This is a genomic window from Paraburkholderia kirstenboschensis (assembly GCF_904848585.1).
Lineage (GTDB): Bacteria > Pseudomonadota > Gammaproteobacteria > Burkholderiales > Burkholderiaceae > Paraburkholderia > Paraburkholderia kirstenboschensis.
Genome location: NZ_CAJHCR010000010.1, coordinates 115,344 through 173,014, shown reverse-complemented (window position 1 = coordinate 173,014; position 57,671 = coordinate 115,344). Strand labels below are relative to the sequence as shown.

Below are 57,671 nucleotides of genomic sequence, written 5' to 3'. Positions count from 1 at the left end.
TTCCTCGCGAACGTGCGATTACCGGGCGGTGCGACGTTTTTGCGGCTGGTTGTCGGCAATGGGCCGTGTGTTTGTTTGCGAGGGCACGTGCCGTTAGCTTGCCGGCTTGCCCTATCGGCTCGCTCGCCGGCAACGCTGCAAACAGCGCGCGCGTCGGACAGCGCGATGAGCGGGATCGCCGCCCGGCTCGTTCACTCAAGCATTCCGTTAAGCGTGCCGTCGAGCACACCGTCGAGCATGCCGCGCCCTTCACCCAGCGCACTTTTCTGTCTCAAATGTAGCGGCGACGACCTGCACAGTAACGGTACAATCGACTCGATACCGTTCGGTACAGTTGGAGTGCGTCTATGTCCGTCCCGCTTACACAGATTCCCGCCCCGCACGACACGGCGTCGCTGACGCTGGTCGAGCAGCTCGTGCAATGGGCCCGCCGCCGCATTGAAGAACGCGTGTTTCGCCCTGGCATGCGCATGCCGTCGATCCGCAAGCTGGCGCTCGACAAAGGCGTGTCGCGATTCACGGTGGTCGAGGCATACGAGCGGCTCGTCGCCCAGGGTTACCTCGAGTCGCGGCGCGGCTCGGGTTTCTTCGTGCGCGAGCGTCTGGCGGGCGCGGCGGTTTCGGAACTCCGTCCGGTCGCGCAGGAGCCCGCGCCGGCGACCATCGACGTGGTCTGGCTGCTGCGCAATATGCTGCACACCGGCGCGCGCCCGGAGCGCAGTCCTGGTCTCGGCTATCTGCCGGCGCGCTGGCTCGACGGAGAGTTGATCACCAACGCGCTGCGCACGCTGGGCCGGCAAAGCGGCGCGCAGATGCTGGGGATCGGCACGCCGCTCGGTTTTCTGCCGCTGCGCCAGCAATTGCAGACGCGGCTGGAGGAACTGGAGATCGGCGCGTCGCCCGAGCAGATCGTGATGGTGTCGGGCATCACGCAGGCGATCGACCTGATTTCGCGCATTTATGTCAAGGCGGGCGATTCGGTGATCGTCGGCGATCCTGCGTGGTTCCAGATGTTCGGGCGTTTCGCCTCGCAAGGCGCACGGCTCCTCGGCATGCCATATACACCGGACGGCCCGGACCTCGACGCGCTCGAATCGCTGGTGCAGACGTGGCGGCCCAAGATGCTGGTGATCAATTCCGTGCTGCAGAATCCGACCGGCACGTCGCTGACGGCCGCGCAGGCGTTCCGCATTCTCCGGCTTGCCGAGGCGTACGACTTCATCGTGGTGGAGGACGACATCTACGGCGATCTCTGTCCGCCGAGCTATGCCGGCACGCGTCTCGCGAGCCTCGATCAGTTAAAGCGCGTGATCTATCTGGGCAGTTTTTCGAAGACTCTCGCGCCGAATCTGCGCGTCGGTTTCATCGCATGCGCGCTGGAAGTCGCAAAGGCGGTCAGCGACCAGAAAATGCTGGTCGGCATGACGAGCCCGGAGTTGAACGAGCGCGTGCTGTACAAAATCCTCACCGAGGGTCATTACCGGCGCCACGTTGAGCGGCTGCGCGCGCGGCTCGACAGCGTGCGCGAAAAATCCGTGCGGATGCTGGAGAAGACCGGCCTCAAGCTCTTCCTGACGCCCACGGCGGGAATGTTCGTGTGGGCCGACACCGGAGTCGACGCCGACGGCCTCGCCGCCGCGGGCCACGAAGCCGGTTTTCTGCTGACGCCCGGCAGCCTTTTTTCGCCGCAGCAGTCGCCCACCACGTGGATGCGCTTCAATATCGCCAATTGCGGCGATCCGGAACTGGCGACGTTCTTGTGCCGTTATCTGGACGGCGTTGCGCGCCGCGCCTCTTGAAACCGCGCCGGATCGCCCTTATTTAGACGGACGATCCGGCGGCACGGCACCGTACACCGGCAATCCGGCCCCCGTGCCACGCCTGACCCGAAGCGCATCTGCAATACCCGATTCGCAAAAACCCGATTCGCAACAGAGAGGAAGTCCGACCATGGCACAAGAAACCATGAGCTTTCAGGCAGAAGTGAAACAGCTTCTGCAACTGATGATCCATTCGCTGTACAGCAACAAGGAAATCTTTTTGCGCGAGCTGATTTCCAATGCGTCCGACGCGGCCGACAAGCTGCGTTTCGAAGCGATTGAAAACAGCGGGTTGTACGAGAACGACCCGAATCTGCGCATTCGCGTGTCGTACGACAAGGACGCGCGCACCATCACGATCGACGATAACGGCATCGGCATGAGCCGTGACGAAGCAATCGCCAACCTCGGCACGATCGCGCGCTCGGGCACCAAGGAATTTTTCGGCAAACTGTCGGGCGATCAGCAGAAAGACGCTGCGCTGATCGGGCAGTTCGGCGTGGGCTTCTATTCGGGCTTCATCGTCGCGGACAAGATCACCGTCGAGACTCGCCGCGCCGGATTGCCGGCGTCGGAAGGCGTGCGCTGGGAAAGCGCGGGCGAGGGCGATTTCGCCGTCGAGCAGATCGAGCGCGCCGCGCGCGGCACGACCATCACGCTGCATCTGCGTGCGGATGAAGACGAGTTGCTGTCGTCCCATCGCCTTAAGTCGATCATTCAGCGGTACTCGGATCACGTCGCGCTGCCCATTCTGATGAAGAAGGAAGAGTGGGACGCGGAAAAGAGCGCGATGGTCACGAAGGACGAGGACGAGACCGTCAATCAGGCGAGCGCGCTGTGGACCCGCGCGAAGAACGACATCACCGAAGAGCAGTACAAGCAGTTTTATCAGCATCTGTCGCACGATCATCAGGATCCGCTCACGTGGACGCATAACCGTGTCGAAGGCCGTAGCGAATACACGCAGTTGCTGTACGTGCCGAGCCACGCGCCATTCGACCTGTGGAACCGCGATCATCGAGGCGGGCTTAAGCTGTACGTGAAGCGCGTGTTCATCATGGACGACGCCGAGCAACTGCTGCCCGCGTACCTGCGCTTCGTGAAGGGCGTGGTCGATTCGAGCGATCTGCCGCTTAACGTCTCGCGTGAAATCCTGCAGGAAAGCCGCGACGTCAAGGCGATCCGCGAGGGCGTGACCAAGCGCGCGCTGTCGATGCTGGAAGATCTGGCCAACTCGGATAACGACGCCGACAAGCAAAAGTACGCCGGCTTCTGGAAGGAGTTCGGGCAGGTGCTGAAGGAAGGCATCGGCGAAGACTTTGCGAATCGCGAGCGTATTGCCAAGCTCGTGCGCTTTGCCTCCACGCATACGGAAACGCCGGAGCAGAACGTGTCGCTCGCCGATTACGTCGCGCGCATGAAGCCCGAGCAAAGCAAGATCTACTATGTGACCGCCGACACCTGGCAGGCCGCAACCCACAGCCCGCATCTCGAAGTGTTCCGCAAGAAGGGCGTGGAAGTGCTGCTGCTGACCGATCGCGTGGACGAATGGATGCTGTCGTTCCTGAACGAATTCGACGGCAAGCCGCTGCAAAGCGTGGCGCGCGGCGATCTGGATCTTGGCGCGCTGAACGACGAGGAGAAAGAGGCGCAGGAAAAGGTGAGCGAGGAGCTCAAGCCGCTCGTCGAGAAGATGAAGGAAGCGTTGAAGGACAAGGCAAAAGACGTGCGCCTCACGTTCCGCCTGACCGATTCGCCGTCGTGCCTCGTAGCCGACGACGGCGAGATGAGCGGTTACCTGCAGCGCATGCTGAAGGCCGCAGGGCAGCAGGCGCCCTCGTTCCATCCGATTCTGGAAGTGAATCCGGAGCATGCACTCGTAAAGGGCTTGCATGCCGATAGCGCGAACTTCGACGACTGGTGCCACCTGCTGTTCGACCAGGCGTTGCTGGCCGAAGGCGGCGCGCTTGAAGATCCGGCGAGCTTCGTGAAGCGTACGAATGCGTTGTTGCTTGCGCGCGCGAATTGAGCGTGATCGAATTGAGCGTGATCGCGTAGCGTCGAACCGGCGCTCAACGTAGTGAAAGGGAAAATGCGCTGCTTCGGCAGCGCATTTTTTTTGCCGCGCACTTTGTGGTGTTATGAACGGGCCGAAAGAAATCCGGATCGGTCACGGCGCGTGCATTAACGGTCGAGTGTTAGCCCGTGCAAGTGACGCACTTGCGCGAGCACGCTCCCGGCCAGCTCCTTGGCCTCGAAACTGGAATGGTGATCGCCGAGCACTTGCGCCGCGAGGCTGCCGATTGCCGCGCTGGTCTGTTTAGAACTGTGGTGTTGCGCGAGCGCTGAGCCGGCTAGCTCTTTCTCGATATGCGTGGCGCCCTGGCGAGCCAATACGACCGACGCAAGATGCGCGATGCGGTCAGAAGTTTCCTTCGCGTTCGTAGTATTCACCTTACTCCCTGCTGCTAGTTGTAGATTTGCTCGACACCTTGGACCTTCTTCGACATCGCGCAAAATTAATTATGGTTAACTAACTAAAACTAATCAACGACCATAAATTGAGATTAGTTTATGAGACGCAGGGCACGGCATTATCCTGGTCATCGCGCTTCGAAACTGGGACGCTTGAAGATCAGGCACGTTCTTCGAGCCACTTTCTGTACAAGCCGTGCGCGTGGAAATCTCTTTTGCGATTGAAGCGCCTGCGCGTTGCGGCACTTTCTGAGATTTCATGTCCGATTCCGCTTTGGCCGCCCCGGCGGTACTGATCAATGTCACAACGCCTCTCGAGACGGTTCATCTTCTGTGGTCGGTTCTGCGCGAGGAGGGCCTCCACGCCGCAGTGCTGCGCGCGGCCGAACTGGCTGCCGCTGGTGTGACATGGCAGTTGCACGCCGATCTGCACGCGAGCGCGGGGCGCTTCGAAGCGGCGTATCACAGCGCATCGCAGGCACAACCGGAAGCCAGCGGCGCGCGCCATGCTCGCCTTGCGTTATTCGCGGACGCGCTCGGCCGCGGCGAGGTCGCGCGGCATCACAGCGAAATCGCGGTCGCCGCGCAGCCGCTTGCCACCACGCTTGAATGGATCGTCTGGCTCATCAACGGCTGTGGCGCGCATTCGGCGGCGGCGCATATGTTGCGCGCCTATCGGCAGCGAGCGCCGCGCGACGCGCGCGCGCCGTGGTGGCTTGCTATTTCGCTCGGTGCGCTCGGTGGGCAAGGCGGTCCCGGCGCGAGCGAGGAGCGGCGCGCGGCGCTAGCGAGCGCATACGCGCTCGACCCGGCCGTCGATCCGGCGTTGCCGTTGCAACTCGTGCTGGCATTGCGCGAGATGCGCGACTGGGCTGCCGTCGAGCAAGTGTGCCGCGAGGCGCTGGCGCGCAATCCCGCAGACGCGGAGATGGCCTGGCAGCTCAGTCACGCGCAATGGCAGTGCAACGACGCAGCCGCAGCCGAGGCGACCATGCGCGCCGCGAATGCTGCGTCGCCAGGCAATGCCGACGTGCTCGCCGCGATTGGCCTCTATCTATGCGAGCAGGCACGCTACGGGGAAAGTGCCGCAATCTTGCACGAAGCACTAGCGGTCAATCCAAACGCGGTGACACCGGCAATCGATCTCGCCGACCTCGACTTGCGGCACGGCGCATGGACAAGCGGCTGGAAGCGTTTTGAGGCACGGCTCGCACGCGACGACCGCGAGCCGAACAATATCGTTTCGGTCATGGCTCGCCTGTGTCCGCGCTGGCAAGGCGAAGCACTCGCCGGCAAGACGCTTGTCGTGCACAGCGAACTGGGCAACGGCGACGACATCCACATGGTGCGCTATGTGCCGCAACTTGCCGCCCACGTGCGCCAGGAGGGTGGCAGGCTCGTGCTCTGTGTGCGCAAGTCGTTGCACGCGCTGCTCACGCGTTTTTACGCGGACTGTGTGTCCATCGAAGACGGCCCGCTCGGCGCGCCGGATTACAGCCTGCCCATCATGAGCTTGCCGCTCGTGCTGGATCTGCAGCCGCAGCAGGTCCGGGGCGATGCGTATCTTCATGCCGACCCGAACAAGGTGAGCGCATGGCGCGAGCGGCTACACAGACAGACGCCGCAGGCGAGACTGCATGTCGGGCTCGTGTGGGCGGGAAGCCCTACGCATCGTCGCGACGAGAAGCGTTCGATTGCGCGCGCAACGCTTGAACCGTTGCTGTCGCTTGCCGATGTCATGTTCTATTCGCTTACGCCAGGACGTGCGGCCGACGTCGCGGTGTTGACCGCGCAAGGTTATCGCGTGTGCGACATGACGGCGCAATACCACTCCGGCTTCGACGACGTTGCCGCCCATCTCGGTGCGCTCGACGCGCTGGTTACGATCGACAGTGCACCGTTGCATCTTGGCGGCGCGTTAGGGCGGCCGGTGTTCGCGATGCTCGACCACGTGTCGCATTGGGCGTGGGGCAACGAAGAGGCGCAACCTTGGTACGACTCGCTGGAGCTCTTCAGGCAGCCGCAGCCGGGGCACTGGGCCCCGGTCATCCAGCGAGTAACGGCGCGCCTGCAAGCGCTGATGGCAGCCGGCGCGAGCAGCACGAACTCGAGCCACGCAACGCATCCGGCTGTAAGCGGCTGATGGCAAAGCCCATGCGCGATTCAGCTTTATTACGCAGCGAGGCTGCGCCAGGCGACGCAGAAGCACTGCATCAGCTCGGCCTTGCATACTTTCGCGAGGGCGCGCTCGAGCGTGCCTGCGAGCAGTTGGATCGCGCACTGAACGTCGCCCCCGACCGTGCGGATATCTGGGAGCATCGCGGGCTGCTTGCCGTGCTGCGCGGCGATCGTATCGCGGCCGAGGCGTTCTACCATCGGGCGCTGAACATAGGCGGTGGCAGTGCCAGCGTTCATCGGAATCTTGCCGATTGCCTGAAGCTGTCTGCGCGATTCACCGAGGCGCGCCAGCACTATCAAACCGCGTTGCACTTCGAGCCCGCTTTGCACCATGCGGTTCGCGCGCTCGCGCAGATCTGCACGGAACAGGAACAGCATGCCGACGCAGCGAACTATTGGCTGCGCGCGTGGGCACTCGACCCTGCGAACCTTGCAGATGCGTTCATGCTGATCGCGGCCTTGTCGAAAGCGCAGCGCGATGCCGAGATCGGCGATCTGTTGCCGGCCCTGCGCGCACGCTGCAGCTCCGATGCAGCAGCTCTCCAGCAGCTCGCATTCGCTCTGAACGGCGCGCATCGTTTTGCCGACGCGCTCGGCGTCGCGCGGCAGGGAATCGGCGTCGAACCGCACAACGCCTGGCTGCATCACAACGCGTCGTTCGCGCTCAATATGCTCGGCGACGTCGAACAAATGCAGATGCATACCGCCGAGGCCGCGCGGCTCATGCCCGACGACCCATCCATGCAGTTCAACCTCGCCGCGGCACAGCTCCGCGCGGGCGATTTCGAACGAGGCTGGAAGCAATACCGGTGGCATGACGCGCTACCGGAAAATCACGATCTGGTTCGCCCCGATTTCCCAGAGTGGCAAGGCGAGCGCGTTCTCGGCTGCCGCTTCCTGCTAATCGGCGAACAGGGGCTTGGCGATCAGATCCAGTTTCTGCGTATGGCCGACTGGCTGCATCGCCGAGGCGCGCAAGTGGACGTCTGGGTCCAAGAGCCGCTTGGCGACGTGGCGCGCCATGCGGCCGGCGTGCATGCGGCCTGGACCACGGCGCCGCCCGGCCCGTATGACTACTGGTGCCGCATGTTGAGCATGCCGGCGCATATGAACCTCGAATTGTCGATGTTGCCGCTTGCCACGGCTTATCTGCAAGCAAAGCCCGCAGAGGTGCAGCGTTGGCGTGACCGCCTGGAGGTATTCGGTCCTGTCAAGGCGCAACGGACGTTCACAAAGCGCGTCGGCATCGTTTGGGCGGGCAATCCCGCGTATGCGCTCGACCGCTATCGGTCCATTGCGCTTCAGCAATGGCGGCCGCTTCTGGAGCAGCCGGGCGTGCGTTGGTTCTCGTTGCAGAAAGGGGATGCACAGCGCGACGCGGCGGCTTTGCCGAAGGGTGTCGACCTGCACGTCCTCGGGCCGCAGATTCACAGCTTCCTGGATACGCTGGCGATTATTCAGTCGCTCGATCTGGTCGTTACAGTAGACACCGCGGTCGCGCATCTAGCCGGGGCATGCGGCACGCCGGTCTGGGTGCTGGTGCCCACCTTCACAGACTGGCGCTGGATGGTCGAGCGCGCCGATAGTCCGTGGTATCCGTCAATGCGGCTTTTCAGGCAGCGTGAGTTGAATCGGTGGGAAGCGGTGCTCGCTGACGTCGCGCAGGCACTGCAGGAGTATGTCGGGAGGTGAGTCGGTAGCTGAGCCGGGCGCACACGGCGCAGCCGGCCCTGGGTGTTACCAGCGTAGTCCGCCTGACGCGGCTGGTGCCTACTTCTTGCCCATTAACGTTTCCATGGTTTCGCCGCGCACGACGATCTCAGTGCGGCGATTGAGCGCGCGTCCTTCGGGCGTGTCGTTGCTTGCAACCGGATTGTTGTACGCGTTGCCCTTGGTGCGGATACGCTCCATCGTCACGCCGCGCGCCACGAGCGCGTAACCCACGGCGGTCGCGCGCGCTTCCGAGAGTTGCTGGTTGTAGTCGAGCGTGCCGATATTGTCCGTGTAGCCTTCGACGATGATCGGCTTCTTGCTGCGCTTGAGCAGCACCGCGGAACGGTCGACCACCGCGCTCGCGTCGCCGCGCACTTGCGACTTGTTGAAATCGAACAGTGCTTTCTCGGGCAGCTTCACGGCGACGCCGTCGGCGACCGGTGCGACCTCGATGCCCACGGCCTTGTTCAACGACGTCTCAGTATCGCGGTTCAACGGCGCCGCGCAGCCAGCCACCAGCAGCACCGACATTGCGCAGGCGCTCATGCTCAGAATTTTCTTCATGCTTGTTCTCTCGTTCGTTTGCAGATCGGATGGCGCGCCCGTCGATAGCGGGCGAATCGCCGGTTCGTAAAGCACGGAGGTTTTATCGTGGGTCGCGGCGATGGAGAATCGGACCTTTCCGAAATCGGCGACTTGATGGAGGGTTTCGATACCGATTTGGCGGTGAAGCTGAATCGTCGGAAAAGGCGCGTGCGTGCCGGGCAATCGTCCGACAGTCGCGCCGTTATAATCCGAACCCATGCCTATCCGTTTCGATGCCGCCGACGCGCACTGGCGCGTCGCTCCCTTGCCTGGCCTCAGCGCCGCGCAGAAAGACTGGTTGACCCGTGGCGGTTCGCTGACCGCGCATCTGCGCGCGCTCGGCGAAGTCGCTGTGCGCGTCACGCATGAAGGTGTGGCGTTGGCCTGGGCCGACGAGCATGCCGCGCTGGGTCTTCGCGTGCGCGCGCCGGTGTGGGTGCGCGAGGTCGTCTTGTCGGTCGACGCCGTGCCCTTTGTCGCCGCGCACAGTGTTGCGCCCTTGGCCGCGAGCGTCGGCGTATGGCAGGCCACGCGACGCTTGCGCACGCGGCCGCTCGCGGAACTGCTGTATAGCGACAGCAGCGTCGCGCGTTCCGCGCTAGTCAGCCGCCGCGTGACCGCGCGGCATCCGCTCTACCGGTTGGCGACGCGTGAAGTCAGCGGGACGCCGCCGCACGCACTGGCGGCGCGCCGCTCGGTGTTCGAGCGGCATGGCGAGCCGCTGATGGTCACCGAATGTTTCTTGCCGGCACTGTGGACGCATCTCGCGTCTCTGTCGAATTTGGGCGGCGCTCACCACTCAATCGCTCCCACCGCCGATGCCATGCCCGCAGGTCACCCGCGCATGCGCGAACATGGCCGGCCGATCGAGCACACGGCATCGCGCGCGCATCCTGCGACGCGTGCCGCCAGTGAGCGGAGCCGATAATGTTGCGCGGCTTTCCCCCGGTTGTCGCCGCCGACACACATACGCTGATTCTCGGCAGCTTTCCCGGCGAGGCGTCGCTCGCAGCGACCCAGTACTACGCGCATCCGCGCAACCAGTTCTGGCGTTTGCTGGGCGCCGTGCTCGACGACCCGCTCGCGGAACTCCCCTACGAAGAGCGGCTGCGGCGTGTGCTTTCTCATGGGATCGGCGTGTGGGACGTGCTCGCCGCGTGCCATCGCGAGGGCAGTCTCGATGCGGCCATTCGCAACGCGCAGCCGAACGACTTTGCATCGCTGCGCGAACACGCGCCGAAGTTGAGCAAGGTCTGCTTCAACGGCAAGACGGCGGGCCGCTTCGCGCCGGTGATAGGCGAGGCGGGCTACATGACCCTCGTGTTGCCTTCGTCAAGTCCGGCGAATGCTATGCTCTCGTTCGATCAAAAATTGCGCTTGTGGCGCGACATCCTGACATGACGAAACTCATCAAGCGCGCTTCGGCTGAAGCGCGTGCATTTCGCAACCGCAACGCTGACGGCGCGGGCAAGCGCGTCGTCGCGCGCAACAAGAAAAAGACATCGCACGACGACGATCTGCACGACGCGCCGCAAATCGAAACGCCGCGCAAGCCGCGTTTTGCGCCCGTCACGTTCTCGGAAGAGGGCGGCGTGCGTTATCTGCATTTCGGCACGGAATGGGTGCAAGGCGCGATGCGTCTGCGCAAGCCGGACCACATCGAACTCGAATACGCGCAGCAAATGATGGCGTGGTTGCTGTTCATCGAAACGCCCCGGCGCATCGTGCAACTCGGCCTCGGTGCGGCTGCGCTCACCAAGTTCGCGCATCGCTTCCTGAAGCGCGCCAAGGTCGATGCGGTCGAAGTGAACCCGGCGGTGGTCATCGCCGCTCGCGCGATGTTCGAGTTGCCGCCAGACGACGCGCGCCTCACGGTGCATGAGACGGACGCGTGGGACTTCGTCAACGACCGTGCAAACCACGGCACGATCGGCGCATTGCAAATCGACATTTACGATGCAACGGCGCGCGGCCCGGTGCTCGACAGCGTCGGCTTCTATCGTGCGGCTCGCGCGTGCCTGACCGATGCAGGCGTGGCAACGGTGAATCTTTTCGGCGATCACCCGAGCTTCGTGCGCAACATGAAGCGTCTGAACGAAGCGTTCGACGGTCGCGTCGTCGCGCTCCCGGAAGTGCACGACGGCAACCGCATCGCGATTGCGTTTTCCGGCCCCGTGCTCGACGTGCCGTTCACGGCGCTGCAAACACGCGCGAAGCTGATCGAAGCGGAACTCGGCTTGCCCGCGCGCAAGTGGATCAAGGGTCTGCAGGAGTCGACCGGACAGACGGGCGCGTCGTTCGTCATCTGATCGCATTCAGCCGCAAGGGGCCGGGCCATGACGGACCGGCCTCGCCCTGACGAACGTCGCATCCGCGCGACGGAATTCAGATCTGCTATCTATCCGGCATTGCGCCGCGAATCCGCTGTTTTCTCCTCCACACGCGAACACCGCCGAGGCCGCAAGACCCGCGCCGCGCGTGGGTCCTGGCCAGGTCGCTCCGCCCGGCTGGCATCCGCTGAAACACCGTCCTGCCGGCTCTGACAGCAGTGCCAATGCCTCGGGTCCTCCCTGCTTGACCGCACGTTCGCGGCTCCTATACTCTTTCGAGGCTTTCGGGGTACTCGTGTCACACGCGGGGCGATCCTCCGCGGGCTTGCTGCCGCGAGCCGGTTTTCCGCGTGGCGGTCCAGCACCCGTCGAACACGGGCCAACATTTCAATAATAGGAAGAGGAGACGTCATGGCTCACGACGCCGACGCGAATAAAGCCAGCAAGCACTGGCTCTGGCTGTTGCTGTTGCCCTGGATCGCCATGGTCTGGGTGCCGTCGTACAACAAGGTCGAACCGGTATTGTTCGACTTTCCGTTTTTCTACTGGTATCAGCTTCTCTGGGTGCTGATCAGCGCAGTCATTACGGCGCTCGTCTATATGAAGACCAAGACGCGCTCGTCGGGCCGTCCTCAGGGGGACGCACGATAATGAACGCCATCGCAACTTTCGTCTTCGTTCTATTTTTCATCGGCGTCACGATTCTCGGTTTTATCGCGGCGCACTGGCGGCGCGGCGATCTCGCGCATCTGGAAGAGTGGGGTCTCGGCGGCCGGCGCTTCGGCACCATCGTCACCTGGTTTCTGCTCGGCGGCGACCTCTACACCGCGTACACCTTCATCGCTGTGCCGGCGCTGGTATTCGGTGCGGGCGCAACCGGTTTCTTCGCGCTGCCGTACACCATTCTGATCTACCCGTTCGCGTTCGTCGTGTTCCCGAAACTGTGGAGCATCGCGAAACGTCAGGGCTACGTGACGTCGGCGGACTTCGTGTCGGCACGCTACGGCAGCCGCATGCTCGCTCTCGCGATCGCCGTGACCGGCATCGTCGCGACCATGCCGTACATCGCGTTGCAACTGGTCGGGATCGAAGTGGTGATCGGCGCGCTCGGCTTCGACACGAAGGGCTTCGTCGGCGATCTGCCGCTGATCATCGCGTTCGCTATCCTGGCCGCGTACACGTACACGTCGGGCTTGCGCGCGCCGGCCATGATCGCCGTGGTCAAGGACGTCCTGATCTACGTCACGATCTTCGCTGCGGTCATCGTCATTCCGCCGCAACTGGGCGGCTTCGGCCACATCTTTGCATCGGTGCCGCCGGCCAAGTTGCTGCTGAAGGCGCCGGACGTGTCGAGTCTGAACGGCTATAGCGCGTATGCGACGCTCGCGGTGGGTTCGGCGCTCGCGCTGTTCCTGTACCCGCACTCGATCACGGCGGTTTTGTCGTCGAAATCGGGCAACACGATCCGCCGCAATATGGCAATGCTGCCGGCTTACTCGCTCGTGCTCGGTTTGCTCGCGCTGCTCGGTTTCATGGCGCTTGCCTCGGGCGTGAAAGACATGCCGGAATTCGCGCCGTACTTCAAGGCGTTCGGCCCGAACTTCGCGGTGCCGGCGCTGTTCCTGCACTTCTTCCCGTCGTGGTTCGTCGGCGTGGCGTTCGCTGCCATTGGTATCGGCGCTCTGGTGCCGGCGGCGATTATGTCGATTGCGGCAGCGAACCTCTACACGCGCAACATCCACAAAGAGTTCGTGAACCGCAATATGACGCACGAACAGGAGACCAACGTCGCGAAGCTGGTATCGCTGATCGTCAAGGTCGGCGCGGTGGCGTTCATTCTCGGCCTGCCGCTCACCTACGCGATCCAGTTGCAATTGCTCGGCGGCATCTGGATCATCCAGACGCTGCCCGCAATCGTGCTCGGCCTGTACACGCGCGTGCTCGACTATCGCGGCTTGCTGCTCGGCTGGGCAGTCGGCATCGCGACCGGCACGTGGATGGCTGTTTCGCTGAAGCTCGCCGGTTCCATCTTTACGATCCACCTGTTCGGCATGGCGATTCCGGGCTACGCGGCGGTCTGGTCGCTGATCGTGAACCTGGTGGTGGCCGTGGTGGTGAGCCTGCTGGTGCGCGCGTTCGGCATGCAGCGCGCCGAAGACCGCACAAGTCCGGAAGATTATCTGGACGTGGTCGAAAGCTAAGCGTCGCAGGCTAGTCGGGCGGCTGGGCATGCCGGCCGGCAAGTGAAACGATGCAACGGAAACCGCAGCGCCCGCAGACGAAAGTCTGCGGGCGTTTGTGTTTGCGGCGCACTCCAGGGCACGATAGCGGGACCGTCTCTCAAAGCGTCGCTAACTCCACCATGGCTCCTGCCGATTCCCGCACCGTGATTCCGCGCCGCTCGGCGGTGAGCCGGATGGTTCGCGCGATCACCTCGCCGTATTACCGCTATCGACACGCGAAGGTCCTGCACAGCCTGCGCGTGGGACTGGCGATGCTGTTCTCGATCCTGGCGACAACCGGTATCGACATTCCGCACGGCATCTGGTCGTCGGTGACGCTGCTCGTGGTGATCGGCGGTTTGCAGCACCACGGCAATATCCGCAAGAAAGCGGCGGAGCGGGCCGCGGGCACCTTGCTCGGGGCGTCGATCGGGCTGCTGCTGATCGTGCAGCAGAATCTGCTTGGCTCGCTGCCGCTCACCTATATGTTGATGTCCATCCTCGCCGCAATCTGCGCGTGGTTCGCGATCGGTTCGTCCGGCTATATCGGGCTGTTGACGGCGATCACGATGTGCATCGTCGCGGGGCATGGCGACAATCTGATCGACGTCGGCCTGTGGCGAACGCTGAACGTGTTGATCGGCATTGTGATTGCGCTGGCCTTTTCATTCGCGCTGCCGCTGCACGCCACGTATTCGTGGCGCTACGGTATTGCGGCCAATCTGCGCGAGTGCGCGCAAATCTATACGCGTTTGCTGGAAGGCGAAACGATTAGCGAGGAGGAGCAGGTGAAGCGGTTCCTCGCGATCAACCGGCGGCTCGTGCAATTGCGTTCGCTGATGCCTTCGGTGGCCAAGGAAATCGATGTGCCGCAGGCGAAGCTCGAGGAGATTCAGCGGCTGCATCGCTCGGTGCTGAGTTCGCTCGAACTGCTTGCGACCGGTCCACTGATGCAGGCCGGCGCAGCCGCGCGTACCGCGTATGCCGAACAGTGCGGCGCGGAGGTGCGGGCCGTGCGCGCCATTCTGCTGGCGATTGCGCGCGGCCTGCGCTTTGGCCGCGCGACGCATTTTGGGATTCCGGCGGGCGGGGGGCAGGTGGCCTGCGGTCCGGTGGCCGGCAAACCGGCGGCAGGCGATCCGGTGGCCGGCAAACCGGTGGCGCGCAAACCGGCGGCCGGCGATCCGGTGGCGGGCGATCCGGTGGCGGGCGATCTGGCCGCGTCGCCGCTCGCGCAAACCGCGGGCAACGCGGCGCTTAAACTGCCGCCCGACTTGCAAGGCCCGTATTGGCTCGGGCAGCGGCTCGCGGAACAGGTGGACCGCCTGCGCGCAGCGTTGCTCGAGACAGAGGTGAACTGGAACATCGAGCGGCGCTCGCGGGTTTTGCAGAAGGCTTAGGTGGAGGAGGTGGGGGGAAGTTGGTCACGGTTCCCGGCAGTGGCTGCGGCCGCGACAGTGACGCCCGCTCTCTCCCTGCCCGCCGCGATAACAGTAGTAGCGGCAGCGACCGTCGCCGCGGCGGCAGGCAACTACAGCGACATCATCGCCATCGCGCGGGGTCAAGGTTGCGCGCCCCGCGGCCCTAACCATCGGTCACTTATGCGCCCGCCACCGCCCTGACCGCCGGTCACTCATGCGGCAGCGTCACCATCCACATCAGGCCGAAGCGGTCCACGGCCATGCCGAAGCCTTTGCTCCAGAACGTCTCGCCCCATGGCATCACGATCTGGCCGCCGTCGGCGAGTGCGTTGAAGTATTTTTGCGCCGATGTCGTGTCGTCCGCCGTCAGCGACAGGCTGAAGCCGCTCATGGGCTTCGCGTCCTGATCGCAATTGCCGTCGGACGCCATCCACTGCGTTGAGCCCATCTGGACGTTCGCATGCATGATCTTGTCTTCGACGCCGGCACGCGGCGGGTTCTGCGGGTCGGGCGGCGCGTCCTTGAAGCGCATCATGAACGTGACCTCGGCACCGAGGTGCTGGCGATAATAGTCGAGCGCTTCTTCGCAGCGTCCGTTGAAAAATACGTAGGGTTGAACTTCCATCATCGTCTCCCGAAATATGGATGTGGACGCCCTGGCGCCGTACGGCAGGCGTAGGCGCAGGCGTGCAGACCATTTTAGGCAACGGTTTTCGGGTGATTGTGACTTTGTGTCGTGAGGAAAAGACGGCTTGCTGGCAACCCCCGAAGGGCGCGTCAGAGGATGAGCGGATACGCGGTAAACGGCACGCGGCCCCGAACCATAAGCTTCGGGGCCGCGTGTTGTAGCGCTGGTGTTGCGGCGCGTTGCTGCGCTTACTGTGATCGCCTGCGGTGGTGGCCGATTCTTGCCTGGGTACGACGACCGCAGCGGCTGACGCAGGCGTTTAGCGCAGCGCTTCGATCAGTTTTTCCAGCTTGACTGCGTCGGCCGCAAACGCGCGGATGCCTTCAGCGAGCTTTTCGGTTGCCATGGCCTCGTCGTTGACGAGGAAGCGGAACGACGCTTCGTCGACCGGCACGCGTTCGATGTTGGCATCTTTCGCGATATCTGGCGAGAGCTTGCGCTCCACCTTGTCGGTGCTTTCCTGCAGCTTTTGCAGCAGATCCGGGCTGATGGTCAGCAAATCGCAGCCGGCCAGTTCCAGAATCTGACCCGTCGTGCGGAAGCTCGCGCCCATCACCTCGGTCTTGTAGCCGAATTTCTTGTAGTACGCGTAAATGCGGCGCACGGACTGGACGCCCGGGTCGTTCGCGCCGCCGTCCTTCGCTTCGTCCCATGCACTGCCGGCGTTTTTCTTGTACCAGTCGTAAATGCGGCCGACGAACGGCGAGATCAGCTTCGCCCCGGCGTCGGCACAGGCAGCGGCCTGGGCGAGCGAGAACAGCAGCGTCATGTTGCAGTTGATGCCTTCTTTCTGGAGCACTTCGGCCGCGCGTACGCCTTCCCACGTGGAAGCCAGTTTGACCAGCACGCGTTCCCGGTCGATGCCGTGCGACTTGTAGAGCGCGATGATTTCGCGGCCCTTGGCGATCGACCCTTGTACGTCGAACGACAGGCGCGCATCCACTTCGGTCGACACGCGCCCAGGGATGATTTTCAGGATTTCGGTGCCGAAAGCGATCAGCAACTGGTCGATGATCGCGCCCAACGGCTTCGACGCATGGTCTTTGACCGTTTTTTCGAGCAGCGGCCGGTAGTCGTCTTTCTGGACGGCCTTCAGGATCAGCGACGGATTGGTGGTCGCGTCCTGCGGCTTGTACTGCGCGAGTTGCTGGAAGTCGCCGGTATCGGCCACGACCGTGGTGTATTGCTTGAGTTGATCGAGTGCGGTTGTCATATTCGTGCCTTCAGAGGGCGCATGCGCCGTGGTTCAGGAGAACGAGGTCGCCGCCGGAATGAAAGACCGGGCCCGGCGGCCGCGAGTCACGCTGCAGCACTTGCCCGATGTTGCCGGGAAACGCTGCCGGATGCTTCTATTTTATGGCGGATCGTCGGATGTAGTGTTGACAGTTGGCAGCGGCGATCCGTTCACAGCTATTTCACAGCAATTTGGCGGCGGTTCCGTGCGGCTGTTCGGGGCGTCGATTCGGGGCGGCGGTTCCCGCGCCGGTCGCAGCGCGCGGGCACCGCGTCAGATGCGACGCGTCGCGCAACGCCGTGCGCCGCGTGAGCCAACACGCCGTGAGCCGCATCACCCAACACGCCGTGGGCCGCATCACCCGACACGCCGTGCGCCATGTCACCCACAGTGCTCAGCATGCGCCGCTCCAGAAGCGCCGAGTCGCCGGCCGCCGCAACGACGCTTGCTGGTGCCTCGCGTCGCGCAACGGTCATTGTTATGCACCGCGTCATGCCACGGCGCCCGCTATGCGCCGCGTGCAAAAACGCCCGCGAGACGCCCTCCATCACCCGTACTCATGCGCGCCGCGCATTCAGCACGACTTGCGTGAGCACGCCCGCCACCAGTCCCCAGAACGCCGAGCCGATGGACAGCAGCGTCAGCCCCGACGCCGTCACCATGAAAGTCACGAGCGCCGCTTCGCGCTGCCTGGCGTCCTGCATCGCGTTGGTAAGGCCGCTCATGATCGATCCGAACAGCGCCAGCGCCGCGACGGACACAACGAGTTCGCGCGGGAACGCCGCGAACAGCGCCGCAATGGTCGCGCCGAAAACGCCGGCGATCAGATAGAAGATGCCGCACCACACCGCGGCCATGTAGCGCTTGCCGTGGTTTTCGTGCGCCTCGGGGCCGGTACAGATCGCCGCCGTGATCGCGGCAAGGTTGACGCCGTGCGAGCCGAACGGCGCGAGCACCAGCGACGCGATTCCCGTCGCCGAAATCAGCGGCGCCGACGGCGTGGTGTAGCCGTCCGCGCGCAGCACCGCGATGCCGGGCACGTTCTGTGACGCCATGGCGACCACGAAAAGCGGAATCCCGATGCTGACGCTTGCGGCGAGCGAAAACGCAGGCATTGTGAAGACAGGATGCGCGAGCGCCACCTGAAAGTGACTGAAGTCGAGCAGGCCGAGGGCGCCCGCGGCAATCGTGCCGGCGATCAGCGTCATTGGAATCGCGTAACGCGGCGCGAGGCGTTTGACGAGCAGGTAGGTCAGAAACATCGTCAGCACGAGCGCCGTCTGGAACTGCGCGGCGCGAAAAATCTCGATGCCGATCTCGAACAGGATGCCCGCCAGCAGCGCAGCCGCGATGCCAGCGGGAATTTTCTTCATAAGCGTATCGAACCAGCCCGTCAGGCCGACTATGGTCAGCAGCAGCGCGCAGACGATAAACGCGCCGATCGCCTGCCCATAAGGCACATGCGGCAGCGACGACACCAGCAACGCCGCGCCGGGCGTCGACCACGCAATCACAATCGGTGCGCGAAAGCGCAGCGAGAGTCCGATCGTGCAGACGGCCATGCCGATCGACAACGCCCAGATCCACGACGAAATCTGCGCATTCGTCAGATGTGCGGCCTGACCGGCCTGGAACATGAGCACGAGCGAACTGGTGTAGCCCGTCATCATCGCGACGAAGCCCGCGACGATGGCCGACAGCGAGGTATCGGCTAATGGATTGAAGCGGCCGGGCGGAATGCCGGCAGGGACCAGATCAGGCGATGACGAGCGGCTCATGCAAATACTTTGTTGTCGTTGAGGGTGGAGCGGGGCGGTTCTATTTGCTCAGCATACGCATGGCGGACTCGAGCCCGGCGAGCGTGAGCGGGTACATGCGGTGGCCAAGCACTTCGCGGATCGCGCTGACGGACTGGCGATACGCCCACAACCCTTCAGGTTCGGGATTGAGCCACGCGTGATGCGGGAAGTGGTCGGCGAGGCGTCGCAGCCACACGGCGCCGGCTTCCGCGTTGTTGTATTCGACCGAGCCGCCCGGCTGCAGCACTTCGTAGGGGCTCATGGTCGCGTCGCCGACGAAGATCAGCTTGTAGTCGGGCGTGAATTTATGCAGCACGTCCCACGTCGGCATGCGCTCGGTGTGACGGCGACGGTTGTTCTTCCACAGGAAGTCGTACACGCAGTTGTGGAAATAGTAGAACTCGAGGTGCTTGAACTCGGCCTTCGCGGCGGAGAATAGTTCTTCTGTGCGCTTGATGTGGTCGTCCATGGAGCCGCCGACATCTAGCAGCATCAGCACTTTCACCTTGTTGTGCCGCTCGGGCACCATCTTCAGGTCGAGCCAGCCGGCATTCGCGGCCGTGCTGCGGATCGTGTCGGGCAGGTCGAGTTCTTCGGCCGCGCCTTCGCGCGCGAAGCGGCGCAAGCGGCGTAATGCGACCTTGATGTTGCGCGTGCCGATTTCGACCTGGTCGTCGTAATCGCGATAGGCGCGCGCTTCCCACACTTTCACGGCAGTGCGATTGCCCGCCGCGTCGCCACCGATGCGCACGCCTTCCGGGTTGTAGCCGCCGTTGCCGAACGGCGACGTGCCACCCGTGCCGATCCACTTGCTGCCGCCTTCGTGACGCTCTTTCTGTTCGTCGAACAGTTGCTTCAGGCGTTCCATCAATTTGTCGATGCCGCCCATCGCCTCGATTTGCGCCTTTTCTTCCGGCGACAGATCGCGTTGCAGCTTTTTCTTCAACCAGTCGAGCGGCACGTCGAAGGCGAGTTCGGAGGTCTGCGCGACGCCGTTGAAATACGCGCCGAACGCCTGGTCGAACTTGTCGAAGTACTGTTCGTCCTTCACGAGCGTCATGCGCGCGAGGTAATAGAACTCATCGAGCGACGGCGCGATCACGTTGGCTTTGAGCGCCTCGAGCAGCGTCAGGTATTCCTTCACCGACACGGGCAGTTTCGCGGCGCGCAGCGAGTAGAAGAAGTCGATCAGCATGCTGGGTTCTCCGCGGCGCGGGCACTCAAGAAAAGTTCAACGGTTATTGCGGTTCATGAAGATCAGCCGCTCGAACAGGCTCACGTCCTGTTCGTTTTTCAAAAGCGCGCCGTGCAGCGGCGGAATGATCTGCTTCTGATCCGACGAGCGCAACGCTTCGGGCGGGATGTCTTCGGCGAGCAGCAGCTTGAGCCAGTCGAGCAGTTCGGACGTGGACGGCTTCTTCTTCAATCCGGCCACGTTGCGCAGCTCGAAAAAGCTTTGCATGGCCGCGGCGAGCAGTTCCTTCTTGATGCCGGGATAATGCACCTCGACGATCTGCTGCATCGTGGCCGGGTCCGGAAACTTGATGTAATGAAAAAAGCAGCGGCGCAGAAACGCGTCGGGCAGCTCCTTCTCATTGTTCGACGTGATGATGACGAGCGGACGCTGTTTCGCGCGGATCAGCTCGTGCGTCTCGTATACGTAGAACTCCATGCGGTCGAGTTCGCGCAGCAGGTCGTTCGGAAATTCGATGTCGGCCTTGTCGATCTCGTCGATCAGCAGCACCGTTTGTTCGTCCGATTCGAACGCCTGCCACAGCACCCCTTTGACGATGTAATTGCGGATGTCCTTCACGCGCTCGTCGCCCAGTTGCGAATCGCGCAGGCGCGACACCGCGTCGTATTCGTACAGACCCTGCTGGGCCTTGGTGGTGGACTTGATATGCCACTGCAGCAGCGGCATGCCGAGCGCGGCGGCGACTTCTTCAGCCAGCATGGTCTTGCCGGTGCCGGGCTCGCCCTTGATCAGCAGCGGGCGCTTGAGCGTCATCGCGGCGTTGACCGCGAGCTTGAGGTCGTCGGTGGCGACGTACTGCGATGAGCCTTCGAAACGCATGGCGAGATGCTCTTTGGGCGGAAAAAACCCAGTATAAGTCAGAAGCCCTGTTGGCCTGAAACCGGCTCGCGTATGGTTTCAGCCGCGGTGCGGCACGGCCGGAACGCAGGCCCGCCGGCCGGCGCGCCCCGCGCGGTGGACGTTCGGCGCGGCGTCGCGGTACAATTAGCCCGATTTTTTTGGCCTGCGTGGCTCCCTATAAGAATAACGGCGCGGGCCGTTGCCTTTTTTGGGCGCCCGTTTCCCCTCAAGCCAGGTTACATGCTATGAATAAATTCGTCGGCAAACACGTCGTGATCGCAGCGCTGTCGGTGCTCGCGGGCTATGCGGCCAGTGCGCAGGCAGCGGATGTCGTCGGCAACGCGAAAGCGGGCCAAGGCAAGGTCGCGATGTGTATTGGCTGCCACGGCATCCCTGAATATCGCACGGCTTATCCTGAGGTCTACCGCGTGCCCATGCTCGGCGGCCAGAATCAGGCGTACCTCGAAAACGCCCTGCGCGGCTACAAGAAGGGCGATCGCCACTTCGAAACGATGCACGCGATCACCGCGTCGCTATCGGATCAGGACATCGCCGACATCGCTGCTTACTACGCAGCGCAAAATTCCTCATCGAAGAGCAATCCCGACAAGTGACCGGCTGCGGTTATCCAACCAGTCACACGGCTATTAAATTCGCGGGATAGGAGAATTCATGAATAAGCCCCAACAGGCACTCCACACGGTGTTCAAGGCTGCATGCGCGTCGGCGGCAGTATTCGGTCTGGTTGCAGCGAGCGTCGCGCACGCGGCCGACGCCGGCAACGGTAAGGTGCTGTCCGAGAGCCACAACTGCGCGGCATGTCACGGCCCGAACCTGAACAAGCCCGTCAGCCCGGAATATCCGAAGCTCGCAGGTCAGCATTCCGATTACGTCTACTGGGCGCTGCGTCAGTATCAGATGGGTAACGGCAACCCGCACATGGGCCGCAATAACGCGATCATGCAGGCGCAGGTGCAGAGCCTGTCGCAGTCGGACATGAAAGACATCGCGGCTTACATCGAATCGCTGAACGGCGATCTCGTGCAGAAGAAGTAAGCGCGCCGCGCCATCTCGGCGCTGCCTGACGATTTCAACGACACCCCGCTTCGACGGGGTGTCGTGCTTTTAGACGCCGGAGTTTGCATGCGTGGCTGGGTTCGGGGTCCTGCGCGCGCTCGTTTGCGCGTTCCCTTCGCGCTCCGGCCCGCGTTGCTATGCTGGCCCGCTTGTGCCTAGTCGCGCGTCGCGCGCCGTTCGATTCGCTGCAGATATGCGTCGGTATCCGGCGGCAGTCCTGTGCGCTGCGCTTCCCAAATGGTTTCGCCGAGGCATTCCATGATCGCGTGCTGCGCGTCGTGCGTCGACCCAAGACGGGCGGCAAGACGCTCATGCGCGGCGCGGATGCCCGGCGGCTGGTCTATCGACAGCTGTTCCGTGATCGCCAGGTGCATCGACAGATGCAGGAACGGATTGGTCTGCCCGCGTTCGGGCGAGTAGTCCTGAGCCTGGGCCGCCTCGGTATCGGTCAGTTGCGCGTGATACTCGGGATGCTCAATGATCCAGTCGGCGGCAATCGCTTCGAGCGGCGTCAGAATCTCGCCCTGACGCTGCTTGCGCCAGGTCTCGGTGAAAAATTGACGGACTTCGTCGCGGCTGGGATTGAACATCGTGGGACCGGTTTATCGAGTGGAAAGTGAGAGGAGAGCGCGACGCCCGCGTGCGGTAACGGGCCGCTGTGAGAACGCGCATTGCGGGGCCGCTTAGGTAGGCCGGTGCCGCCGCGTACAACGCAGGCCGCTGCCGCTCTATGTATAACGCGGCATTTTACGCGCCGGTGCTGCAGCTTGCTGAGGACGCGCACGCTCAAAGATCGGGCGGCGGCGTCTTTGGCCGGAATTCGCAAAGCGGCTCGATCGCGCAATGCCAGCACTCCGGCCGACGTGCCTTGCACACATAACGGCCATGCAGGATCAGCCAATGATGCGCGTCCTTCTTGAACTCGTCGGGCGTGAATTTTTCGAGCGCTGCTTCGACCGCGCGCACGTCTTTGCCGGGAGCCAGCCCGGTTCGATTCGCAACCCGAAAGATGTGCGTATCGACGGCGATAGTCGGATGGCCGAACGCCGTGTTCAGAATCACGTTAGCTGTTTTGCGCCCGACGCCCGGCAGACTTTCCAGCGCCTCGCGGTCCTCCGGCACTTCGCCGCCGTATTGATCGAGCAGGATGCGGCAAGTCGCGATCACGTTCTTGGCCTTGTTCCTATACAGGCCGATCGTCTTGATGTAGTCGGCGACGCCTTCTTCTCCGAGGTCAAACACTTTCTGCGGCGTGTTGGCGACCGGAAACATCTTGCGCATGGCCTTGTTGACCGACACGTCCGTCGCCTGCGCTGAAAGCAGTACGGCAATCAGCAGTTCGAACGGTGTGGTGTACTCCAGTTCGGTCGTGGGATGCGGATTGATGCTCTGAAGCGTTTCGTAGATGGCGCGGCGTTTATTCGCGTTCATGCGGAGCGGGCGGATGCTGTTAGCGCGAATTGCGCGTGCTGGCCGGTGTCGACGGCGGCGGGTTGCCGGCGGCGTCGTCGGCAGGCTGATCGGCAAGTTGCTCGGCACCTGTGCCGGTAAGTCCGAGACGGCGGCGGCGTGCTTCGGCCGCGTCGATCTGTGCCTGCACGTCGGCGCTCACCTGCTCGGTGTTCAACGGGGCCTGGCCTTTGGCGGCCAGCTCTTCCTTCTTCTTGCGCGCGCGTTCGAGCGCGGCCTGGATGATCGCGCGTTTTTTCGCTTCGGCGTCGGCGTTCCCGGCGATGCTTGCAGGCGATGCCGCTGGCGTCGACACGTTGCCTGCCGGTGCATTGCTAGCCGCGGTGGCGGCTGCGCTGCTGCGCCGCGCCGCAACACGTGCTTCGGCAGCTTCGCGCTCGCCCGCGAGACGCGCCTCGCGCCGGTTATGGCGCTCGCGCGCCGCGTCGGCGAGCGGCTGGCTCCATGCGTCCCAGCCGGTCGCCTCGCCGGTGACAGGCGGCATCGAAATGCAATCGACCGGGCAGGGCGGCACGCACAGGTCGCAGCCCGTGCACAACTCGGCGACTACCGTGTGCATGTGTTTCGGTGCCCCAACTATTGCGTCGACCGGGCACGCCTGCATGCACAACGTGCAGCCGATGCACACCTGTTCGTCGATAACCGCCAGAGGGCGCGGCCGTTCGACGCCATTGGCGGAATTGAGCGGAATGACCGGTTTGCCGAGCAGGGCGGCGAGGCGCGCGACGCCTTCCTCGCCACCGGGCGGGCACTGGTTGTAATTGGCTTCGCCGCATGCGACGGCCTCGGCATACGGACGGCAGGCCGCATAACCGCACTTGGTGCATTGCGTCTGGGGAAGCAGATCTTCAATGCGATCTGCGAGTGTCTTGATCTCTGTCACGGTCACGATGTGGGGCCAAGCGGGGCTCGGCGGGCGGCCGCACAGCTTGAACTAAATAGCACATTATCGCCGATTTCCCCAATTGCCATCGGCAATCCATGTGCCATAATCAAAGCGCTTTTTTCGAAAGACCGCAGAAGGGTTTTCCCCCAACCAGCCCGTTCAGTGCTGTCGGTGCAAGGCCCGAGGAGAGGCCGGCGGCGCGATCCGGAAAAACGCGGCTCACGAAGACCATGCCACCATGAATCAGCCGAAAATCAAAAGAGATCCTGAAGGCACCCGGCGCCGCATTCTGCTTGCGGCAGCCGAAGAGTTTGCAAATGGTGGGCTATTCGGCGCGCGCGTCGATCAGATCGCCCGCCGCGCGGAGACGAATGAACGCATGCTCTACTACTACTTTGGTAGCAAGGAGCAGCTTTTCACTGCAGTACTCGAGCACGCGTTCAGCGCGCTCAACGAAGCGGAACGCACGCTCGAACTGAACGGCATTGCGCCGGTCGAGGCAGTTACGCGCCTCGCGCATTTTGTTTGGGATTACTACCGCGACCATCCTGAACTGCTGCGCCTCGTCAATAACGAGAACTTGCACGAGGCGCGTTATATGCAGAAGTCCACGCGCATCCGCGAGATGATTTCGCCGATCGTCGCCACGCTTGGCGGCATCCTCGAGCGAGGTCAACGCGCGGGGCTGTTTCGCACGAACGTGGACCCGCTGCGCTTCTACGTCACGCTGTCGGGCATGGGCTATTACATCGTGTCCAATCGCTTCACGCTCGAAGCCACGCTTGGTCGCGATTTCAGCAGTGCGAGCGAACGCAGTGAAGTGATTCAGATGAACACCGAACTACTGCTCGCTTATCTGTTGCGAAAGTAGGACGGCACCTAGTGTTGGCCTGCAAAGTTGAGAGGCGCTAAAGGCGCTTCTCAACTTTGCCTGCTTTTGAACGAGGCGTTTGAGACGGGCCAAAAAAACGGCCTCCTAATCAGGAGGCCGTTCTTATCAGTTGCGCGAGAGCTTCGTGAGTGGCTGCAAAGCCTGCACGAAGCCTGCATGACACCCGTCAAACTTCAGCTTTTTCCTTCACGACCCTCGGCGCCTTGTTGTGTTCGAGGATGAAGTCGCGCAGCTGCGGATAAATGATGGTGCGCCAGCGGCGGCCGGAAAAAATGCCGTAGTGCCCGCACTTTTCCGCCGTGAAGTGACGCTTGTTCTTCTCCGGAATGCCGGTGCACAACCCGTGAGCGGCATAGGTCTGACCGTCGCCGGAGATGTCGTCCAGTTCGCCTTCAATCGTCAAGAGCGCTGTTTTCGTAATGTCCTGCGGCCTCACGCGTTCGCCGGCCACGTCCCAGGTGCCTTCAGCCAGACAGAACTCCTGAAACACTACGCGGATCGTGTCCAGGTAGTAGTCGGCGTCCATGTCGAGCACGGCGTTGTACTCGTCGTAGAAGCGGCGATGCGCTTCGGCGTCGTCTTCGTCGCCGCGCAACAGGCTCTGGTAGAAGTCCCAGTGCGAAGCCGCGTGACGTTCCGGGTTCATCGCGACGAAGCCCGTGTGTTGCAGGAAGCCCGGGTAGACCTTGCGGCCCACGCCCGGATAGTTCGGCGGCACCGTGAAGATCACGTTGTTTTCGAACCACTCGTAAGAATGTTGTGTGGCGAGCGAGTTGACCGAGGTGGGGCTCTTACGCGCGTCGATGGGCCCGCCCATCATGGTCATGGTGCGCGGCGTGTCTTCGCCGCGGCTCGCCAGCAGGGAAATCGCAGCGAGCACCGGCACGGTCGGCTGGCACACGGAGATCACATGCAGATTCTTCGCGCCGATGTGGCGGATGAATTCCTGAATGTAGGCGACGTAATCGTCGAGATGGAACTCGCCGTCTTCGAGCGGCACCATGCGCGCGTCGATCCAGTCGGTCAGATAGACCTTGTGGTCCTGCAACAACGTGCGCACTGTGTCACGCAGTAGCGTGGCATGGTGCCCCGACAACGGCGCGCACACCAGCACGACCGGCTCGTCCTTGAGTTGGGTCACGGCGTCGCTGTCGTCCGCGAAACGCTTGAAGCGCATCAGGCGGCAGAACGGCTTCTCGATGATCGTTTGCTCGATGATCGGGATGTTGTGACCGTCTTTGACGATTTGATGGAGATTGAACTCCGGCTTCTCGTAATCTTTACCAAGCCGGTAAAGCAGTTCGTAACCGGCGGAAAGGCGCGTGGCGCCAGGCACGTAGGCCAGCGGGCTGGCCGGATTCGCGAACGATTTGGACGCGGCCTGAGCCCAGGCGGTAAGCGGGCTCAGCATAGCCCGCTGGAATTCGTGCAATTGGTAGAGCATGGGTGCTCCGTTTTAAGCGGTTCGCATGGGGCTTCGCAAACACGCGTGTGGCGTTGCGGCAGGCCATTCTGGTTGTTGGCACACTATTTTTGGGCCGACAAACGGCTAGATCATATACAAAGTAGTGGTGTTGTGCAATGCAGCAATCCGCAGCTCCATCCGTAAAAAGTGTCATTGAATCATGCTACTGGCGATGTTGCCGTGCCGCTATCCGGGCTTGCAGCAGCATCAAGTTCCGCCTGGTGCGTGCCGTTATGAGACGGATGGCCCGTGGCCCGCGCCATCGCCTGTTCATGTTTCATCAAGTTCAGGCCGGTGTTGACGAGCGACACATGCGAGAACGCCTGCGGGAAATTGCCGACCAGGCGTTTCGCGGACGGGTCGTATTCCTCCGCGAGCAGCCCAACGTCGTTGCATAGTCCGAGCAGCCGTTCGTACATGGCGATCGCTTCGTCGAGGCGGCCTTGCAGCGCCAGGTTGTCCACCATCCAGAACGAACAAGCCAGAAACGTGCCTTCCCCGGGCGGAAGGCCGTCGTCGAATTCGGTCGTGCGGTAGCGCATCACGAAGCCGTCGTGCATCAGGTCGCGTTCAATCGCGTCCACCGTGCCCTTCATTCGCGGATCATGCGGCGGCAGGAAGCCGACGAGCGGCATGAGCAGCACGCTCGCGTCCAGTTGGTCGCTGCCGTACGCCTGCACAAACGCGTTGCGCGATGAATTCCATGCCTTCTCGCAGACTTCCGCGTGAATCTGCGCGCGGGTCGCGCGCCATTCGTCGAGCGGGCCTTCGAGCTTGAACATTTCCGCCGATGCAAGCGCGCGGTCGAACGCAACCCACGCCATGACCTTCGAGAAAGTGAAATGCTGGCGCCCGCCGCGCGTCTCCCAGATGCCCTCGTCGGGTTGCTGCCAGATCGTGGTCAGGTGGCGCAGCAGTGCGCATTGCACGTTCCACGCGGTGTCGTCTGCCTGCAAGCCGCCGATGCGCGCCAGATGCAGCGCGTTCATCACCTCGCCATACACGTCCAGCTGCAGCTGCCCCACCGCGTTATTGCCGATCCGCACGGGCTTCGCGCCCTGATAGCCTGGCAGCCAGTCGATCTCGAACTCCGGCAGGCGCCGCTCTCCCGCGATCCCGTACATGATCTGCAACTGGTCGGGCGCCCCGGCCGTGACCCGGCCGAGCCAGCTGCGCCATGCGCGCGCTTCGTCGTAATAGCCGCCGCGCATCAGCGCGAGCAGCGTGATCGTCGCGTCGCGCAGCCAGCAGTAGCGGTAGTCCCAGTTGCGTGTGCCGCCCAACTGTTCAGGCAGCGATGTGGTGGGCGCGGCGACGATTCCGCCGGTCGGCTCGTAGGCGAGCGCCCGCAGCGTGATCAGCGAGCGGCGGATCGGCTCGGCCCATCTGCCCTGGATGGTGCCGCGCGCCGACCATTCGAGCCAGTGGTTCTCGGTGCGCGCGAGCGCCGTGTGCGGATCGCGCGCTGGCGGAAGCCGCAGATGCGAGGCGGCATAGGCGAGCGCGAAGGGTACACGCTCGCCTTCCTTGACGGTGAATGCCGCCACCGTTTTCATGTTCTCGCCGACCAGTTCCACGGGCGTGCGCAGCACCGCGTTATCCGGGCCGGCGATCGCGCGGATGCCGCTCTCGTTCTTCAGGCGGGCGACCCACGGAATCGAGAAACCGTAGTCGAAGCGCAGCACGAGTTCCATCTTCATGCGCACGGTGCCGCGTTTGCCGACGACGATACGCACCATCTCCGACCAGCCGTTGCCCGGCGGCATGAAATCCACGAGCGTGACCGCGCCTTCGGGCGTTTCGAAGTCGGTTTCGAGTATCAGCGTTTCGCCCCGATAACGGCGGGTGATTTTCACGGGCGCGTCGGAATCGGGGCAAATCAGCCAGCGGCCGTTGTCCGGCGTGCCAAGCAGCGCGGCGAAGCATGCTCCGGAGTCAAAACGCGGCCAGCAAAGCCAGTCGACGGAACCTTCGCGGGAGATGAGCGCGGCGGTGTGGCCGTCGCCGATGAGCGCATAGTCTTCGATGGGTGCGGGCATGAGGGTGCGTATCAGTGCGTTTGGATAGCAGATGCCGCACAACTGGCCGCACCTGTTCGTTGTTCTTTCCGGACTCGCTGGTGGCTTTTGGGCTTCATCGGCAATGCGGCAAAACGCGGGTTGGTAAATGTCAAACCTATGCCTACAATCGGTAATCTGGTCGGTGCGGAAATCTTCGTGATTTGCGAACCGGCTTGCCCATCGCGCATGCACACGCCGTTTCGAGGACGAAAGCCATGCTGAATCCGTCAAAATCCGACTGCATCACGATTCTCTCCGCCGCGAGCCAGCTCGCGGACGATTCAATGTTGCCTCTCGATCACAGCCGCCTTGGCCTGAGCCTCAACGGCATGCAGACCGCCGCGAGCTTTCTGATCGAACGAGCCTGCTTCCGCCGTTATCAGGAAGGTGACGGCCATTATGCCGTCGGCGCGCTGTCGCTGCAGGGGCGCTGGCGTCTGGACCAGCTTTCGAACGGCTGACGCCAGCGTATAGCACGCAAGCGATTCGCATCGGGCGTTATCCGGATACGGCGCGGCGCGTGATCGCCTGACATCTATTGGCAGCCTGCGGCAATGACCGGCGCGGGCGTGTCCCGGCGTGCGCGCTTGTGTGCGCTCCTATGCGTTCGCGCACGTCGTGCACTGTCGCCTGTGACAGTGCTCTTATACCGACCGCCCATCTACTGCGCATGGAGATAAGCCGGGCCGTCTTGCGCCCGGCTGCCGCGCTCAGAAATGCGAGGACCCCACGCCAAAAATCCCAATGATCCCGATGATGATCAGATAGAGCGCGACGATATAGTTCAACAGCCGCGGCATCACGAGAATCAGAATGCCGGCGATCAACGAAACCAGCGGGCCCAGGCTGAGTGTGACGTTCATGAATACTCCGTAGTGTGGTGAGACGCGATTAAAAAAGATCCCGCCCAGGCGGGACAATTGCTAACAACGCAGCGGCTGTCGATACAGCGGCTGTCGACGCAGCGCCTGCCGCTGCAGCACTCCAGTCCCGAAACAATCCGCTACCCGATTGACCACCCGCCTACGGGTTCATACGGCCTGCTTCTCTGCATCATCCGTTGCAACGCTTTTATACTTGCTCGACGAGAACAACGCTCGACCCGCCGCGCGGCAGACCAGAGACGCCATTACAACCAATGCATGCAAATAACCGATGTAGAGGAGGTCATATGCTTCGTCGTCACCGGGCCGCAGTGCGCGCCGCTCCAGGTGTTACTCAGCCTTCTTCGTATTCCGATGCGGGCTCCCTTTCACGGCGCGCGCGCACATGGGCTCCCATGCTCTCCGCCGGCTCGATCATAAAAGGTTTCGCGCTCATGGTCTCGATTGTCGCTTCGCCCGCGTTTGCCCAGGAGGCCGGACCGGTTCCCGGCGACGGCGTCTATGACATGCTGGTCGGCACCTATACCGGCGGCAAGAGCGAGGGCTTGTATGTCTATCGCTTCGACACGAAGACTGGCGACGCGACGCGCGTCTCGGTCGCGCAGACGGTCAACCCGTCGTATCTGGTGGTGAGCCGCGACCGTCGGTTCGTCTATGCCGTCAACGAACTGCCTGGCGACAACGGACCAGCCAGCCAGCGCGGCGGCATCAGCGCGTTTCGCTTCGACGCCACGAGCGGCCAGTTGAGCTTCCTCAACAAGGTTTCTGCCGGCGGCAACGATCCGTGCTACCTGAGTCTCTCACCGGATGGCAAATATCTGCTGACCGCGAACTATTCGGTCGCGGCCGACCCGGGCGGCAGCTTCGCGGTGTTTCCGGTGCAGGCGGACGGCCAGCTCGGCGTGTCTGTGCTGACCGTGCACCATGAAGGCGGCGGCCCGGTGAAAGGGCGCCAGGACAACTCGCACGTGCACTCCACTGTCTTTTCGCCGGACGGACGTTATCTGTTCGCGCAGGATCTCGGTGCCGACAAGCTCTATTCATACCGCTACACGCCCGACGGCAGCCGCGGCCTGTTCGGTCCCACCGACTGGCGTTATACCCAGGAGAAGCCGGGCACGGGCCCCCGGCATCTGGTTTTCGGCGCCGATGGCAAGCATGCGTACCTGACGAGCGAGCTCGCCGCCACCGTCAGCATCTTCGATTACGACGACGGCAAGCTCACGCAGGTCCAGACAGTCTCGCTAACGGAGCCCGGCTTCAAAGGCGCGGTCGGAGCTGCGGCGATCCATCTGTCGCCGGACGGGCGGTTCCTGTACGCGACCAATCGCGGCGACGCGAACGAGATCGTGATCTTCTCCGTCGATCCGACGAACGGACATCTGAAAAAGATCGGTCATCAATCGAGTCTCGGGAAGTCGCCGCGCGAATTTGCGATCGACCCCACGGGCAAATGGCTGATTGTCGGCAATCAGAACAGCGACACGGTCTATGTATTCAAGCGCGACCAGCAGAGCGGCTTGCTCGAAGCGAACCCGAAGCGTATCGAGATCGGCTCGCCGGTCGACTTCAAGCTCGTGTCGCCGTCGTGAGGAAGGTGTCCGCGTCTGTCCACGTGTGAGCGAACGACTGAATCATGCGTGCGAGTACGCGCGCTGTACGCTGCATGCTGCATGAACAACGGGCCGCTTCAAGCGGCCCGTTGTTTTGTGGCTGGCGTGGTTCGCCTCGTGACGCGTATTCGAGGCGTCGGCGACGGGGAACTGCCCGTGTGACAGGCTTATTCCGCAGGCCCGGGCGCGAGCACTTCACGGCTGCCGTTGATACCCATGGCCGAGACGAGCCCGGCGGTTTCCATCTGTTCGACAAGACGCGCCGCGCGGTTATAGCCGATGCGCAATTGCCGCTGCACCGATGAGATCGACGCGCGCCGCGTGCGGACGACGAACGCAACGGCTTCGTCGTAGAGCGGATCGGCTTCTGCATCCGGCGAGTCGCCGAACAGGTCCTGCGCCGCTCCGCCGTCGGTCGCGGGGCCGTCGAGAATGCCTTCCTCGTATTGCGGCTCGCCGAACTGCTTCAGATACTCGACGATCGCATGCACTTCCTCGTCCGCGACGAACGCGCCGTGCACGCGCTGCGGGTAGCCCGTGCCTGGCGGCAGGAACAGCATGTCGCCCTGGCCGAGCAGCGACTCCGCGCCCATCTGGTCGAGAATCGTGCGCGAGTCGATTTTCGACGATACCTGGAACGCGACGCGTGTCGGAATGTTCGCCTTGATAAGCCCGGTGATCACGTCCACCGAAGGGCGCTGCGTTGCGAGAATCAAGTGGATGCCGGCTGCGCGCGCTTTTTGCGCAAGCCGCGCGATCAGTTCCTCGATCTTCTTGCCGGCCACCATCATGAGGTCGGCGAGCTCGTCGATTACCACGACGATCAGCGGCAGAGGCGCGAGCGGCTCGGGCGCCTCCGGCGTCAGTGAAAACGGATTGCCCAGCTTCTTGCCCTTCGCTTCTGTGTCGCGAATTTTCTGGTTGAAGCCCGCGAGGTTGCGCACGCCGACCGCGGACATCAGGCGGTAGCGCTTTTCCATTTCGCCGACGCACCAGTTGAGCGCGTTGGCCGCGAGCTTCATGTCGGTGACGACAGGCGCGAGCAGATGCGGAATGCCTTCGTAGACCGACAGTTCCAGCATTTTCGGGTCGATCATGATGAGGCGCACTTCCTCGGGCGTCGCCTTGTAGAGCAGCGAGCAGATCATCGCGTTGATCGCGACCGACTTGCCCGAGCCCGTCGTGCCCGCAACCAGCATGTGCGGCGCTTTCGCGAGATCGGCGACCACCGGATGGCCCGTAATGTCCTTGCCCATCGCAAGCGTCAATTGCGAATGCGAGTTCTGGTAGACGCTCGCTTCGAGAATCTCGGACAGGCGGATCGTCTGGCGCTTCGCGTTCGGCAATTCGAGGCCCATGCACGTCTTGCCGGGAATCGTTTCGACGACGCGGATCGAAGTGAGTCCGAGACCGCGCGACAGGTCCTTCATCAGTCCGACGATCTGACTGCCGCGCACGCCGAGCGCCGGTTCGACTTCGAAACGCGTGATGACGGGACCCGCCGATGCGCCGACCACCGTCACCGGCACCTTGAATTCCTGCAGGCGCTGTTCGATGAGCAGACCGGTCTCGATGAGCTTTTCCTCGGAGACGGGCTCGACGTCGGTATCGGCGGGCGCAAGCAGATCGAGCGTGGGCAGTTCGACCATCGACGCGGCCGGCGCGTGGAATTCGAAGCCGTTGGCCGGGCTGTGGCCGCGCAGCGGCGCGCGCTGCACGGGCGGTTCGGCCGCGGGGACCGGTTCGTGCACGGCGTTCGATGCGGCCGGGGGTGAAGAGGGCGGCGCCGAAAAAGTGGCGTCCACAGCGGGAGCCTAGATCGCTGGTGCGGTCGGGGGCGCGCTGAAGCTCTCCTCATCGTGCGGATGCGGATACCGTTGCGCCTGGCCGTGCGTTGCCGGCGGCGCCTGGATCACGAAGCCCGGGAAACGAACCACGTTGGACGATACCGTCGCCGCGACGCTTTGCTCCGGCGCGACGGCTGTATCGGTCACAGGCGCAGTGCCTGGTCCGGCTGACGTGGCCGCTGGATTCGCGAGGGTAGGGGACGTTAGCGCGTCGGCAGTGGGTGCGTATGTCGGCCGTGCCGTGCTTGCGCTCGTACCTGTTGTGTCTGTGCTTGTGCTTGCGGCGTGCGGAAGCTGTGGAACGTTGACCGGAGCGCTGTCGGGCGCAATGTCCGGAGCGGTCAACACCGGCCGGATCGCAAGCGGCGTAGCGGGGTCTTCGTCTTGCGCGTCGCGGTGCTGACTTGCATGCGTGGCCGCGCTAGCGGGGCTGTCCGGGCTGCCATCGGGCTGTTGCGCCGATGAAGGCAGGTCTTCTTCCCAAGGCGGCGTCTGCGACGGCGCGTCCGTCTCCTGCAGCCGGGTTGCAAAGATGCCGAACGGCGTGCGAGTGACGGGTGGTGCGGCAACCTGCAGTGTTGGGGCGACCGTCGATATCAATCCCGCTGCGAGCGCGATCGCCGGCGTCGACGGCGTTGCGAGTTCAGTCGACAAGGTATGCGGCGCTTGAATGACAGGCGGCTCAATCGGCCATTGCACGACCGGGACCGTACTGCTCGCAGCCGGCGCTTCGGATTCCGTCAGCAGCGTATGAGCGTGCGCGTCAACCGGCGTTTCATGCGGCGCTTCTAGTGCAGTTTCTTCCACTGACATTCGAGGCTGCATTTCAACGGGCCGCTCAGCCGGTGTTTCATCGGCGTTGAGGGCCCCGGGTGCCGACGCATCGCTCGCCGCTGATCTTGCGACATCGTTAGCCTCTGCTCGATCTGCGAGTGAAGGCGGCTCGAAGTTGCCGTCGCGGGCAATCTCCCCGCTTGCAGTGCCGCTCGAACCCGACGGCGGAATGTTCGCATCCGCGATCTTCGCACCTTCCGCGCCGGTGCTTCGCGCGAGGCTGACGCCGGCGATATCCGTCCAGCGGGCGGCGTTCTCCGCGATGCTGCGCAGCGTCTCCTGGACGCTGGCAGGCGGCGTGACCTTCTGAGTTGCGGGCAAGGGCCGCGTGAAGCTCGGCGCGGGCGACAACGGACGACGCGTGCCCGAAACCGCAGCGACATCCTGGGTGCGCGAGGCCGATGGCAGCGCTTGCGCCGGCGATGCCGCGCGATTGGACGGCGTGGAAGCATGGTTGAGCGCGGTGCGCCCATCGACGGATCCGCTCGGCGGCGTCGTACCCGCAGCCCCGCGCGGACCCACGGCCGTGCCCGCTGCGAGACGCGCAGCGTGGGCATCAGCGCCTTGTACACCGGCGGCCACTCCCGCCACACTGGCGCCGATTCCCAACGATCCGCCGCCTCGCGGGTCACGAGCCGGGCGGCCCGTGCCCGGCGAACCGTTATCACCGACCCCGTTTGTAGCCGCCGGGCTCGCAGTAGATGAACGCGGCTGCGACGTGGACTCGCGCAGCCATCCAGCCGGCGCGACCGGCTCCGTCGGCGCCCATGTTGATTTGCCCGCAGCCGATCCATGCATCGGCGTCTGTGCCGTTACGTGCCGCGCCGGATTCGCGCTACCGGTACGCAAGACTGGCTCAGCTTGCGAAGTCCGGCTGCGCGGCGCAACTCGCCCGGCTCGCCAGCCTTCGCCAGCCGCGCGCGTTGCCGCGTCCCTGCCAGCGGCCGATCCAGCGGCGCCCGCACCCGCAACGCCGACACCTGCGGCCCCTGCGCCACCCGCAGCGCGCCCTTTGACAGGCGGTCGCCAAACAGTCGGCCGCGAATAACGCCCTTTGCTTTTGGGCGCCATCGTGTTCATGGAACTGGATATGTGCGGCGCCGCGCCGTCGTCGATGCGATGGCGGCGCGCCTCATCGTCACGCCTTGCGAGACCGCGCGAGGCGAGGCCGAGGCCGAACGCGCCGTCGGCCCACGCGAGAAACTCGCGCCAGTGAAAACCGATCAGCCAGGGCAGGCTGACGACCAGCAGCGCGAGCGCCGCGAGCGGCGTGCCGATATGCCCGAGCAGATGGCCGAAGCCCGCCGCGAGCGCATGGCCGATCGCGTTCGTGCCGGCCACGCCGATCAGCGACGCCTCCAGCGTGCAGCTCGCCAGCATCACGCAGACGAAGCCGAGCCACAGCCTGATCGTGCCGGGGCCGCGCAAACCCGCGCCGCCCGGCAGCATCGACTTGACGAGCCGCCATATGAGAGGAATGAACCAGACGGCCGACCCGCCGAACCAGCCGAAAACTACCGTGTGCATACTGGACATCGACAAATGACGGATTGAGGGAAACGCAATCCGTCGAGTTTAAACCGGTGAAGCCCGAGGGCTCCGAAGGCGGACACAAGTATGCCTGCGTCCTCGTGCAAACCGGGCGGCGCGCCGGACAATCCGCACGCCGCCCGCGCTACTGCTACTTGTGCTACTTGGGGCTGCGCTCGAACACCAGCGTATCGCCGTTATCGAGCACCAGCTGCATTTGCTGCGGCTCGCGCATCTGCACGCCGGTCCGTTCGATGTGCGTAAGCGCGCTCAGGTAGGTGCTCTCGATTTGCCCGCCCGGCGTCGCGCAAGCCATGCGCGTGCCGCCCAGCGTGCCGAAACTCAGCTTGCCGTCTTTCAGCGAGTACGAACCCATATAGCGGTTGCAGCCGGAAAAGCCGCTCGCGTGGCGCTGGCCCGTCGCGGTCGAAAGCGTGAGCGTGATCGGCGCGCCGAGATTCGCGAACGGAATGGTGCGGGCCGTGCCGTCCGGCTGCTTCCATCCGGTGAGAACCCAGCTCGTGTCGTCGAGCAATTGAGTGGCGGCGGGGTTGAACGGGTCGGGTGCGGGTGCTTCCGCATCCGGATGTTTCGGAATCGCGCAGGCGCCGAGCAGCGCCGCGACGCTCAACGCGGCGAAGACCGTGCGCGCAAATGGAGCAATGCGCGCAACACGTCGCGTGGAGAAGCTTGGATGCATGGCGTCGTTCCTCTTCAAACTGGCAAAGGCGTAAGGGTAACGCACTCGGTGCGCCGCGCGCTCACGCAGTTTGCGACAGCGCCCTCACAGCGCCGCAGTCCCGATGAGCGCGCGGCAGCTCTTTGCGCTTACCACGTGCACAAGAAGCGGCCGCCGCGAGCAAGGCGCGGCGAGGGGTCCGCATGTTAACATCGTGCTCTACCCAATCCCACCCTCATCCGACTTTTATCTGGAGACCCCATGCAGATCGGCCAACGGATCGGCACGCCCCTTTCTGAATCCGCCACGCGCGTCATGCTGCTCGGCGCCGGCGAACTCGGCAAGGAAGTGATCATCGCGCTGCAGCGGCTGGGCGTCGAGGTGATTGCCGTCGACCGTTATCCGAACGCGCCGGGCCATCAGGTCGCGCACCGCGCGCACGTGATCGACATGACCGACGGGGCCGCGCTGCGAGCGCTCGTGGAGCAGGAGCGCCCGCATCTGATCGTCCCGGAAATCGAGGCAATCGCAACCGACGCGCTCGCCGTTATCGAAAGCGACGGTCTTGCCGAGGTGATCCCGACCGCGCGCGCCACGCAGCTTACGATGAACCGCGAAGGCATCCGCCGTCTTGCCGCCGAAGAGCTTGGCTTGCCCACCTCGCCGTACGCGTTCGCCGATTCGCTCGAGGAGTTGCGGGCGGGCATCGCCAAGGTCGGTTATCCGTGCGTGGTGAAGCCGGTCATGTCGTCGTCGGGCAAGGGGCAATCGGTGCTGAAAAGCGACGCCGACGTCGAACCCGCCTGGCAGTATGCAATGGCCGGCGGCCGTGTGAATCGCGGCCGCGTGATCGTCGAAGGTTTTATCGACTTCGAATACGAGATCACGCAGTTGACCGTGCGCGCCGTCGATCCGTCGAATGGGGAAGTCGCCACGTACTTCTGCGATCCGATCGGTCATGTGCAGGTGGCGGGCGACTACGTCGAATCGTGGCAGCCGCAACCCATGAGCCCGCTCGCGCTCGAACGTTCGCGTGAAGTCGCGCACAAGGTGACGGCCGCGCTCGGCGGGCGTGGCCTCTTCGGCGTGGAACTTTTCGTCCGCGGCGATGACGTATGGTTCTCGGAAGTGAGTCCGCGTCCGCACGACACGGGACTCGTCACGCTGTGCTCGCAACGTTTTTCGGAATTCGAACTGCATGCGCGCGCGATCCTCGGCTTGCCGGTAGATACGTCGTTGCGCGCGCCGGGTGCGTCGGCGGTGATTTACGGCGGGCTCGACGAAGCGGGCATCGCCTTCGAAGGCGTTGCCGCGGCGCTCGCCGTGCCGAATGCGGACCTGCGGCTTTTCGGCAAGCCGGAGAGCTTCGTCAAGCGCCGCATGGGCGTGGCACTAGCAACCGGCGGCAACATCGACGAGGCACGCTCGCGCGCGAAAGAGGCCGCGGCTGCGGTGCGCCCGGTGTCGGGAAAGTCTGCGCAATGACGCGCTTTGCGCGCGTGCCGGCCAGCCCGGCGCGTTTGCAGCCTTTCTCAGCCTTTCGCAGCCTGATTGTTTGGAGCCCACGAATGGATGGCGGGCTCATTGAAGCCAAGGTAGGTATGTCGCAGGAATCCCGCAGCAACGTGTCGCGCGGTGCAACGCGGCGCGGCGTGGCCGTCCGTATCGGCGCTCTCGGCGTGTCGTTCGCGCTCTGCGCAGCATTGACGGGCTGCGGGCTTGCCGCCGCACCGTGCCGCATTGCGTCGGCCGGTCTGAAGATCGTGCCGGTGGTCGGGCACGTGGCCGCCGCGCCGACCGACGCCTGCGCCGAAGTCATCGACCCTTGATCAGCAACGACCGGGGCATCCAATGAAGAAAAGGCTGGTTGCAGTGAGCCTCGCGGCAATGTGTGGTTATGCGTTTGCCGCGCCCTTGCATCTCGAAGACGTTCAGGCGAAAAATCGTCAAACGCGTAAGTACACTTGCGCGACCGGCAGGATCCTGCACGTCACCTACTGGAATACGGCCAACGGCCAGAGCTTCGCGCTCGTGCCCGTTAAAGGCAAGCAACTGCTGTTCGTCAATACGATCGCGGCGTCCGGCGTGAAGTATCAGGCCGGCAGTTATACATGGTGGACCAAGGGTCCGCGCGCCGATCTCTACGACGCCACGGCCGGCGAGGACGCGCCGCCGGTTCTGTCCGACTGCATCACCCTCAATCGCTGAACGCCGGCTGAAGCCTTGCCGGAATCCCGGCTCATAGCATCAAGCGGCCGGCCGAAGCCGTCGCCCGTTGGTTCTCTCGCGCTGCAGTGTCCCCGTGCGCGCATCATTTCCTCCCGAGTAGTAAGCTGTCCGGCGTGGCATTGCGCGTGTCGTCGTGACGGTTGCCGCCGTTGCCGTCCCTGCGGTCGCCCTGCGTCTCCGATCGTCCGTTTCCGCTCACCCACGGCCAGGCTTTGCGCCCGCGTCCGTACTATCAAGCGAGACCTTCCATGAAAGCATCGGACCTGTTCGTCAAATCGCTGGAAGCCGAAGGTGTCGAGTATGTGTTCGGCATCCCCGGTGAAGAAAATCTTGATCTGCTCGAATCGCTGCGCCGCTCCAGAATCCGCTTGATCCTCACGCGTCATGAACAGGCAGCGGGCTTCATGGCCGCGACCTACGGACGTCTCACGGGCCGCACCGGCGTGTGTCTCGCGACGCTTGGCCCGGGCGCGACCAACTTCGTGACGGCGGCGGCCTACGCGCAGCTGGGCGGCATGCCAATGCTGATGGTCACCGGCCAGAAGCCGATCAAGTCAAGCAAGCAGGGCCATTTCCAGATTGTCGATGTCGTGCGGATGATGGAGCCGCTCACCAAGTACACACGCCAGATCGTGTCCATCGCCAATATTCCGGCCGCGGTGCGCGAGGCCGTCAGGCAGGCCGAGGAAGAGCGCCCCGGCGCCACGCATCTCGAGTTGCCCGAAGACGTCGCGCACGAAGAGGGCGACGGCAAGCCGATTCCCAAGAGCTACAGCCGGCGTCCCGTCGCCGAGGAAAAAGCGGTCGCGCGAGCCGTTGAAGCAATCACGAAAGCGAAGCATCCGTTGCTGATGATCGGCGCGGGAGGCAACCGCAAGACCACGACTAAGATGCTGCGCGAGTTCGTCGACCAGATCGGCATTCCGTTCTTCACCACTCAGATGGGCAAGGGCGTGATCGACGAATCGCATCCGATGTGGCTCGGCAACGCCACCTTGTCCGACGGCGACTTCGTGCACCGCGCGATCGATCACGCCGACTGCATCATCAACGTCGGGCACGACGTGATCGAGAAGCCGCCGTTCTTCATGCGCAGCGGCGAGGCCGGCGAGAAAACGGTGATTCACGTCAACTTCCTCGGCGCGGAAGTCGATACCGTGTATTTCCCGCAGATCGAGGTGGTCGGCGACATCGCCAATGCGGTGTGGCAGTTGAAGGAGAGCCTGAAGGAGCGCCAGGAACACTGGGACTTCACGCGCTTCAAGGAGATCAAGGAGCACTTCGAGGCGCATCTGGTGAAAGGCCAGCACGACGACCGCTTTCCGATGTACCCGGTGCGTCTCGTCAACGACGTGTACGAGACCACGCCGGTGGACGGCATCGTGTGCCTGGACAACGGCATGTACAAGATCTGGTTCGCGCGCTACTACCGTGCGCACGAACCTAATTCGCTGCTGCTCGACAATGCGCTTGCTTCGATGGGCGCCGGCTTGCCGTCCGCGATCGCCACCAAGATCGTGCACCCGGACCGCAAGGTCATGGCCGTGTGCGGCGACGGCGGTTTCATGATGAATTCGCAGGAACTGGAAACGGCCGTGCGGCTGAAGCTCGATCTGGTGATCCTGATTGTGCGCGACGACGCGTTCGGCATGATTCGCTGGAAGCAGGAGAACATGAACTTCCCCGATTACGGCATGACGCTTGCGAATCCGGACTTCGTCGCGTACGCGCAGAGCTATGGCGCCAAGGGACATCGGATCGAAGCCGCGGCGGATTTTGCGCCGCTGCTGCGCGAATGTTTTGCCACGCCGGGCGTGCATGTGATCGACGTGCCCATCGACTATTCGGATAACGAGCGCGTGCTGAACCGCGAGATCAAGCGGCTCTCCGCGCAACTGTGAGCGGCGCGGGCTGCTTTGGCGCCGCGCTGTCGCTGTGACCTATCGGAAGGAGAATGCGTCATGTTGAACAAGACTTACCCGTACTACCTCGCGAACGAAGCAGTGGCGGCGAACACGGATCTCGAAGTCACCGACAAATTCAGCGACGAAGTTGCAACGCGTGTCGCAATGGCCGACGCGGCCGCAATCGACAAGGCAATCGGCTTCGCAGTCGACGCTATGCCCGCAATGCGTGCGTTCGCCCCGTTCAAGCGCCAGGCGGTGCTCGAGCATTGCGTGAAGCGCTTTCGTGAACGCTACGACGAACTGGCGCTCGCGCTGTGCATCGAGGCAGGCAAGCCGATCAACGACTCGAAGGGCGAGGTCACGCGCCTGATCGACACGTTTAAGGTAGCGGCCGAGGAAGCCGTGCGGATCGACGGCGAGATCGTCAACCTGCAGATTTCGCCGCGCGCCAACCGTTACCACGGCTATGTGAAGCGTGTGCCGATCGGTCCGTGTTCGTTTATCTCGCCGTTCAATTTCCCGCTGAACCTCACCGCGCACAAGGTCGCGCCCGCTATCGCCGCAGGCGTGCCGTTCGTGCTGAAGCCGGCGAGCCGCACGCCGGTCGGTGCGCTGATCATGGGCGAAATTCTCGCGGAAACCGACTTGCCGAAGGGCGCCTTTTCGATTCTTCCCGCGCATCGCGACGGCGCCGATCTCTTTACGACTGACGAACGCTTCAAGCTGCTGTCGTTCACGGGCTCGCCGGCGGTGGGCTGGGAACTGAAGAAAAAAGCAGGCAAGAAGAAAGTGATTCTGGAGCTGGGCGGCAACGCGGCAGCGATCGTGGACGGCGATCAGGGCGGCAAGCTCGACTATGTCGTCGACCGGCTCGCGTTCGGCGCGTTCTACCAGTCGGGGCAAAGCTGTATCGGCGTGCAGCGGATTCTGGTGCACGCAAGCATCTACGATGCGCTGCGCGAGAAGCTGATCGCCAAAACCAGGTCGCTCGTGATGGGCGACCCGAAGGACGAAAAGACCTTCGTCGGGCCGATGATTTCCGAATCGGAATCGAAGCGGCTCGCCGGCTGGATGGAGAGCGCAGTGCAGGCGGGCGCGAAGATCGTCGCGGGCGGCAAGGTGGACGGCGCGATGTTCGAGGCCACGCTGCTCGAAGGCGTTAAGCGCGACACCGACCTGTATCGCAAGGAAGCATTCGGGCCGGTCGCCATTCTCGAGCGTTTCGACGACTTCGGCGCCGCGCTCGCGACCGTCAACGACAGCGACTTCGGCCTGCAGGCGGGCGTGTTCACTGATTCGCTTGCGCATGCGCATCGCGCGTGGGACGAACTCGAAGTGGGCGGCGTGGTGATCAACGACGTGCCGTCGTTCCGCGTCGACAACATGCCGTACGGCGGCGTGAAGGACTCGGGGCTCGGGCGCGAGGGCGTGCGTTATGCGATCGAAGACATGACCGAACTGCGTCTGATGGTGATGCGCGAGACCTGGTGAGGCGCGAGATTTGTCGACGCGGCGTGTAGTGGCGGTTTGCGAAGTTTCACGGGCGGCGCGTAGCGGCAATGCACGCGATTTCCCAAGGCGGTGAAATGAACCGCGATAGCGGCGGGCGGCAAGGGGCTGCTCGGCGCAGCGTTCGCGTGGACGTGCGGCCACTACAGCAACGCCGCCTCGCAAAACCGCTTTTCCGCTCTGTCATGCAACTGTCGTTTCAACGCACTACGCTCGCCGAGCGAGGCGCCACGCGGGCGCGCCGAGACGCGGCGCCTGGCTTTCGCCGCGTAAGCAGAAAGCCAGCGCCTGCGCCATGAGTGTTTTTGCTGAAGTGCTACAATACCGGCCTTTCCGGCGGGTGTTTCCGCCGGCCGGAGCCGGCCGCATCCTTTCCCGCAACGACGGGTCCCGTGCGGAACGCCGTGGCTCCGCCTTCATCCTGATGCCTTCTGCGGTTCCGACCGCTGCCGCGCGCACGCGCCAAGCGCATTTTTAGCGAAAGCCACCATGTCCGACACAGCCGTCACCCCCAGCACTGCGACCTTTGATCAATTCGGTCTCGCACCCGACATCCTGAAAGCGGTCAAGGAATCGGGCTACACCACGCCCACGCCGATTCAGGAGCAGGCGATTCCTGTCGTGCTGGCAGGCCGCGACGTCATGGGCGCCGCGCAAACCGGCACCGGCAAGACCGCAAGCTTCTCGCTGCCGATCATCCAGCGCCTGTTGCCGCAGGCCAGCACGAGCGCTTCGCCTGCCCGCCATCCGGTGCGCGCGCTGATTCTCACGCCGACCCGCGAGCTGGCCGATCAGGTCGCCGCGAACGTTCAGTCGTATGCCAAGCACACGGCGCTGCGCAGCGCGGTGGTATTCGGCGGCGTGGACATGAACCCGCAGTCCGAGCAGTTGCGCCGCGGCGTCGAAATTCTGATCGCCACGCCGGGCCGCCTGCTCGACCACGTTCAACAGAAAACCGCCAACCTGGGCCAGGTGCAAATCCTCGTGCTCGACGAAGCGGACCGGATGCTCGACATGGGCTTCCTGCCGGACTTGCAGCGCATTCTGAATTTGCTGCCGAAAGAGCGTCAGACGCTGCTGTTTTCGGCCACGTTCTCGGGCGAAATCAAGAAGCTGGCTGCCACGTACCTGCGCAATCCGCAGACTATCGAAGTGGCGCGCAGCAACTCGACCGCGACCAACGTCACGCAGATCGTCTATGAAGTGGCTGAGGGCGACAAGACCGGCGCGGTGGTTCAGCTGATCCGCGAGCGTGGCCTGAAACAGGTAATCGTGTTCTGCAATAGCAAGATCGGCGCGAGCCGTCTCGCGCGCAGTCTGGAACGTGACGGCGTGGTGGCGACGGCGATTCACGGCGATCGCTCGCAAAACGAGCGTATGCAGGCGCTCGATGCGTTCAAGCGAGGCGAGATCGAGGCGCTGGTTGCCACCGACGTCGCCGCCCGCGGTCTGGATATCGCCGAACTGCCGGCGGTGATCAACTTCGATTTGCCGTTCAACGCGGAAGACTATGTGCACCGTATCGGCCGCACGGGCCGCGCGGGCGCTTCCGGCGACGCTTTGTCGCTGTGCAGCCCGAACGAGCGCAAGCAACTCGCGGATATCGAGAAGCTGATCAAGCGTCCGCTGGAAGTCCTGCGTCTGACCGTCGATACGCCCGTGCGCCATCATCACGAAGAACGCGCACCGCGGCGTGAGCGCAGCGAGGGCCGTGACGAGCGGGGCAGTCGCCGCCGCGCGGGCGCGCCGTCGGGTTCGTTCGACCGGCCGCATCATCATCGCGCGCAGCCTGTGGACGACTTCTTCCTGAAGCCTTATGAGCCTTCGCCTGCTTCGGTTCGCAAGGGCGAAGAGGCCGAGGCTGCCGGATCGGCGCCGCAGAAGTCGTCTTCGAAGCAGCCGCTTGCCGCGTTGCTAGGCGGCTTTGGCATGCCGCGCAAGTCGTCGTAAAGTCGCGGCCGGTTTCTAGGTTGGCGCTGTTGCGGCGCCCGGCGCGTGATTGAACCGGAGAAGATTGCTGTGCAGCGCTCATGTGAATGCCGGGCTCGGGCCTTGCATGCAGCGCCAGGTCATATCGCCAAGCGCATGCGCTCCGACCACGCCGCGGTCGCCGCGGTGTAGAAATCGTCCAGCGTCGTGTAGGCTTTGGCGCTTGCGTCACCATCCAGATCCAATCCCAGATGCCGCGCGGCAGCGCTCAGCGCTTCGAGCGGCTTATCGCAGTCGAGCGCGCTCGCTCCATTCTGTTTGCTGAGCTTTTCACCGTACTGGTTTGTCACCACAGGCACATGCAAGTAGCGTGGCGTTGGCAAGCCGAGGCATCGCTGTAAGTAAATCTGCCTTGCCGTCGAATCCATCAGATCTTCGCCCCGCACAATGTGCGTGATGTCCGCGTCGGCGTCGTCGACTACTACCGCCAGTTGATACGCCCACTGGTCGTCCGCTCGTCTCAACACGAAATCGCCGACCTCGGTGGCGAGATTCTGCGTCTGCTTGCCCTGCCAGCGATCTTCGAAGGCGATCACGGCCGCGTCGTCGTCCGGCACGCGCAGGCGCCACGCGCGCGCCGGCTTGCCGTGCAGTCCGTTGCGACAAGTGCCCGGATAGGCGAGCGTTGTGTTGCGCGTATGTGCGTGCAGCAGCGAGTCGGCGATTTCCTTGCGCGTGCAGCCGCACGGATAGACGAGGCCCGCCGCCTTCAACTGTTCGAAGGCCTGCTGATAATGCGCGATGCGCGTGCTTTGCCAGACGGGCGGCTCGTCGGCGCGCATCCCGAAGCGTTCGAGCGTGGCGAGGATGTCTTGCGCGGCACCCGGCACGGTGCGCGGTCCGTCGATATCTTCAATGCGAACGAGCCATGCGCCGTGATGCGCCCGGGCGTCGAGCCAGCTTGCGAGCGCGCTCACCAGCGAGCCGAAATGCAGCGGACCGGTAGGCGAGGGCGCGAAGCGACCGCGATAGTTCATAAATCGGGAAGCACCGCCGCTTAGGCAGCGCGAGCCGCCTTGCTGTCCGGATGGCAAGCTGGACACGTCTTGCCCGGCACGTACATAGGCGACTTTTGCGCTTCAGGCGTGACGACCGCGCGGCAGCCGAAGCATTGCGCGGTTGCGGTGGGCTCGAGTTGCGGATTTAGCGCAGTGCGGTAGTCGAACACGAAGCAGTCGCCGCGATAATGCGCGCCGCCCACTTCCTCGAAATACTTGAGGATGCCGCCTTCGAGCTGATACACGTGCTCGATACCCACTTCCTTCATGTGGATCGCGGCCTTCTCGCAGCGAATCCCGCCCGTGCAGAACGACACGACGGTCTTGCCTTCCAGGTCGGCGCGGTTCTGCTCGATGACTTCCGGAAACTCGCTGAATTTCGTAATGCGATAGTCGAGGGCGTTATCGAACGTGCCGACGTCCACTTCGAATGCGTTGCGCGTGTCGAGCATGACGACCGGGCGGCCCTCGTCGTCGTAGCCGCGGTCGAGCCAGGCTTTCAGCGTGGGCGCGTCGACGAACGGCGCGCGGCCCAACTCCGGACGAATGGCCGGCTTTTTCATCGTGATGATTTCGCGCTTGAGCTTCACCAGCATGCGCGTGAACGGCTGCTTCTCCGACAGGCTTTCCTTGAATTGCAGGCTCGCGAACTTGCCCTCGAAGAGCGGATCGTGACGGATGTAGTGGATGAACGCGTCGGTGTTCTCGCGCGAGCCCGCGACGAACAGGTTGATGCCTTCCGGAGCCAGCAGAATAGTGCCGCGCAGTTCGAGCGCGTTGCAGCGCTCCGTGACGTGCGGGCGCCATGCGGCGGTGTCTTCGATGGTCGCGAAATGGTACGCGGCGAGATTGACGATACTCATGAATGTCCAGCGGTAATAAGTGGCGGCGTCGTGCGTGACGGGCGCGGTGTGCTGCTGTCGGGTGGTCGCGTGCGGAGAAGCTGGGAGGCCCGAAGCCCGAAGCCCGAAGCCCGAAGCCCGAAGCCCGAAGCCCGGCGCCGCAGCCACGTCGAACGCGGCGAAACCCATATTATCCCTCAAGCCGGCGCTTTCCCCGACTCGGCCGAATAGCCAGTCAGTTGCGTTAGCGCAAATGGCCTGCGAACTTGCTCGCATCGTGTCCGTACAAGGCCATAGAAAGCTCGCAAAAGTCCTGAAAGCGCCAATGCACCGCGCTGCCGAGTCAGCGTCCTACGCCGGATGGCTAACGCGGGGTTTTGCGCTGAAATCTACGGGAGGGTGGAGTTACAATGTCGCCCATGTCAGATCCCCGCTTCGTTCATCTCCGCGTCCACTCCGAATTCTCGATTGCCGACGGCATCGTGCGTCTTGACGACGTCGTCAAGGCGGCTGCCCAGGACGGTCAGGGCGCGCTCGCCCTCACCGATCTCGGCAACGCGTTCGGCCTCGTCCGTTTCTATAAGGAAGCGCGCGGCAAAGGGGTCAAACCCATTGCCGGCTGCGACGTCTGGATCACCAATCCGGACGACCGCGACAAACCTTCGCGCCTGCTGCTGCTGGTGAAAGACCGGCGCGGCTATCTGAACCTGTGCGAGTTGCTGAGCAAGGCTTCCGTCACGAACCAGTATCGCGGTCGCGCGGAAGTCGAGGCTGGCTGGCTCGAATCCGGCCTGGGCGAGGGCTTGCTCGCATTGTCGGGGGCGCAGCACGGTGACGTCGGACTCGCGCTTGCCGCAGGCAATCAGGAAGCGGCAAAGCGCAACGCGCTGCATTGGGCAAAGGTCTTTCCGGGCGGCTTCTATATCGAGTTGCAGCGTTGCGGTCAGCCGGGCGGCGAGCAGTATGTCCAGCAGGCGGTCGCGCTCGCGGCTTCGTTGAAACTGCCGGTGGTCGCCACGCACCCCATGCAGTTCATGACGCCCGACGACTTTACCGCGCACGAAGCGCGTGTGTGCATTTCGGAAGGCGACATTCTCGCCAATCCGCGCCGTCAGAAGCGCTTCACGCCCGAGCAGTATTTCCGCTCGCAAGCGGAGATGGCCGCGCGCTTCGCGGATATTCCGTCGGCGCTCGCCAATACGGTCGAAATTGCCAAGCGCTGCAATCTCACGCTCGAACTGGGCAAGCCGAAGCTCCCGCTCTTTCCGACGCCCGACGGCATGTCGCTCGACGACTACCTCGTGCATCTGTCGAAAGAAGGGCTGGAAAAGCGTCTCGAACAGTTGTTCCCGGATGAAGCGGAGCGCGCCGCGCAGCGCGACACGTATTACCAGCGGCTCGAATTCGAGTGCGGCACGATCATCAAGATGGGCTTTCCGGGCTACTTCCTGATCGTCGCGGACTTCATCAACTGGGCGAAGAACAATGGTGTGCCCGTCGGCCCCGGCCGCGGCTCGGGCGCGGGCTCGCTCGTCGCCTATGCGCTCGGCGTGACCGACCTCGATCCGCTGCGCTACAACCTGCTGTTCGAGCGTTTCCTGAACCCGGAACGAGTATCGATGCCCGACTTCGACATCGACTTCTGCCAGCATGGCCGCGACCGCGTGATCCAGTACGTGAAGGAGAAATACGGCGCAGACGCTGTGTCGCAGATCGCGACGTTCGGCACGATGGCCGCGAAGGCGGCGGTGCGCGACATCGGCCGCGTGCTCGATCTCGGGTACATGTTCACAGACGGCATCGCAAAGCTGATTCCGTTCAAGCCGGGCAAGCACGTCACGATTGCCGACGCGATGAAGGAAGAGCCGCTCCTGCAGGAGCGCTTCGACAACGAAGACGAAGTGCATCAGCTGCTCGAACTCGCGCAACGCGTGGAAGGCCTCACGCGCAACGTCGGCATGCACGCGGGCGGCGTGCTGATCGCGCCCGGCAAGCTGACCGATTTCTGCCCGCTCTACACGCAGGGCGACGAAAGCGGCGTCGTGAGCCAGTACGACAAGGACGACGTCGAAGCTGTCGGCCTCGTGAAGTTCGACTTTCTGGGTCTCACCACGCTGACCATTCTGGATTGGGCCGAGCGTTATATCCGCCGTCTCGATCCGTCGAAAAAAGACTGGTCGCTCGGGCAAGTGCCGCTCGACGATCCGGCGTCGTTCTCGATCCTGAAGAAAGCGAATACGGTCGCCGTGTTCCAGCTGGAAAGCCGCGGCATGCAGGGCATGCTGAAAGACGCGCAGCCCGACCGCTTCGAGGACATCATCGCGCTCGTCGCGTTGTACCGTCCGGGCCCGATGGACCTGATCCCGAGCTTCTGCGCGCGTAAGCATGGCCGCGAAGTGGTCGAATATCCCGACCCGCGCGTCGAACCTGTTCTGAAAGAGACCTACGGCATCATGGTCTACCAGGAGCAGGTGATGCAGATGGCGCAGATCATCGGTGGCTACTCGCTCGGCGGCGCTGACTTGCTGCGTCGCGCGATGGGTAAGAAGAAGGCCGAGGAAATGGCCCAGCATCGCGAGCTGTTCCGCCAGGGCGCCGCGAAGAACGGGCTGACCGGTGAGAAGGCCGACGAAATCTTCGACTTGATGGAGAAGTTCGCGGGTTACGGCTTCAACAAGTCGCACGCGGCTGCGTATGCGCTCCTCGCGTATTACACCGCGTGGCTGAAAGCGCACCACCCGGCGGAATTCATGGCGGCGAATATGTCGCTCGCCATGGACGACACGGACAAGGTCAAGATCCTGTTCGAAGACTGTCTCGCCAACAAGATGACCGTGCTGCCGCCGGACATCAATCTGTCGGCGTATCGTTTCGAGCCGGTCGCGGAGGCGGACGGCAAGCGCTCCAGGACCATCCGCTATGGCCTCGGTGCGATCAAGGGCAGCGGCCAGAATGCGATCGAAGAAATCCTGCGCGCGCGCGAAGACGGTCCGTTTATCGACATCTTCGATTTCTGCAACCGGATCGACCGTCGCGTCGTCAATCGCCGCACGGTCGAAGCGCTGATTCGTGCGGGCGCGTTCGACACCTTGCATCAGAACCGCGCGCAACTTATCGCGTCGGTTTCGCTTGCCATGGAAGCCGCCGAGCAGGCGAGCGCGAATGCGCTGCAAGCCGGCCTCTTCGACATGGGCGACGCGCCGTCGCAAGGCCACGAACTGGTGGACGAACCGGAGTGGCCCGAAAAGAAAAAGTTGCAGGAAGAGAAGGCCGCGCTCGGCTTCTACCTGTCGGGCCATCTGTTCGACGCGTACAAGAACGAAGTGCGCCGCTTCGTGCGCCAGAAAATCGGCGAGCTGAAAGAAGGGCGCGACAAGCTGGTCGCCGGCATCATCGCGTCGCTGCGCACGCAGATGACCCAGCGCGGCAAGATGTTGATCGCGCTTCTCGACGACGGCACCGGTCAATGCGAAGTGACGGTCTTCAACGAGACGTTCGAAGCGAACAAGCAACTGTTCAAGGAAGACGAGTTGCTCGTCGTGCAGGGCCAGGCGCGCAACGACGCGTTCACGGGCGGCATCCGCTTCACGGTCGACACGGTCATGGATCTGGGCCGCGCGCGTTGCCGCTATGCCGAGGCCGTGAAAGTGCAGATGAACGGCAACGCGGACGCGTTGGCGTTGCGGCGTGTTCTCGAGGCGCATAGCGCGGGTAAAGACGAGCCGCAGGCAGTGCCGGCGCCGCCGGCTTCATCGCGCGGCGGCAATGGCGGTGGACGGAACGGAGGCGGCGGATTTGGTGGCGGCTACGGCGGCGACAATGGGCGGCAGCGTCAGCCCGTCCAGATCCCGAACGGGCTCGCCGTTCAGGTGGTGTACCGCAGCGAGAATGCAGAGGGCGAAATGCGTCTGGGCGACGCCTGGCGCGTGAAGCCGACCGACGAACTGCTCGCAGACCTGCGCGGCCAGTTTGCCGGCAGCGCGATCGAGATTGTCTATTGATGCGGGCGCCGCTGCGGGCGCCGTCGCGGGTGCCGCCGCGAACGCTACCGTGAGCGCTGCTCTTCTCCGAGCCTCGCGAGTTTGAGGAACCGGTAGTACACCGTTTCGGCATTGAACACGGCGATCATAAAACCGGCGCGGCCGTCCAGAAAACCGCGGCGCAACAGGTAGGTTCGCACGAACGCCCAGGCGCCGCGGCCAAGCGCCTTACCGAAGCTGCCGCGTTGACCCGCCGCGTGACGCTGCAGCGCGCCGGCGGTCGAGTATGCGTCGAGCTTGCGTAATACGCCCTCGAAGTTTTCGTACGAGTAGTGCATCAGCTTGCCGGTCAGGCGTTGGGCCGGTGTATCGAACACCAGACGTTCGTGAACGAGATCGTCGGAAAAACGCGCGGCGCCGCGTTTGAAAAGACGTGGAATCCAGTCCGGATACCAGCCGCTGTGGTGGATCCAGTGCCCGCAAAAACTCGACAGACGGTCTATTGCATAAACGTCGGCGGTCGGTGCCGCGAGCGCTGCGCGGATCGCGGCCGCGAGTTCCGGCGAAACGATTTCGTCGGCGTCGAGCGAGAAAATCCATGTGGTGGTGAGCGCGTCCACCGCGCGGTTCTTTTGCGGGCCGAACCCTGGCCAGTCGGTTTGTTCGATCACCTGGGCGCCGTGTGTCCGCGCGATTTCAGCAGTGCCGTCGGTGCTGCCGCCGTCGATCACGACGATCTGGTCGGCAAAGGCCACGGACTGCAGGCATTCGGCCAGCCGCGCCGCCGCGTTTTTGGTGATGATGGCGACGCCGAGGGTGGTTTCTTGCATACCTGAATTGCCTGATCGCGGAATGGGCTGGAGGCGGAATGACCGAACAGATTGCGCAAAAGAGCGCGATGGAGTGCAGCGGGTCGCGGAAGTATACACAGCCTGTCCGATCCTTCGCTAACCGGCGATCTTCGCGCCAAAACGTCAGCCGGCCGTCAACTCCAACCGTTTACAATGCTCCTTTTCGATCTTCGCGCGGCGGGCGGCCGGTTGCCAGCGCGAATCTCGTACCGCATTCCCAGAGGATTCCTTGAGCGCGAAGCCAACGTTAAGCAAACCCATCGGTGCAGGTGAGGCGTCGTCGCCTGCCGTCGTTTTCCGCCGCCTGTGGCCGTTCATCAAGCCGCTCTTGTGGGTGATCATCGGGGCGATCGTCGCAATGGCCGTGAGCGCGGGCACCGACGCGGCCATCCCCGCGTTGCTCAAACCGCTGCTGGACAAAGGCTTTGGCGCGCATGCGAGCGACAACGCGAAATGGTTCGTACCGGCCGCCGTGATCGGCCTCGCGCTGATCCGCGGTGTGTCGCAATATGCGTCCGGCTACCTGCTCGCGTACGTATCCAACAAGATCCTGCTCGAACTGCGCCTGAGAATGTTCGACCGCATGATTCATACGAGCGTCGCGTTTTTTCAGCGCGAAACCGCGAGCACGGTGATCAACGCGATCGTCTTCGAGGTCAACCAGATTCTCAACGTGCTGTTGGGCGTGATGGTGACGCTGGTGCGCGACTCGCTCACTGTGATCTTCCTGCTCGGCTATCTGTTTTATCTGAACTGGCGTCTGACGCTGATCGTGGCGGTACTGCTGCCGGGCATCGGCTGGTTGGTCGGCAAGATCAACCGCCGGCTGCGGCGTCTGAACCGCGAGCATCAGCTTCTCACCAACGAGCTGTCGTATATCGTCGAGGAGACGGTAGGCGGCTACAAGGTCGTCAAGGTACATAACGGCGAAAAGTACGAAATGGACCGCTTTGCGTCCATGAGCAAGCGCCTGCGCGGCTATGCAATGCGCATGACCGTGTCGGGAGGGCTTGCTCAACCGTTGACGCAGTTCCTGGCGTCGATCGCGCTCGCCGTCGTGATTACGATCGCGGTGGTGCAGTCGTCGTCGGATCAGACCACGGTTGGCGGCTTTGTCGCATTCGTCACGTCGATGCTGCTGATCATCTCGCCGCTCAAGCATCTGATGGACGTGAACCAGCCGCTACAGCGCGGCATGACGGCGGCCGAACTGATCTTCGGTCTGATCGACGAGCCGGCAGAGCCTGCGGGCGGCGGCAAACCGCTCGAACGCGCGCGCGGCGAAGTAGAGTTCCGCAACGTCTCGTTCATGTACAGCACCAACGCCACGCATAACCGCCACACACTCGACCATGTGTCGTTCAAGGTTGCGCCCGGCGAAATGGTGGCGCTTGCGGGCCCGTCGGGCAGCGGCAAGACTACATTGGTGAATCTGCTGCCGCGCTTTTTCGATCCGACCGGCGGCGAGATTCTGGTCGACGGAGTTCCGATTGGCGACTACGACCTGCACGCGCTGCGCAGCCAGATCGCGATGGTGAGCCAGGACGTCGTGCTCTTCAACGACACGGTGGCCAACAACGTCGCCTACGGCCAGAGCGCCGATCGCGACAAGGTCAACGCGGCGCTGCGCGCGGCCAACTTGTGGGACACGGTCGAGGCCATGCCCAACGGCATAGACACGCTCGTGGGCGACAACGGCATGATGCTGTCCGGCGGCCAGCGGCAACGTCTCGCCATCGCGCGTGCCATCTACAAAGACGCGCCCATCCTGATTCTCGACGAAGCAACCTCGGCGCTGGATTCGGAGTCCGAGCGCCACGTGCAGGCCGCGCTCGAAACACTGATGAAGGGCCGCACGACGCTCGTCATCGCGCACCGTCTGTCGACCATCGAGCGCGCTAACCGGATTCTGGTGTTGGAGGCGGGGCGAATCGCCGAAAGCGGCAGCCACCGCGAGTTGCTCGCGCAAAACGGGCTGTATGCGCATCTGCATCGCATCCAGTTTCAGCAGAGCGCGGCGTAGCGCGCACGACCTTGGCCCTCGGCTGTCTGTCTTCCACCATTCGGGTCTACAACCAGGCGGTCCGTCTTGCCGGACCGCGCCCGCCTTCTCCGATAACGTTTGTCGAGGCGCTCGCGCGCGCTGTCTGAATGATGAAACTTGGACTTTCCAGCAACGCATTGCAGCACAGCGGCGGCCTAGAACGCTATGCGATGGACCTCGTGCGAGGCTTCGCGGCACGCGGCGTCGAGCTTGCATTCTTTGCGCGCCGTTTCGATACCTCTCTGCAGGAAAGCGGCATGGTCGAACGCCACCGCATCAACGTGTCGTTCCTGCCAGGAAAACTGCGCGACCGCTGGTTTTCGTGGCGGCTACGCTCGGCGCGCCGCGCGGCGCATGTCGACGTACTGATTGGTTGCAACCGCGTTGACTCGTCCGACGTTGCCATCTGCGGCGGTACGCATCTTGGTTTTCTTCAGGCCACGGGGCGCGCGCCGAAGCGCTCGGACGGTTGGCAAATCGAACTCGAGCGGCGTCAATACGCGCGCTCCAAAGTCGTCGTCGCGCATTCACAACTCATGCACGACGAGTTGCGCGGACTGTACGGTGTCGACGAAGCAAAAATCCGTGTGTTGTATCCCCCCGTCGACGGAACACGTTTCAAGCCGACCGATGCCGTCACTCGCGCCGCCCTGCGGCGCAAATATGGCTTCGCCGACGACGAGATCGTTCTGCTGTTTCCATCCAGCAGTCACGAGCGCAAGGGCTTGCCGCTCATCGAAGCGGCGTTGCAGGACACGCCGCTGCCGATCGTGGTGGCCGTGGCGGGGCGCCCGCCCGCGCGCACGTCGGGGCGGTTGCGCTACATCGGCTACGTCAAGGAACTCGCGGAGTGTTATCAGGCCGCGGATTTCACTATCCTCGCATCGACGTACGAGCCCTTCGGCCTCGTCGGCATCGAATCGGTGATGTGCGGCACGCCGGTCATTTTCCCGTCGAACATTGGTTGCTGCGATGCCATCGCCTCACACGCAAAGTTCGTCTTCAAGCCCGCCGACCTCGCCGACCTGCGAGCAACGCTGGCGCGAGCGGCCGCGGCGCAGGGCGAACGCGCGCGCCTCGCGCCGCCGGAACTCGCCGACGCCGCAGCGGTGCGCTATGACCCGAGCGTGTCCGCTCACGTCGATGCGCTGCTGAGCCTGGCGAAGCAGATCGCACCCGCCTCCTAAGCCTCGCCACCCTCTGTGGGACGGCGTGCCCGGGCCGCCAGGCACGGTCTCGCGTCGTTTCGCGCGAGGGGCACATGTTATAATTTTGCGATATCGACGCTTGGATTTAACGCTTGAATTCAGCTTGACCTCGATTCAAGCCGAACACCCCCTTCACTTCACCGGGCTTCCATGCTCGCGAGGACGGGCGGCGGGCGAGCAGCGCCGTCGCCGGGGCGCGCCTACCCCTCACGACGGGGCCGTAGCCGCCGCACTGGACTGTCGAAAAGAATACGCTGGAGATTGTGCATGGCGAACGCGACCTCGCGCCGGGTATCGGCGTACAGCAAGATCGCGGCGGAAACAAACGCGCCGATGAGCCTATGAGTCGGCTTGCCGGGCGTCTTCATATCTTCAGGTCGGCTATTCCGCGACTGCTCGTCAAGCCTTTGCGCCGCGAGCCGCAGAGCACGCGCCGTATCCTGATTGCGCATCATCTTTTGCTCGGCGATACGCTGCTGCTTACGCCGCTGCTCGCCAAGTTACGTACGCAATATCCGCAAGCGGACATTCTTCTGGCCTGCCCGAAAGCCATAGTGCCGCTATATGCCGGGCGGCCTTTCGGCGTTAGCGCGTTGCCGTTCGATCCGCGCGATCCAGAGTCCGTGCGGAACATTCTGCTTTCCGGACCTTACGACCTTGGCCTCGTGCTCGGCGATAACCGCTATAGCTGGCTCGCGCTCGCGGCCGGCTGCCGGTGGATCGTCGGACACTCCGGCGACAAGCCCGCCTGGAAGAACTGGCCACTCGACCGGAGCGTGCCATACCCCGATGCGCCCGAGGCCTGGGCCGACCTCGCCGCGCAACTGATCGAAGGGCCGCCTCCGCGCGCTTACCGGCCCGCCGACTGGCCGGCGCCGCCGCATCTCGCGTTGCCCGAGCAGGCGCAGTTCACAAAACGTTATGTGGTGCTTCATCCGGGCGCGAGTGCGAGCGTCAAGCGCTGGCCGAATGCGCGCTGGCTCGAACTGGCGCAGCGAGTCGAAGCGCTCGGCTATCTGCCGGTGTGGACCGGCGGTCCAGGTGAAGGCGATCTGATCCGCGAGATCGACCCGCAAGCGCGTCATCCAAATCTGGCGGCTCGGCTCGGTCTCGGTGAGTTGTGGCATCTGTTTGCTGGCGCACAGGCCGTGGTTTGTCCCGACACCGGCGTCGCACATCTTGGGCGCCTGATCGGGGTGCCTACGCTTGCGCTCTTCGGGCCGGGCAACGCGCAGATTCATGGCGCCGGACGCTACTGGCGCGAGGTCCCGTTCGTGCCGCTCACCATTGCCGACATGCCGTGCCGCGATCAGCCTTTTATCTTCCGCCGCAAGGTAGCATGGGTGCGGCGCTGCGATCGCAACGAGACGACCTGCGTGGCATGGCGCGGCGACCACACCGAGTGCATGGGCCAACTCACGGTCGAGTCGGTATTCAACGTTTTGCAAAATATCCTGGTGAAAGTGTAATGACTCACACGGCTGCGCGAGTGGAGCGCCTGTTTTGGGTTGCCTGTCCGGTCTTGCTGTTCGTGGTGATGTTCGGCCACATGACGGCGATCGTCTTCAACGCGCTCGTGTTGCTTGCGCTTGGCGTGGCGGCGGCTGCCTTTTCGGCGAACCGTCCGCCGCTGCCGCGTTGGCCGCTGCTGCTGCCGGTCGCCGGATGGGTGGGGTGGAGCCTCGCTTCGGTGGCCTGGTCTCCGTATCCGATGGTCAGTCTGCACGCGTGGTGCGACGAGGTGCTCTATCCGCTGGTGTCGTTCTGGGGCTTCTGGCTGTTCGGCAGCCAACTGCGGCGACCCGAGCCCGTGGTCGCCGTCAACTGGCTGGCGTGCCTTGCGCTCGCCGCGATCAGCGCGCTCAACTGGGGGCATCTGCAACCGCCTACGGCCAACACCTTCCCGCTGCACTTTTATAACCGCGTCGGTCATACCAGCACGCTTGCGGTATTTTCGATGGCGCTCTTCGCGGGCTTCCTGCTGCGTCCGCGCTGGCGCGTGGTCGGCGCGAGCGGCATTGTGCTGTGCCTCTTTATCGGGCTCGCGACGCTCAACCGTTTTTTCTGGCCGGCCGCCGCCGTAACGCTTATCGTCGCGCTATTTCCGCTGTATCGGCGCCGCCCCATGCTCGCGGTGCTGGCCATTGCCGTGGTGGGTGCAGCCGGCGTCGGCACGCTCGAACTCAGTTCCCGTTTGCGCACGAGCGGTGCCGCGCCCGAGGTCACGCAGGCGCGCGACGTCGTGATCGACGGTCATCAGGTCTACGTGCCGGGCTCGCTGTCGGCCATCGGCGATACGGTATCGGCCGATACGCGCCCGAAGTTGTGGGCGTTCTATGTCGGCGAGGCCAAGCATCACGCCTGGGCCGGCATAGGTATCGGCAAGCCACTGCCGGGCATGGTCTATCGCAATGCAATGCCGCCCGCTTTGCTGGCGGCCGAACCGCAAGCGCTGACGCATGCGCACAACCTGTTCATCAACACGTGGCTGCAGACCGGCTTCATTGGCGTCGTGCTGCAGACGGCGCTGTTGCTGAGCCTGGTTGCGCGTTTCTGGCGGTATCAGCGGGTGGAACCGTGGTTATGCGCCGCAGGCGTGGCGCTGGTGGCCGGCATGATCGCGAAGAACATGACCGATGATTTCATGTGGCAGACGACCATGCTGGCGTTCTGGTCGTTCGCGGGCCTATTGCTGGGTTACGCGGAGCACGGCAGAGCTTCGACCGGATCGTCGCAACAGGCCGAGCACACCTTGTCCACGGCCGGGCGGGCGGAGCCGCTGCGCGAATCGCAGACCGTCAAGCTGGGTGAGAAAGGGCGGTGATGAGCGAGACATTGCAGGCCGCAGAAACCCACCGCGCGCCGCTGCGCATTCTGTTTCATATCAACGACTTCGGTAAGGGCGGCACCGAGACGGCGCTGCTGTCGTGGCTCAAAACACTGGACCGCCGCCTGTTCGCGCCAAGCCTCTCGGTGGCCTATCCGACCGACGACCTGGCCTTCTGGCGCGCGCATTCCATTCCCGACGACGTCGATGTCCATGTGCTTGCTTCATCGAAATGGATGGTCGCGCTGCATCAGGAAGCGCGCCGGCGCAAACTGGGCCTCGGCGCGAAGCTGTTGCACAAGGCGCTGACCTACGGCGCGATCCGGCCGCTAGCGGCGCGGCGCATGCGGCGCCTCGCGAGCCAGCACGACCTGGTTTGCGACTTCGATTTCTCGCTGCGTCATCTGGCAGGCAGCTGCGGCGTGCCGTGGATTGGCGTGAGCCACTTCAGCCTCGCCGCACGGCTTGGCAACAAGAGCGAGCGTTACGTTGCCCGCCGTGTCAGGCATTTTTCACGTTACTCCGCAGTGGCCGTGCTGACGCCAGCCATGCTGCGCGAAGCGCGCGACCTTTTCGCGACAAGCCGTGTGGACGTTATCGAGTTGCCGAACGTGATCGACGTCGAGGCGTTGCGGCGCGCGGCGTCCGAGCGGATTGAACGTCCGGCGGACTCGTTCATTGTGTCGGTGGCGCGTCTGGACGAAGGTCAGAAGGACCATAAGACGCTGCTGCGAGCCTACGCGCGGTTACGCGAGCGTGGGCGCTGCAACGCGGCGCTGGTGCTGATCGGCGAGGGCCGGGACCGAGGCGAGCTGGAGCAGCTCGCGCATGAATTGGGGATCGCCTCGTCCGTGCATTTCCTGGGGTTTTGTGCGAACCCTTCGCCCTATATCAGGCAGGCGGAACTGCTAGTGCTGAGCAGCCGCTACGAGGGGTTCGGCATGGTCCTCGGCGAGGCCATGGCGCTCGGCACGCCGGTTCTATCGACCGATTGCCCGACGGGACCCCGCGATCTGCTGGAGGGCGGCAAAGCCGGCCTGTTAGTGCCGCCGGGCGATGTCGACGCGATGGCGCTGGCCATGGAACGTCTTCTCACCGAGACCGAACTGCGCCGTAGCCTCGTGCAAGCAGCACTGCAAAAGGTCGCCAGTTTTGCGCCCGCGAGCGCGAACCAGCGGATGCTCGAAGTGGCCTCGAGGCTGTTGAGCGAGAAGGGGGCGACGCCTCGGTGAGCCGGAACTTTGACTGCGTGGCGGTTGCGTAGATCTCTAAACGCTGGTCCCCTTGTGTGCCGAATTCATGGTGCGGGCAGAGGGTGCGACATGCGCGCGTTCCCGCCGCGTGCCGCCGCGTGCCGCGTGTGTGCCGCCGACGCCGGCGCCGCTCGCCGTCGAGATCACTGGCATGTCGGGCGACGTGCCATATAGAGATAGAATGGTGCGCTTTGCCCGTACTCGACTCTGCCCATGTGGTTCAAAAACCTTCAGCTT

The 57,671-nt window shown here is 63.6% G+C and carries 45 protein-coding genes and 1 pseudogene (1 of these 46 only partly in view); 28 read left to right on the top strand and 18 right to left on the bottom strand.

The features are described from left to right. Positions 1–347 precede the first annotated feature (347 nt). Positions 348–1,799: an aminotransferase-like domain-containing protein gene (locus JMY24_RS23945; RefSeq protein WP_128594656.1), complete on the top strand. Its 1,452-nt coding sequence runs from the start codon at positions 348–350 to the stop codon at positions 1,797–1,799. Positions 1,800–1,950: 151 nt separating this feature from the next. Then, positions 1,951–3,849 carry a molecular chaperone HtpG gene (gene htpG / locus JMY24_RS23940; protein ID WP_128585500.1) on the top strand — a complete coding sequence of 633 codons (1,899 nt, stop codon included), beginning with the start codon at positions 1,951–1,953 and terminating at the stop codon, positions 3,847–3,849. 155 nt (positions 3,850–4,004) lie between these two features. Here htpG and JMY24_RS23935 read toward each other — a convergent pair whose 3' ends face one another. Then, on the bottom strand, positions 4,005–4,274 hold the full coding sequence (locus JMY24_RS23935) for a hypothetical protein (protein WP_128594657.1): 270 nt from the start codon (positions 4,272–4,274) through the stop codon (positions 4,005–4,007). 280 nt (positions 4,275–4,554) lie between these two features. Between JMY24_RS23935 and JMY24_RS23930 the strand changes: the two genes are divergently transcribed. Then, positions 4,555–6,438: a tetratricopeptide repeat protein gene (locus JMY24_RS23930; protein WP_201703028.1), complete on the top strand. Its 1,884-nt coding sequence runs from the start codon at positions 4,555–4,557 to the stop codon at positions 6,436–6,438. Between the two features lie 11 nt (positions 6,439–6,449). Beyond that, on the top strand, positions 6,450–8,165 hold the full coding sequence (locus tag JMY24_RS23925; protein ID WP_164853431.1) for a hypothetical protein: 1,716 nt from the start codon (positions 6,450–6,452) through the stop codon (positions 8,163–8,165). Positions 8,166–8,243: 78 nt separating this feature from the next. On the opposite strand, the gene JMY24_RS23920 is transcribed toward JMY24_RS23925, so the two are convergent. Beyond that, positions 8,244–8,750, bottom strand: a complete 507-nt coding sequence (locus JMY24_RS23920; protein WP_128594660.1) for an OmpA family protein — start codon at positions 8,748–8,750, stop codon at positions 8,244–8,246. A gap of 238 nt (positions 8,751–8,988) precedes the next feature. On the opposite strand from JMY24_RS23920, the gene JMY24_RS23915 reads away from it, so the two are divergent. The 6 genes from JMY24_RS23915 (at position 8,989) to JMY24_RS23890 (ending at position 14,723) form a co-directional block, all read left to right on the top strand. Further along, on the top strand, positions 8,989–9,699 hold the full coding sequence (locus tag JMY24_RS23915) for a chorismate--pyruvate lyase family protein (protein WP_201703027.1): 711 nt from the start codon (positions 8,989–8,991) through the stop codon (positions 9,697–9,699). After that, positions 9,699–10,172, top strand: coding sequence for a DNA-deoxyinosine glycosylase (locus JMY24_RS23910; protein WP_128594662.1), 474 nt, complete (start codon positions 9,699–9,701; stop codon positions 10,170–10,172). The genes JMY24_RS23915 and JMY24_RS23910 overlap by 1 nt, the downstream gene beginning before the upstream one ends. Beyond that, a complete protein-coding gene (locus JMY24_RS23905; protein WP_128594663.1) occupies positions 10,169–11,080 on the top strand; it encodes a class I SAM-dependent methyltransferase in 912 nt (303 codons plus the stop codon). Before JMY24_RS23910 ends, JMY24_RS23905 begins: the two co-directional genes overlap by 4 nt. Positions 11,081–11,512: 432 nt before the next feature. Then, complete coding sequence (locus tag JMY24_RS23900) at positions 11,513–11,752, top strand: DUF3311 domain-containing protein (protein ID WP_128591032.1); 240 nt, start codon at positions 11,513–11,515, stop codon at positions 11,750–11,752. Then, on the top strand, positions 11,752–13,302 hold the full coding sequence (mctP, locus tag JMY24_RS23895; RefSeq protein WP_128594664.1) for a monocarboxylate uptake permease MctP: 1,551 nt from the start codon (positions 11,752–11,754) through the stop codon (positions 13,300–13,302). The genes JMY24_RS23900 and mctP overlap by 1 nt, the downstream gene beginning before the upstream one ends. A gap of 161 nt (positions 13,303–13,463) precedes the next feature. Then, a complete protein-coding gene (locus JMY24_RS23890) occupies positions 13,464–14,723 on the top strand; it encodes an FUSC family protein (RefSeq protein ID WP_201703026.1) in 1,260 nt (419 codons plus the stop codon). A 229-nt stretch (positions 14,724–14,952) separates the two neighbouring features. On the opposite strand, the gene JMY24_RS23885 is transcribed toward JMY24_RS23890, so the two are convergent. The 5 genes from JMY24_RS23885 to JMY24_RS23865 all read right to left on the bottom strand — a co-directional run bounded on the left by JMY24_RS23885 (position 14,953) and on the right by JMY24_RS23865 (position 20,539). Beyond that, positions 14,953–15,369, bottom strand: coding sequence for a VOC family protein (locus tag JMY24_RS23885; RefSeq protein ID WP_128594666.1), 417 nt, complete (start codon positions 15,367–15,369; stop codon positions 14,953–14,955). A 322-nt stretch (positions 15,370–15,691) separates the two neighbouring features. Further along, the gene (gene tal, locus JMY24_RS23880; protein ID WP_128594667.1) at positions 15,692–16,645 is read right to left on the bottom strand and encodes a transaldolase; all 954 of its coding nucleotides are present in this window, start codon (positions 16,643–16,645) and stop codon (positions 15,692–15,694) included. Positions 16,646–17,223: 578 nt separating this feature from the next. Next, on the bottom strand, positions 17,224–18,444 hold the full coding sequence (locus tag JMY24_RS23875; protein ID WP_128594668.1) for a benzoate/H(+) symporter BenE family transporter: 1,221 nt from the start codon (positions 18,442–18,444) through the stop codon (positions 17,224–17,226). 40 nt (positions 18,445–18,484) lie between these two features. Beyond that, positions 18,485–19,660 (bottom strand): vWA domain-containing protein, encoded by a 1,176-nt coding sequence (locus JMY24_RS23870; protein WP_128590986.1) that lies wholly within the window; start codon positions 19,658–19,660, stop codon positions 18,485–18,487. A 36-nt stretch (positions 19,661–19,696) separates the two neighbouring features. Continuing rightward, a complete protein-coding gene (locus tag JMY24_RS23865; protein ID WP_020065319.1) occupies positions 19,697–20,539 on the bottom strand; it encodes an AAA family ATPase in 843 nt (280 codons plus the stop codon). A 266-nt stretch (positions 20,540–20,805) separates the two neighbouring features. Between JMY24_RS23865 and JMY24_RS23860 the strand changes: the two genes are divergently transcribed. Together JMY24_RS23860 and JMY24_RS23855 are read left to right on the top strand one after the other, a co-directional pair. Then, a complete protein-coding gene (locus JMY24_RS23860; protein WP_013338619.1) occupies positions 20,806–21,174 on the top strand; it encodes a c-type cytochrome in 369 nt (122 codons plus the stop codon). A 58-nt stretch (positions 21,175–21,232) separates the two neighbouring features. After that, complete coding sequence (locus JMY24_RS23855) at positions 21,233–21,616, top strand: c-type cytochrome (RefSeq protein WP_128592355.1); 384 nt, start codon at positions 21,233–21,235, stop codon at positions 21,614–21,616. A gap of 176 nt (positions 21,617–21,792) precedes the next feature. Here the strand turns inward: JMY24_RS23855 and JMY24_RS23850 are convergent, their stop codons facing one another. From JMY24_RS23850 to rsxB, 3 genes are all read right to left on the bottom strand, one after another. Next, entirely contained in the window at positions 21,793–22,227 is a 435-nt protein-coding gene (locus JMY24_RS23850) for a DUF1841 family protein (protein WP_128594669.1), read from the bottom strand. A gap of 196 nt (positions 22,228–22,423) precedes the next feature. After that, a complete protein-coding gene (gene nth / locus JMY24_RS23845; protein ID WP_128594670.1) occupies positions 22,424–23,068 on the bottom strand; it encodes an endonuclease III in 645 nt (214 codons plus the stop codon). Positions 23,069–23,087: 19 nt separating this feature from the next. After that, on the bottom strand, positions 23,088–23,990 hold the full coding sequence (gene rsxB / locus JMY24_RS23840) for an electron transport complex subunit RsxB (protein ID WP_201703071.1): 903 nt from the start codon (positions 23,988–23,990) through the stop codon (positions 23,088–23,090). Positions 23,991–24,231: 241 nt separating this feature from the next. On the opposite strand from rsxB, the gene JMY24_RS23835 reads away from it, so the two are divergent. After that, positions 24,232–24,864, top strand: coding sequence for a TetR/AcrR family transcriptional regulator (locus tag JMY24_RS23835; RefSeq protein WP_027803217.1), 633 nt, complete (start codon positions 24,232–24,234; stop codon positions 24,862–24,864). Positions 24,865–25,051: 187 nt separating this feature from the next. On the opposite strand, the gene JMY24_RS23830 is transcribed toward JMY24_RS23835, so the two are convergent. Continuing rightward, on the bottom strand, positions 25,052–26,329 hold the full coding sequence (locus JMY24_RS23830; protein WP_128589508.1) for a polyhydroxyalkanoate depolymerase: 1,278 nt from the start codon (positions 26,327–26,329) through the stop codon (positions 25,052–25,054). Positions 26,330–26,508: 179 nt separating this feature from the next. Continuing rightward, complete coding sequence (locus JMY24_RS23825) at positions 26,509–28,389, bottom strand: glycoside hydrolase family 15 protein (RefSeq protein WP_128594671.1); 1,881 nt, start codon at positions 28,387–28,389, stop codon at positions 26,509–26,511. 236 nt (positions 28,390–28,625) lie between these two features. Here JMY24_RS23825 and JMY24_RS23820 point away from each other — a divergent pair, with 236 nt between their 5' ends. Further along, a complete protein-coding gene (locus JMY24_RS23820) occupies positions 28,626–28,871 on the top strand; it encodes a hypothetical protein (protein WP_128594672.1) in 246 nt (81 codons plus the stop codon). A 249-nt stretch (positions 28,872–29,120) separates the two neighbouring features. Here JMY24_RS23820 and JMY24_RS23815 read toward each other — a convergent pair whose 3' ends face one another. Beyond that, positions 29,121–29,273, bottom strand: coding sequence for a DUF3096 domain-containing protein (locus JMY24_RS23815; RefSeq protein ID WP_007175701.1), 153 nt, complete (start codon positions 29,271–29,273; stop codon positions 29,121–29,123). A 308-nt stretch (positions 29,274–29,581) separates the two neighbouring features. Between JMY24_RS23815 and JMY24_RS23810 the strand changes: the two genes are divergently transcribed. Continuing rightward, entirely contained in the window at positions 29,582–30,886 is a 1,305-nt protein-coding gene (locus JMY24_RS23810) for a lactonase family protein (RefSeq protein ID WP_128594673.1), read from the top strand. A 188-nt stretch (positions 30,887–31,074) separates the two neighbouring features. Here the strand turns inward: JMY24_RS23810 and JMY24_RS39400 are convergent. Further along, positions 31,075–35,115: pseudogene (locus JMY24_RS39400) on the bottom strand (FtsK/SpoIIIE family DNA translocase). A 163-nt stretch (positions 35,116–35,278) separates the two neighbouring features. Further along, entirely contained in the window at positions 35,279–35,818 is a 540-nt protein-coding gene (locus JMY24_RS23800; protein WP_128594676.1) for an META domain-containing protein, read from the bottom strand. A 240-nt stretch (positions 35,819–36,058) separates the two neighbouring features. Here JMY24_RS23800 and purT point away from each other — a divergent pair, with 240 nt between their 5' ends. The 6 genes from purT (at position 36,059) to JMY24_RS23770 (ending at position 43,392) form a co-directional block, all read left to right on the top strand. Next, positions 36,059–37,282, top strand: a complete 1,224-nt coding sequence (gene purT, locus JMY24_RS23795; protein WP_128594677.1) for a formate-dependent phosphoribosylglycinamide formyltransferase — start codon at positions 36,059–36,061, stop codon at positions 37,280–37,282. Between the two features lie 116 nt (positions 37,283–37,398). Then, positions 37,399–37,626, top strand: a complete 228-nt coding sequence (locus tag JMY24_RS23790; protein ID WP_201703069.1) for a DUF6726 family protein — start codon at positions 37,399–37,401, stop codon at positions 37,624–37,626. A 22-nt stretch (positions 37,627–37,648) separates the two neighbouring features. Next, positions 37,649–38,005 (top strand): MliC family protein, encoded by a 357-nt coding sequence (locus JMY24_RS23785; protein ID WP_128594678.1) that lies wholly within the window; start codon positions 37,649–37,651, stop codon positions 38,003–38,005. Positions 38,006–38,274: 269 nt separating this feature from the next. Beyond that, on the top strand, positions 38,275–39,927 hold the full coding sequence (locus tag JMY24_RS23780; protein ID WP_128589736.1) for an acetolactate synthase large subunit: 1,653 nt from the start codon (positions 38,275–38,277) through the stop codon (positions 39,925–39,927). A gap of 60 nt (positions 39,928–39,987) precedes the next feature. Beyond that, positions 39,988–41,424: an aldehyde dehydrogenase family protein gene (locus JMY24_RS23775; protein ID WP_128594679.1), complete on the top strand. Its 1,437-nt coding sequence runs from the start codon at positions 39,988–39,990 to the stop codon at positions 41,422–41,424. A 507-nt stretch (positions 41,425–41,931) separates the two neighbouring features. Then, a complete protein-coding gene (locus JMY24_RS23770; RefSeq protein ID WP_201703025.1) occupies positions 41,932–43,392 on the top strand; it encodes a DEAD/DEAH box helicase in 1,461 nt (486 codons plus the stop codon). Between the two features lie 119 nt (positions 43,393–43,511). Here the strand turns inward: JMY24_RS23770 and gluQRS are convergent, their stop codons facing one another. Next, entirely contained in the window at positions 43,512–44,408 is an 897-nt protein-coding gene (gene gluQRS / locus JMY24_RS23765; RefSeq protein ID WP_128594680.1) for a tRNA glutamyl-Q(34) synthetase GluQRS, read from the bottom strand. A gap of 20 nt (positions 44,409–44,428) precedes the next feature. Further along, complete coding sequence (locus tag JMY24_RS23760; protein WP_128594683.1) at positions 44,429–45,292, bottom strand: sulfurtransferase; 864 nt, start codon at positions 45,290–45,292, stop codon at positions 44,429–44,431. 389 nt (positions 45,293–45,681) lie between these two features. Between JMY24_RS23760 and dnaE the strand changes: the two genes are divergently transcribed. Continuing rightward, entirely contained in the window at positions 45,682–49,272 is a 3,591-nt protein-coding gene (dnaE, locus tag JMY24_RS23755) for a DNA polymerase III subunit alpha (protein ID WP_201703024.1), read from the top strand. Between the two features lie 44 nt (positions 49,273–49,316). Here the strand turns inward: dnaE and JMY24_RS23750 are convergent, their stop codons facing one another. Then, positions 49,317–50,081 carry a glycosyltransferase family 2 protein gene (locus JMY24_RS23750; RefSeq protein ID WP_128594681.1) on the bottom strand — a complete coding sequence of 255 codons (765 nt, stop codon included), beginning with the start codon at positions 50,079–50,081 and terminating at the stop codon, positions 49,317–49,319. Between the two features lie 250 nt (positions 50,082–50,331). Between JMY24_RS23750 and msbA the strand changes: the two genes are divergently transcribed. From msbA to JMY24_RS23720, 6 genes are all read left to right on the top strand, one after another. After that, complete coding sequence (msbA, locus tag JMY24_RS23745; RefSeq protein ID WP_128594682.1) at positions 50,332–52,125, top strand: lipid A export permease/ATP-binding protein MsbA; 1,794 nt, start codon at positions 50,332–50,334, stop codon at positions 52,123–52,125. 131 nt (positions 52,126–52,256) lie between these two features. Next, on the top strand, positions 52,257–53,333 hold the full coding sequence (locus JMY24_RS23740) for a glycosyltransferase family 4 protein (protein WP_201703068.1): 1,077 nt from the start codon (positions 52,257–52,259) through the stop codon (positions 53,331–53,333). A gap of 362 nt (positions 53,334–53,695) precedes the next feature. Next, on the top strand, positions 53,696–54,823 hold the full coding sequence (locus JMY24_RS23735) for a glycosyltransferase family 9 protein (RefSeq protein WP_201703023.1): 1,128 nt from the start codon (positions 53,696–53,698) through the stop codon (positions 54,821–54,823). Continuing rightward, complete coding sequence (locus tag JMY24_RS23730) at positions 54,823–56,178, top strand: O-antigen ligase family protein (protein ID WP_201703022.1); 1,356 nt, start codon at positions 54,823–54,825, stop codon at positions 56,176–56,178. Before JMY24_RS23735 ends, JMY24_RS23730 begins: the two co-directional genes overlap by 1 nt. Then, positions 56,178–57,413: a glycosyltransferase gene (locus tag JMY24_RS23725; RefSeq protein ID WP_128594684.1), complete on the top strand. Its 1,236-nt coding sequence runs from the start codon at positions 56,178–56,180 to the stop codon at positions 57,411–57,413. Before JMY24_RS23730 ends, JMY24_RS23725 begins: the two co-directional genes overlap by 1 nt. A gap of 234 nt (positions 57,414–57,647) precedes the next feature. Beyond that, positions 57,648–57,671 carry the 5' portion of a recombination-associated protein RdgC gene (locus JMY24_RS23720; protein ID WP_128594685.1) on the top strand. The gene runs 900 nt beyond the window's last position, so 24 of the gene's 924 nt are visible here — the first part of the coding sequence; it begins with the start codon at positions 57,648–57,650; its stop codon lies beyond the right edge, outside the window.

Excerpts from the sequence above, each read along its gene's own strand:
- JMY24_RS23900 (WP_128591032.1), top strand. The coding sequence starts at position 11,513 with ATGGCTCACGACGCCGACGCGAATAAAGCCAGCAAGCACTGGCTCTGG.
- JMY24_RS23740 (WP_201703068.1), top strand. The coding sequence starts at position 52,257 with ATGAAACTTGGACTTTCCAGCAACGCATTGCAGCACAGCGGCGGCCTA.
- JMY24_RS23855 (WP_128592355.1), top strand. The coding sequence starts at position 21,233 with ATGAATAAGCCCCAACAGGCACTCCACACGGTGTTCAAGGCTGCATGC.
- JMY24_RS23835 (WP_027803217.1), top strand. The coding sequence starts at position 24,232 with ATGAATCAGCCGAAAATCAAAAGAGATCCTGAAGGCACCCGGCGCCGC.
- JMY24_RS23750 (WP_128594681.1), bottom strand. The coding sequence starts at position 50,081 with ATGCAAGAAACCACCCTCGGCGTCGCCATCATCACCAAAAACGCGGCG.
- JMY24_RS23915 (WP_201703027.1), top strand. The coding sequence starts at position 8,989 with ATGCCTATCCGTTTCGATGCCGCCGACGCGCACTGGCGCGTCGCTCCC.
- JMY24_RS23850 (WP_128594669.1), bottom strand. The coding sequence starts at position 22,227 with ATGTTCAATCCCAGCCGCGACGAAGTCCGTCAATTTTTCACCGAGACC.
- JMY24_RS23865 (WP_020065319.1), bottom strand. The coding sequence starts at position 20,539 with ATGCGTTTCGAAGGCTCATCGCAGTACGTCGCCACCGACGACCTCAAG.
- JMY24_RS23760 (WP_128594683.1), bottom strand. The coding sequence starts at position 45,292 with ATGAGTATCGTCAATCTCGCCGCGTACCATTTCGCGACCATCGAAGAC.
- tal (WP_128594667.1), bottom strand. The coding sequence starts at position 16,645 with ATGACAACCGCACTCGATCAACTCAAGCAATACACCACGGTCGTGGCC.
- JMY24_RS23820 (WP_128594672.1), top strand. The coding sequence starts at position 28,626 with ATGCTGAATCCGTCAAAATCCGACTGCATCACGATTCTCTCCGCCGCG.
- JMY24_RS23925 (WP_164853431.1), top strand. The coding sequence starts at position 6,450 with ATGCGCGATTCAGCTTTATTACGCAGCGAGGCTGCGCCAGGCGACGCA.
- htpG (WP_128585500.1), top strand. The coding sequence starts at position 1,951 with ATGGCACAAGAAACCATGAGCTTTCAGGCAGAAGTGAAACAGCTTCTG.
- JMY24_RS23775 (WP_128594679.1), top strand. The coding sequence starts at position 39,988 with ATGTTGAACAAGACTTACCCGTACTACCTCGCGAACGAAGCAGTGGCG.
- JMY24_RS23830 (WP_128589508.1), bottom strand. The coding sequence starts at position 26,329 with ATGCTCTACCAATTGCACGAATTCCAGCGGGCTATGCTGAGCCCGCTT.
- JMY24_RS23815 (WP_007175701.1), bottom strand. The coding sequence starts at position 29,273 with ATGAACGTCACACTCAGCCTGGGCCCGCTGGTTTCGTTGATCGCCGGC.
- nth (WP_128594670.1), bottom strand. The coding sequence starts at position 23,068 with ATGAACGCGAATAAACGCCGCGCCATCTACGAAACGCTTCAGAGCATC.
- JMY24_RS23885 (WP_128594666.1), bottom strand. The coding sequence starts at position 15,369 with ATGGAAGTTCAACCCTACGTATTTTTCAACGGACGCTGCGAAGAAGCG.
- JMY24_RS23860 (WP_013338619.1), top strand. The coding sequence starts at position 20,806 with ATGAATAAATTCGTCGGCAAACACGTCGTGATCGCAGCGCTGTCGGTG.
- JMY24_RS23870 (WP_128590986.1), bottom strand. The coding sequence starts at position 19,660 with ATGCTGATCGACTTCTTCTACTCGCTGCGCGCCGCGAAACTGCCCGTG.
- dnaE (WP_201703024.1), top strand. The coding sequence starts at position 45,682 with ATGTCGCCCATGTCAGATCCCCGCTTCGTTCATCTCCGCGTCCACTCC.
- JMY24_RS23790 (WP_201703069.1), top strand. The coding sequence starts at position 37,399 with ATGTCGCAGGAATCCCGCAGCAACGTGTCGCGCGGTGCAACGCGGCGC.
- gluQRS (WP_128594680.1), bottom strand. The coding sequence starts at position 44,408 with ATGAACTATCGCGGTCGCTTCGCGCCCTCGCCTACCGGTCCGCTGCAT.
- JMY24_RS23780 (WP_128589736.1), top strand. The coding sequence starts at position 38,275 with ATGAAAGCATCGGACCTGTTCGTCAAATCGCTGGAAGCCGAAGGTGTC.
- JMY24_RS23875 (WP_128594668.1), bottom strand. The coding sequence starts at position 18,444 with ATGAGCCGCTCGTCATCGCCTGATCTGGTCCCTGCCGGCATTCCGCCC.
- JMY24_RS23785 (WP_128594678.1), top strand. The coding sequence starts at position 37,649 with ATGAAGAAAAGGCTGGTTGCAGTGAGCCTCGCGGCAATGTGTGGTTAT.
- JMY24_RS23725 (WP_128594684.1), top strand. The coding sequence starts at position 56,178 with ATGAGCGAGACATTGCAGGCCGCAGAAACCCACCGCGCGCCGCTGCGC.
- JMY24_RS23910 (WP_128594662.1), top strand. The coding sequence starts at position 9,699 with ATGTTGCGCGGCTTTCCCCCGGTTGTCGCCGCCGACACACATACGCTG.
- purT (WP_128594677.1), top strand. The coding sequence starts at position 36,059 with ATGCAGATCGGCCAACGGATCGGCACGCCCCTTTCTGAATCCGCCACG.
- JMY24_RS23930 (WP_201703028.1), top strand. The coding sequence starts at position 4,555 with ATGTCCGATTCCGCTTTGGCCGCCCCGGCGGTACTGATCAATGTCACA.
- JMY24_RS23825 (WP_128594671.1), bottom strand. The coding sequence starts at position 28,389 with ATGCCCGCACCCATCGAAGACTATGCGCTCATCGGCGACGGCCACACC.
- JMY24_RS23890 (WP_201703026.1), top strand. The coding sequence starts at position 13,464 with ATGGCTCCTGCCGATTCCCGCACCGTGATTCCGCGCCGCTCGGCGGTG.
- JMY24_RS23920 (WP_128594660.1), bottom strand. The coding sequence starts at position 8,750 with ATGAAGAAAATTCTGAGCATGAGCGCCTGCGCAATGTCGGTGCTGCTG.
- JMY24_RS23735 (WP_201703023.1), top strand. The coding sequence starts at position 53,696 with ATGAGTCGGCTTGCCGGGCGTCTTCATATCTTCAGGTCGGCTATTCCG.
- JMY24_RS23905 (WP_128594663.1), top strand. The coding sequence starts at position 10,169 with ATGACGAAACTCATCAAGCGCGCTTCGGCTGAAGCGCGTGCATTTCGC.
- JMY24_RS23800 (WP_128594676.1), bottom strand. The coding sequence starts at position 35,818 with ATGCATCCAAGCTTCTCCACGCGACGTGTTGCGCGCATTGCTCCATTT.
- JMY24_RS23730 (WP_201703022.1), top strand. The coding sequence starts at position 54,823 with ATGACTCACACGGCTGCGCGAGTGGAGCGCCTGTTTTGGGTTGCCTGT.
- JMY24_RS23770 (WP_201703025.1), top strand. The coding sequence starts at position 41,932 with ATGTCCGACACAGCCGTCACCCCCAGCACTGCGACCTTTGATCAATTC.
- mctP (WP_128594664.1), top strand. The coding sequence starts at position 11,752 with ATGAACGCCATCGCAACTTTCGTCTTCGTTCTATTTTTCATCGGCGTC.
- JMY24_RS23810 (WP_128594673.1), top strand. The coding sequence starts at position 29,582 with ATGCTTCGTCGTCACCGGGCCGCAGTGCGCGCCGCTCCAGGTGTTACT.
- JMY24_RS23945 (WP_128594656.1), top strand. The coding sequence starts at position 348 with ATGTCCGTCCCGCTTACACAGATTCCCGCCCCGCACGACACGGCGTCG.